This window comes from Streptomyces galbus (assembly GCF_005280195.1).
Lineage (GTDB): Bacteria > Actinomycetota > Actinomycetes > Streptomycetales > Streptomycetaceae > Streptomyces > Streptomyces galbus.
Window position 1 is genome coordinate 321,201 of the sequence record NZ_SZPR01000011.1, and the last position, 57,671, is coordinate 378,871.

A 57,671-nucleotide genomic window follows, 5' to 3' on the forward strand; every position below is an offset into this window, starting at 1 on the left:
CGGGCATGTCCGGCCGCTACGAGCGCGGCGGTGCCCCCCGCCCCCGGCGCGTGGCCCCGGTCGACCCCGACCGCCCCGAGGACATGTGGAAGGCGTTGGACCGCGGCGAGGACCCCACGGGCGCCGACCCCGCCTGAGCGCAGGCCCGGGTGTGGCGCATCAGACGCCGTCGGGATGCCACCCCCGCTCATTCCGCGCCCGGTCGTGCGGGACAATGGGCGGGGGTGTCCGGCACGGGTCCGGACGAACCCCGTAGGACACAGCGCGCACGACACGTTCGGCACGTTCGACACGTCACAGCAACGAGGAGCAAGTCATGGCGGGCAGCAGCCACGGTCACACCCCGGCCGCGTGGACCGGTGTCATCATCGCCTTCATCGGTTTCTGCGTCGCGGGCACGTTCATGGTGGCTGCCCAGCCGGCCGGTTTCTGGGCCGGCATGGCGATCGTGCTGCTCGGTGGTGTGGTCGGCGCGATCATGCGCGCCATGGGCCTCGGCCAGCCGAAGGAGCAGCACCCGGTGCACCAGGTGTCGGCGACCCGCGAGCCGGCCGGCGCCGAGGGCTGAGTTCCCCGCACGCCTGTCCGGGCGGCGGCCGGTGACCCCACCGGCCGCCGCCCGCGCGCGTACCGGCCGGTGCGCGGCACAATGCGAGGCGTGGAAGCAGACCAGCACAGCGTGACCACGGACCCCCGCACGGCGCGGCTCGCCGTGCCCGCCGGGGTCCTCGCCGCCGTCGCCGGGGCCTTCGCCTACGTCGGCGCGGTCGACCCGAACGCCCCGGGCCACTACCCGCTGTGCCCGCTCTACGCCGCCACGGGCCTGTACTGCCCCGGCTGCGGCGGGCTGCGCAGCGCGCACGCGTTCGTGCACGGCGACCTGCTCGGCGCCCTCCAGGACAACGCCGCGGCCGTGCTGGCCTACCTGGGCTTCGCCGTCGTGTGGACCGTCTGGGTGGTCCGCGCCGCACGCGGCCGGCCGGCCGGGATCCGGCTCGGGACGGCGCACCTGTGGACCCTGGGCGCGTTCCTGCTGGTCTTCACCGTTGTCCGGAACCTGCCCTTCGGTGGCTGGCTGCGTCCTTGATCATGACCGGGTGTCCAGGTACTGGGACCCCGGCGACCGGATGCGGGGCCCCGCCCCCGCTCCGGATACCATCGCAGTGACCATGGGTATCCCCGCTGGTCGCTGCAATCGTCCACCGTCAGGAAGGGGGCCGCTCGCGTGAGTGTGCTCGACGAGATCATCGACGGAGTCCGGGCCGACCTCGCGGAGCGGCAGGCGCGCGTCAGCCTCGACGAGCTCAAGGAGCGCGCGGCGAAGGCCCCCGCGGCCAAGGACGGCGTGGCCGCGCTCAAGGGCGACGGCGTGAAGGTCATCTGCGAGGTCAAGCGCTCCAGCCCGTCCAAGGGCGCGCTGGCCGCGATCGCCGACCCGGCGGCCCTCGCCGCGGACTACGAGGCGGGCGGCGCCGCCGTCATCTCGGTGCTCACCGAGCAGCGTCGGTTCGGCGGCTCGCTCGCCGACCTGGAGGCGGTCCGCGCGCGCGTGGACATCCCGGTCCTGCGCAAGGACTTCATCGTCACCTCGTACCAGCTCTGGGAGGCCCGCGCGTACGGCGCCGACCTCGCCCTGCTGATCGTGGCCGCCCTCGACCAGCCCGCGCTGGAGTCCCTGATCGAGCGCGCCGTCTCCATCGGCCTCACCCCGCTCGTCGAGGTCCACGACGAGGACGAGGTCGAGCGCGCGGTCGACGCCGGTGCCAAGATCATCGGCGTCAACGCCCGCAACCTCAAGACCCTCGAGGTCGACCGCGCCACCTTCGAGCGCGTGGCCCCCGAGATCCCGGACACCCTGGTCAAGGTCGCCGAGTCCGGCGTCCGCGGCCCGCACGACCTGATCGCCTACGCCAACGCCGGCGCGGACGCCGTCCTGGTCGGCGAGTCCCTGGTCACCGGCAAGGACCCCAAGGCCGCGGTGGCGGACCTGGTCGCCGCCGGCGAACACCCGGCACTGCGGCACGGGCGCGGCTGATCCCGCTAGGCTTGCCCCGATGACTTGCACCGTGACGACCGTGGACCGGCACGCGCGCCTGGCGCGCGGCTGCCGCCCACGCGGCTGCCGCGCCCCGGCCCGCCGCGTGCACGGCCGCCGTGTCCGGTACGTCATCGGGTCCGAGCCCGGCCAGGTGAACGGGCGTCGATGGCAGCGCGCCCCCAGGGGCGCGGGACCGGATCGATCCGCGGCTGCCGCCGCGCGTGGCTGACGAGCCCTGACGGGCTCGCCGCCGGCCGGTCCCCCCTGCCCCCACGGCGAACAGTGATCCACCCACACTCACCGTGAGGTATCCGCATGCCCAGCGACTTCTTCATCCCCGACCCGGACGGCCAGGTCCCGAGCGCGGAAGGCTACTTCGGCGCCTTCGGCGGCAAGTTCATCCCGGAGGCCCTCGTCGCCGCCGTGGACGAGGTGGCCGTCGAGTACGACAAGGCCAAGCACGACCCCGAGTTCGCCCGTGAACTCGACGAGCTGCTGGTGAACTACACCGGCCGCCCCAGCGCCCTCACCGAGGTGCCCCGCTTCGCCGAACACGCCGGGGGCGCGCGCGTGTTCCTGAAGCGGGAGGACCTCAACCACACCGGCTCCCACAAGATCAACAACGTGCTCGGGCAGGCCCTGCTCACCCGGCGCATGGGCAAGACCCGGGTCATCGCCGAGACCGGCGCGGGCCAGCACGGCGTCGCCACGGCCACCGCCTGTGCCCTGTTCGGCCTCGAGTGCACGATCTACATGGGCGAGATCGACACCCAGCGCCAGGCGCTCAACGTGGCCCGCATGCGCATGCTCGGCGCCGAGGTCGTCGCGGTGAAGTCCGGCAGCCGCACCCTGAAGGACGCCATCAACGAGGCGTTCCGCGACTGGGTCGCCAACGTCGACCGCACCCACTACCTCTTCGGCACGGTCGCCGGACCGCACCCCTTCCCGGCGATGGTCCGCGACTTCCACCGCGTCATCGGCGTCGAGGCGCGGCGCCAGCTCCTGGAGCGGGCCGGCCGGCTCCCCGACGCCGCCGTCGCCTGCGTCGGCGGCGGCTCCAACGCCATCGGCCTGTTCCACGCCTTCCTCCCCGACGCCTCGGTCCGCCTGGTCGGCTGCGAGCCCGCCGGGCACGGCGTGGAGACCGGCGAGCACGCGGCGACCCTGACCGCGGGCGAGCCCGGCATCCTGCACGGCTCGCGCTCCTACGTCCTGCAGGACGACGAGGGCCAGATCACCGAGCCCTACTCGATCTCGGCCGGCCTGGACTACCCGGGCATCGGCCCGGAGCACTCCTACCTCAAGGACACCGGCCGCGCCGAGTACCGCGCGGTCACCGACGACGCCGCCATGCAGGCCCTGCGCCTGCTGTCGCGCACCGAGGGCATCATCCCGGCCATCGAGTCCGCGCACGCCCTCGCCGGCGCCCTGGAGGTCGGCCGCGAGCTCGGCCCCGAGGGCCTGATCGTGGTCAACCTGTCCGGCCGCGGCGACAAGGACATGGACACCGCGGCCCGCTACTTCGGGCTGTACGACACCGACGCCGAGGTCGCCGCCGACGAGGCGGACATCGCCGAGATCGAGGGGGACGCCAAGTGAGCGGGAACATCCGGCTGTTGACCGACACCCTCGCCGCCGCCAGGGCGGAGGGGCGGTCCGCGCTCATCGCCTACCTGCCCGCCGGGTTCCCGACGGTGGACGGCGGCATCGAGGCCGTCAAGGCCGCCTTCGACGGCGGCGCGGACGTCGTCGAGGTGGGCCTGCCGCACAGCGACCCGGTCCTCGACGGCCCGGTCATCCAGACCGCCGACGACATCGCCCTGCGCGGCGGCGTCCGCATCGCCGACGTGATGCGCACGGTCCGCGAGGCCCACGCCGCCACCGGCAAGCCGGTCCTGGTCATGACGTACTGGAACCCCATCGACCGCTACGGCGTCGAGCGGTTCACCGCCGAGCTGGCCGAGGCGGGCGGCGCCGGGGCGATCCTGCCGGACCTGCCCGTGCAGGAGTCCGCGCTGTGGCGGGAGCACGCCGAGAAGCACGGCCTCGCCACGGTCTTCGTCGTGGCGCCCAGCAGCAAGGACGAGCGGCTCGCGCAGATCACCGAGGCGGGCAGCGGGTTCGTCTACGCGGCGTCGCTGATGGGCGTCACCGGCACCCGCGAGTCCGTCGGCGCGCAGGCCCAGGACCTGGTCGAACGCACCCGGGCCACCGGCACCGACCTGCCGGTCTGCGTCGGTCTGGGCGTGTCCGACGCCGCGCAGGCCGCCGAGGTGGCCGGCTTCGCCGACGGCGTCATCGTCGGGTCCGCGTTCGTGAAGCGGATGCTGGACGCCCCGGACCACGCGGCCGGCGTCGAGGCGGTGCGCGCCCTCGCGGGCGACCTGGCCCAGGGCGTGCGCGGCCGGGCGTGACCCGCTGACCGGCGACGACGCCGGAAGATCCGGTCACTCGAACGGGTGGACCTGGAGCCGGGGAGGCGCGCTGCGCCTCCCCGGTTCGTTTCCGGGGTGTGAGCGAGAAGAATCGTGAGGGAAAGCGCACCGCCCGGCAGCGGCTGGCGGTCGAGCGCGAGAAGCAGAAGGCCTCGGAGCGGCGCCGGCGCACACTGATCGTCGCGGCGAGCGTGGTGTGCGTACTGGGCCTGGCCGCCGTGATCGGCGTCGTCGCGGCGAACGCCGGCAAGGACCACAAGAGCGAGAGCTCCGGCCCGGTGGTGGCGCCCTCGGGCGCCCAGGGCAAGGACGCCCTCGCGATCCCCGTCGGCAAGGACGGCGCGAAGTCCACGCTCACCGTGTGGGAGGACTTCCGCTGCCCCGCCTGCAAGGCCTTCGAGACGGCGTACCGCTCGACGATCCACGAGCTGACCGACGCCGGCCGGCTCAAGGTGGAGTACCACCTGGCCACCCTCATCGACGGCAACATGGGCGGCAGCGGCTCGCGCACCGCGGCCAACGCGGGGGCCTGCGCCCAGGACGCGGGCAAGTTCACCGCGTACCACGACGTGCTCTACGAGAACCAGCCCGTGGAGACCGACGACGCCTACAGCAGCAAGGCCGAGCTCATCGACCTGGCCGGCAAGGTCCCGGGCCTGGTCACCCCGTCGTTCCGCACGTGCGTGGAGGACGGCACCCACGACAGCTGGGTGGCCAAGTCCCAGGCGGCCTTCCGCAGCGGCGGCTTCACCGGCACGCCGACGGTCCTGCTGAACGGCAAGAACATCTACCAGGACCGCACCATGACGCCCGCCAAGCTGAAGCAACTGGTCGAGCAGGCGGACCGGAACCAGGGGTAAGGGGCGTTCTCACCCGCCTGTTATGGACCCGTAGCCGGGCTGCCCGCCCCCCGCCCGGCCCGGCACGGTAGCGTCGACCCTGCCATGGAACTTGCCTACATTCCCAGCCCGTCGCGCGGGGTCCTGCACCTCGGTCACGTTCCGCTGCGCGGCTACGCCTTCTGCATCATCATCGGCGTCTTCGTCGCCGTCTGGCTCGGCAACCGGCGCTGGATCGCGCGCGGCGGCCGCGCCGGCACGGTGGCCGACATCGCCGTCTGGGCGGTGCCGTTCGGCCTCGTCGGCGGGCGGCTCTACCACGTGATCACGGACTACGAGCTGTACTTCAGCGCGGGCCGCGACTGGGTGGACGCCTTCAAGGTGTGGCAGGGCGGCCTCGGCATCTGGGGCGCGATCGCGCTCGGCGCGCTGGGCGCGTGGATCGGCGCCCGGCGCCGGGGCATCCCGATGCCCGCCTACGCCGACGCCGTCGCCCCCGGCATCGCGCTGGCGCAGGCGATCGGCCGCTGGGGCAACTGGTTCAACCAGGAGCTCTACGGGCGCAAGACCGACGTGCCGTGGGCGCTGCACATCACGTCCTCGGCGGACGGGCGGGTGCCCGGGTACTACCACCCGACGTTCCTGTACGAGTCCCTGTGGTGCGTGGGCGTGGCCCTGCTGGTGATCTGGGCCGACCGGCGGTTCAGGCTGGGGCACGGGCGGGCGTTCGCACTGTACGTCGCCGCGTACTGCGTGGGCCGGTTCTGGATCGAGTACCTGCGCGTCGACGACGCCCACCACGTCCTGGGCCTGCGGCTGAACAACTGGACCGCGCTGGTCGTGTTCCTGCTCGCGGTGACGTACATCGTGGTGTCGGCGAAGAAGCGGCCGGGCCGCGAGGAGGTCGTCGAGCCGGGCGCCTCCGCCGACGGGACGGCCGCCGACGGAACCTCCGCCGCGGACGGGGCCGACGGGGCGTCCGAGAAGGCGGGCGAGGGCGAGGGCAAGTCCGGCGGGAGCGACGCCGGGCCCGGCACCGGACCCGCCGACCTGACCAAGACCGACGAGGGGGCGACCCCCGCCGAGGACGGGGCCGGGACCGAGGTCCGGGCCGAGACCGGGTCGGCCGGCGGCAAGAAGAGCTGACGGCCGGTCCCGCACGGTCCCGAGGGCGCCCGGAGTGTTCCGGGCGCCCTCGGTGTGTCCCGGGGTGTCTCACACGCGGTGGGCCAGGGACAGGGTGCGCCGGGCCGTCGCCACCACCGCCGCGTCGATGAACGTGCCGTTCGGCAGGGCCTGGGCGCCCTGGTGGGCGCGGGCGGCGCGGAGGATGTGGTGGGCCTCCTCGATCTCCCGCGGGGTGGGCAGGTAGGCCCGTTCGATCACCGGGAGCTGGCGGGGGTGGATGGCCGCGCGGCCCACGAAGCCGAGGGCCCGGCCGTGGGCGCAGGAGGCCGCGAGGCTCTCCAGGTCCCGGGTGTCGGGGTGGACCGACTGGGGCGGGGCGGGCAGGCCGGCCGCGCGGGCGGCGACCACGATCCGGGAGCGGCACCAGTCCAGGCCCCGGTCGTCGCGCAGGCCCAGGTCGGCCCGCAGGTCCGCCTCGCCCAGGGAGATGCCGCGCAGCGCGGGGTGGGCGCCGGCGACGGCGTGGGCGTGCTCGATGCCGAGGGCGGTCTCCAGCAGGGCGTACAGCGGCGGGGTGTCCGCGTCCGGCGGGGTCGCCGCGGCCGCGATGTTCCTGACCTGCTGCGGCGAGGTCACCTTGGGCAGGCGCAGGCCCGCCAGGCCGGGGAGGTGGGCCAGCGCCTTCAGGTCCAGCGGCGCGTGCGGGCCGTCCAGGGCGTTGACGCGGACGTGGACCGGGACGGGCTGCGGGTCGCGCAGCCGTTCCGCGGTGGCCTCGCGGGCGTACTCCTTGCGGTCGGGGGCGACCGCGTCCTCCAGGTCGATCACGACCACGTCCGCGCCGGAGGCCAGCGCCTTGGTGACCACCCGGGGGCGGTCGCCGGGGACGTACAGCCAGGTCAGCGGGCACGTCGTCACAGGGCGCCCGCTTCCCGCAGGGCCGCGATCTCGGCCGGGGCGAGGCCCAGTTCCGTGAGCACCGCGTCGGTGTCGGCGCCGTGCGGGCGGCCGGCCCAGCGGATCGCGCCGGGCGTCTCCGAGAGCCGGAACAGGACGTTCTGCATGCGCAGCGGGCCGAGTTCGGGGTCGTCGACCGTGGTGACCGTGTGCAGGGCCGTGTACTGGGGGTCGGCCAGCACGTCCCGGACGTCCTGCACGGGCGCGATCGCCGCCTCGGCCTTCTCGAAGGCGGCCAGGACGTCGGTGCGGGTGCGGGCGGCGATCCAGCCGCCGACCGCCGCGTCGAGGACGTCGGCGTGGGCGGCCCGCCCGGCGCCGGTCGCGAACCAGGGTTCGTCGATCAGCTCCGGGCGGCCGACCAGGCGCATCACGCGTTCCGCGACGGACTGGGCCGACGTCGAGACGGCGACCCAGCAGCCGTCGGCGGTGCGGTAGGTGTTGCGCGGGGCGTTGTTCGCGGAGCGGTTGCCGGTGCGCTCCTGGACGTAGCCGAGCTGGTCGTACCAGGTCGGGTGCGGGCCGAGGACCGCGAGGATCGGCTCGATGATCGCCATGTCGACCACCTGGCCCGCGCCGGTGTGCTCGCGGGCGGCCAGGGCCGTCATCACCGCGTAGGCGGTGGCCAGGCCCGCGATGGAGTCGGCCAGGCCGAACGGCGGCAGGGTCGGGGGCGCGTCCGGTTCGCCGGTGAGCGCGGCGAAGCCGCTCATCGCCTCCGCGAGGGTGCCGAACCCGGGGCGGTGCGAACTCGGCCCGAACTGGCCGAAGGCGGTGACCCGGGCGAGCACCAGGCGCGGGTTGGCGGCCGACAGCTCCGGCCAGCCCAGGTCCCACTTCTCCAGGGTGCCGGGGCGGAAGTTCTCCACGACCACGTCGGCCGAGGCGGCGAGGCGCAGCAGGGTGGCGCGGCCGCCGGGGGTGGACAGGTCCAGTGTCATGGTGCGCTTGTTGCGGCCGAGGACCTTCCACCACAGGCCCACGCCGTCCTTGGCGGGGCCGTGACCGCGGGACGGGTCGGGCCGGGTGGGGTGCTCGACCTTGACGACCTCGGCACCGAAGTCGCCGAGCAGGGTGGCCGCGAGGGGCCCGGCGAACAGGGTGGCGAGGTCCAGGACGCGCAGTCCGGCCAGCGGGAGGCGGCTCATGAGGCGTACCCCGCGTCGATCTCGGAGCGGTGCGGCATGGACGCCGAGGCGCCCGGGCGCTGCACCGACAGGGCGGCTGCCGTCGCCGCCCAGGCCAGGGCCTCGCGGACCGGGCGTTCCTCGCCGAGCGCCACGGCCAGGGCGCCGACGAACGTGTCGCCCGCGCCCGTGGAGTCCACGGCGGTGACCCGCGGCGCGGGCACGGCGACGGGCTCCTCGCCGCGGGCCGCGTACAGGACGCCGGACTCGCCGAGCGTGACGACCACCTCCGGGACGACCTCCAGCAGGGCGATCGCCGCCTGGAGCGGGTCGGTGCGGCCGGTGAGGGTGGTGGCCTCGTGCTCGTTGGGCACCAGCAGGTCGGTGGCGTCGAACAGGTCGGGCGGGAGCGGCTGGGCCGGGGCGGGGGTGAGGATCGTGCGGACGCCGTGCGCGCGGGCGGTCCGGGCGCCCGCGACGACCGCGGCCAGGGGGATCTCCAACTGGAGCAGCAGCGCGTCGGCGGAGGCGATCAGGCCCTCGTCGCCGGGGGCGAGCCGCTCCACGGTGCCGTTGGCGCCGGGGACGACGACGATGGAGTTGCCGCCCTCGTCGTCGACCACGATGTGCGCGGTGCCGGAGGGGCCCTCCACCGTGCGCAGGTGGTCGGTGCTGACGCCGGAGTGCTCCAGCGCGGAGCGCAGCCGGCCGCCGAAGGCGTCGTCGCCGACGGCGCCGATCAGCGAGACGGTGCCGCCCGCGTGGGCGGCGGCGACGGCCTGGTTGGCGCCCTTGCCGCCGGGGACGGTGCGGAACTCCCGCCCGGTGACGGTCTCTCCGCGCAGCGGTGCCTTCTCGACGTACGCCACGAGGTCCATGTTGGTGCTGCCGAGCACGACGATGTCGGTCATGGGCGGGAAGCCTCCCGGTGGGTGAGCTGAGCCAGGGTGTCGAGGCCGGTGCCGTCGAACCCGGGCACGGAGGTGGCCAGGCGGTTCTTGAGGGGGGCCGTCCAGCGGTCGGGCAGGGCGGCGGGGGAGCCGGCGAGCAGCCCGGCCACGCCGCCGGCCGTGGCGCCGTTGGAGTCGGTGTCCCAGCCGCCGGACACGGCCCGGCAGACGGAGCCGGTGAAGTCGCCGTCCGCGTGGGTGAGGGCGGCGGCGGTCAGGGCGGTGTTGGGCAGGGCGTGCACCCAGTGGTGGGCGGGGGAGTAGCGGGCGTGGAGCGCGTCGACGACCGCGTCGAAGTCCTCGTGCCGCTCGGCCAGGTGCACGGCGTCGGTGACGGCCCGCGCGAGGCGGGAGCGGGGCGGGACGACGGTCAGGCCGGTGCGCAGGCAGGCGTGGACGTCGTGGGTGCCGGTCGCGGCGGCGGCGACGACGGCGGCCATGAACATCGCGGCGTAGACGCCGTTGGCGGTGTGGGTCAGGACGGCGTCGCGGTGGGCCTGTTCGGCCGCGGCGGCCGGGGCGCCGGGGTTGGTCCAGCCGTGCACGTCGGCGCGGATCAGCGCGCCGATCCACTCGCGGAACGGGTTGCGGTGGCGGGCGGTGTGCGGGGGCTCGATGCCGCTGAGCAGGTTGCGGTAGGCGATCCGCTCGGCGGTGAAGGTGCGGCCGGCGGGGAGTTCGTCCAGCCACAGCCGGGCCACGTCGGCGGTGGTGAAGGACCGGCCGTGGCGCTGGAGCAGCAGCAGGTTCAGCAGCGGGTAGTCGAGGTCGTCGTCCTCGGGCATCCCGTCGATGTTCTCGGCGAGGGAGGTGGCGGCCGAACGGCGGTTCCAGGGGTGGGCGAGGAGCAGGTCGGCGGGGACCCCGCGGGCGGTGAAGTACCCGGACAGGGGCCAGTTGCCGGCCGCCCGGGCCAGGGCGCGGATCGCGTCCAGGGGCAGCTTCTCGACGGGCTTGCCGAGCAGGCAGCCCACGGCCCGGCCGAGCCAGGCCGCCTCGTAGCGGGCCGCATCGGGCACCCGGGCCTCGGCCGGCGCCGGCCAGTCGGGGCACAGGGACCTGATCCGGCCGAGGTCGGTCGGCTCGTCCTCGTCCAGGGCGCCGGGCAGTTCGGCCAGTTCGTCCAGCAGGTCCTCGGCGAGCAGGCGCAGGTAGCGCGAGGCCCCGCCGGGGGACGCGCCGGCGGTCCGGGGGGCGTCCGGGCCGCCCGCCGCCTTCCAGCGCGCGGCGATCCGCGACGGTTCGCGGCCGTCCAGGGCCGCCTGGCGCAGCTCGTGGCCGAGGAGGTCCTCGGGCTGGACCCAGGTCACGCGGAGCATCGGGCGCCTCCCAGCACGGTGAAGGCCGCCTCGTGGGCGCGGCGCCGCTCGACGTCCCGGGCGAAGACCTCGCGGGCCACCCCGGTGAGGACGCGGGCCGGCTCCGCCAGGTCCAGGTGGCTGGCCTCGGCCACCTGCTCGGCCCACTCTTCGGGGGCGGGCGAGCCGAGCGCGCCCGCCACCGCGCCGGCCATCGTGGCGATGGAGTCGCAGTCGCGGCCGTAGTTCACGGCGCCGAGGACCGCTTGCCGGTAGTCGCCGCCGGCGGCCACCACCATGCCCAGGGCGACGGGCAGTTCCTCGATCGCGTGCAGGCGGGACGGCCGCCGGGCGCCCAGCGAGGGGGCGCGGTAGTCGGGGCCGACCGTGTCGTAGGGGGTCACGGCCTCGCGCAGGGGGCGCAGGGCCGACTCGGTGTCGGTGTGCCGGGCGGCCGCCTCGCAGACCCGCTCGACCGCGGTGCGCGTGCCGTCCTTCGCCACCGCCAGGCAGGCCCCCACTACCGACTCCGGGGTGGCGCCCGGGGCGCAGGCCGCCGCGACCGCGGCGGCGAACACCCCGGCCGCCTCCCGGCCGTACGACGACTGGTGGGCGCCCGCGACGTCCAGCGCCTCGGCGTACGCGGCGCGCGGGTGGGCCGCGTTCACCAGGCCGACCGGTGCCATGTACATCGCCGCACCGCAGTTGACGATGTTGCCGACGCCGGCCTCGCGCGGGTCGACGTGGCCGTAGTGCAGCCGGGCCACCAGCCACTTCTCCGCGAGGAAGATCCGCTGCAGCGGCAGGGCCTCCGCCTCCAGCTCCGGGATCCAGCGGGGCGTGGTCATCAGGTCGGGGACCAGGTGGTCGGCGACCGCGTAGGCGTCGAGGTGGTCGCGGACGCGGGCGTAGACCCGGACCAGCGCGTGGGTCATCAAGGTGTCGTCGGTGACGTGTCCGTCGCCCTTGTGGTACGGCGCGAGGGGGCGGGCGGTGCGCCAGGCGTCGCCGTTCCAGGGGCCGACGACGCCGTGGACGCGGCCGCCGTGGCGTTCGAGGATCTGGTCGGGGGAGTAGCCCTCGACCGGTCCGCCGAGGGCGTCGCCGACGGCCGCTCCCACCAGTGCGGCGGTGATGCGGTCGTCCAGCGCTACCCCGGGGATTTCTGCCGGTTTGTTCACCATGGGCAGAATCATCCCCTCGGTCGGGGCCGTTGGAGGGCTTCCAGGAGTTCGGCGAGTTCCACCAGGTCCGTCCCGGTGAGCCGGGGCAGGGCGCAGCCGGACAGGGTGCGGCAGGCGGCGCGCCAGGACGCGGGGATCGCGGCGCCGCCGCCCAGCGCACCGGTGAGGGCGCCCGCGAGGGCCGGGGCGGAGTCGGCGACCCGGGACAGGCACGCGGCGGCGGGCACCGCCTCGGCGATCCGGCCGCCCGCGGCGAGGGCGAGGGCCAGGGCGACCGGCACGGTCTCGGCGGCCGCGATGCCGTAGCTGTAGACGTGGTCGACGATCTGGTGCTCCAGCAGCGGGACCAGGGCGAACGCGCCCTCGGCGGTACGGGCGAGGGTGAGCGCCTGGCGGGCGTTGCGGCCGATCTCGGTGGCGTCGGGGAGCTGGCCGAGGGCGGCCTCGGCGCAGGCGGCCGGGGGTGCGCCGGACAGGGCCAGGGACACCGCCGCCGCCATCGCCCGCGCGCCGTGCACGCCGTCGCCGTCCTGGGTGTAGCGGGCGTCGAACTCGGCGAGGTCGGCTGCCGCGCCGGGGTCCCCCGGGTGGGCGACGGCGAGGACGCAGGCGCGGACGCAGGCGGCGTCGTCGAAGTAGTGCGGGTTGTCGTGGCCGGTGGCGGGCGGGCGCAGACCGGCGGCCAGGTTGCCGAGGCCGGCCCGCACGGAGATCCGGGCCCGCAGGGGCAGGACGGCGGACTCGACCTCGGGGGCGCGGTCCGCGGCGGCGGCGACCTCGGCGGCCACGGCGTTCCACGTGAGGTCGATGGCGGCGCGGGTACGGCGCTCCCGGCTGAGGTCGCCGAGCGCGGCGTCGTCACCGGCGCGCAGGAGCGCCTCCGCGGCGAAGGCCGCCCACTCGGCGTCGTCGGACGGGCCGAGGCGCAGGGGTTCGGGGGGCTGGTTGAGGGCGATCGGGACGGGGAGGGTGGTGGTCGCGTTCTGCTCGGCGAAGGTGTCCAGCTCGCGGGTGAGGCGGCGGGTCCACTCCGGCATGCGGGCGGCGCGGTGGCGGGCGGCGGGCCACCCGGCGGCGTCGCCTGCCGCCAGGCCGAGCAGGAGACCTTGGATGCGGTGCCCGTGCCGGGGGGCGGTGACTACGGCCTCGGCTTCGCCGTCGGCCCTTTTGCTCCTACCCGCACCACCCGTACAACTCTCGTCGTCGGGTGCGAGTGGCCCCGGTGGGGGGTTCTCGCCGTCGGCGGCCGCGGGGGCGAAGGACAGGGTCATCCCGCTGCTCCCGCCTCAGTGTCGGCCACCAGCGCGAAGTCGGCGGGTCGCGGCGGCTCAGCCCTTCCCGGATCCGCCGACGCCGCCACCCCCGCTCCCCACTTCTCGCCCTCCCCGGGGACCAGGAGTTCCGCCACGTCCAGGACGTGGTGGCCCCTCATCGACGGGAGGCAGGTGCCGCGGGCCGGGCCGATGGCGGTGGACCAGGCCCGGGGGACCGCCGCGATGCCCTGTGTCGCGCCGGCCAGGGCGCCGGCGACCGCGGCCGTCGTGTCGGCGTCCCGGCCCATGTTCACCGCGGTGAGCACCGCGTCCCGGAAGTCCCCGTCGGCCGCCGCGTACGCGCCGAAGGCCAGGGCGACCGCCTCGGGCGCGAGGTCGGTCCAGGGGTAGCCGCCGATGACCACCGCCGAGCGCACGGCCCGTTCGCCGCGGTGGGCGACGGCCACCGCGCGGCGCAGGGAGCGGGCCGTCCAGGAGTCCTCCGGCACCACCGCCAGCGCGGAGGCGATCACCGAGTCCACCGGTGCCCCGGCCATCGCCGCCGCGACCCCCGCGGCCACCGCCTGGCCGCCGTAGATGCCCTCGCCCTCGTGGCTCACCGAGCCGTCGATCGCGACCAGCCGGGCCGCCTCCGCGGGGCGGCCCGCCGCGAAGACGCCGAACGGCGCCGCCCGCATCGCCAGCCCGTCGCTCCAGGCGTGGCGGTGCTGCGCCGAGATCGGCGCGGCCAGGCCCCGGCGCAGGTTCTCCAGCGTGCCCCGCTCGCTGAAACCGGCCCCGCGGAACGGGCCCTCGGCCCGGTCGGCGATCCACGCGTGCCAGGCCGCCTCCACGTGGGCCGGGGTCAGCGCGGAGCCGTGGCGGGCGAGCAGCAGGCCGGAGAAGATCGCGTACTCGGTGTCGTCCGTGCCGGCCGGGCGGTCGGTGACGTAGCCGGTGATGCGGCCCCAGCGGGCGCGGATCTCGGAGGGGCGCAGGTTCTCCGCGGGGGCGCCGAGGGCGTCGCCGACGGCGAGGCCGAGCAGGGCGCCGCGGGCGCGGTCGCGGAGGTCGGCGGCGTCCCCGGGCGCCGGGACCGTGGGGATGCGGGCGGTCGTTGCCATGCCTCGGCCTCTCCAGAGGTGGGACGAGGGTCCGCCGGGCCGCGGAGCCTTCTGCGGATCTGTCCCACCGTCGGCGGTTGACCTCAGCCTGACGGCTCCCGGAGTCACCCGGTCGACATCTGTGGAGGAAGTCGATCAGATGAGCAAAGAAGGTAAAAGCCGCAGGTTAGCCCAGCCTTTCCTTGCTGGCGGACAGGGAAGGGGAGAGCTACTGTCAGGGTTGTTCAAAAGTAGAACTCGTCCAAAGTTAGCTTTGGCTTAGCTTGCTGGGGGAACCTCATGGCCCTGATCGACACCGAGGCGGCACTCCACGAGGCGCACCGCGACAACCACACCCACCGCGACGTCAACGGAGGCTGGCTGCGCCCCGCCGTCTTCGGCGCGATGGACGGCCTGGTCTCCAACCTCGCCCTGATGACCGGCGTCGCCGGCGGCTCCGTCAGCCAGCACACCATGGTGCTGACCGGGCTCGCGGGCCTGGCCGCCGGTGCCTTCTCCATGGCCGCGGGCGAGTACACCTCCGTCGCCTCCCAGCGCGAGCTGGTCGAGGCCGAGCTGGACGTCGAGCGGCGGGAGCTGCGCAAGCACCCGCAGGACGAGGAGGCCGAGCTGGCCGCCCTGTACGAGGCCCGGGGCGTGGACGCCGACCTCGCCCGGCAGGTCGCCCGCCAGCTCTCCCGCGACCCCGAGCAGGCCCTGGAGATCCATGCCCGCGAGGAGCTCGGCATCGACCCCTCCGATCTGCCCTCCCCGCTGGTCGCGGCCGTGTCGTCGTTCGGCTCCTTCGCGCTCGGCGCCCTGTTCCCGGTGCTGCCCTACCTGCTGGGCGCGAGCGCGCTGTGGCCGGCGGTGCTGCTGGCACTCTTCGGGCTCTTCGCGTGCGGTGCGGTGGTGGCCCGGGTGACCGCGCGGACCTGGTGGTACAGCGGACTGCGCCAGCTCGCCCTCGGCGGGGCCGCGGCCGGTGTGACGTACGTCCTGGGCAGTTGGTTCGGAACGGCCGTAGGATGAGTCGGCTGGTACTTATGCGTGGGGCCGCATACGTAGCCGTTACTCGCTGGTTTCGACCGCATGACCATCGGGCATGAGCCGTAAGCGCTGTGGGCAATGACGCCCGAGGCGCACCCCTGGAACGGGCGAGGACGCCCCTTCCGCCCCCCGGACCGACGGACACCGATCTGTCCCCCTCGGTCCCCCACAGCCTTTGTGCCGCCCGGTGCGGCGCCTCGTCGCCACCCCCCGACGTCCGCATGGTGGAACGGATTATCCCGCTTCCCGAGAAACGCTCCATCATGTAACCTGCACGAAATTTTGCACTCACGCAGAGGGCCAACGTCGTCCCTCGGCACTGCACATGCCACTTGACGACGACGGGAGAGCCGATGCGTACGCCGCGCCAGCCGTCCCAGCACTCCGCGAACGGCCAGCACTGGTCCTTCATGGATGCTCGCCCTGCTGCGCAGGGTATGTACGACCCCCGCAACGAGCACGACGCGTGCGGCGTCGGTTTCGTGGCCACCCTCAGCGGTGAGGCGAGCCACACGCTGGTCGAGCAGGCGCTGACCGTACTGCGCAACCTCGAGCACCGCGGCGCCACCGGCTCCGAGCCCGACTCGGGCGACGGCGCGGGCCTGCTCTCCCAGGTGCCCGACGCCTTCTTCCGCGAGGTGGCCGGATTCGAGCTGCCCGAGGCCGGCTCCTACGCCGTGGGCATCGCCTTCCTGCCCCAGGGCGACGCCGCGGACGCCGTCTCGCGCATCGAGACGATCGCCGCCGAGGAGGGCCTCACGGTCCTCGGCTGGCGTGACGTCCCCGTCGCCCCCGAGCTGCTCGGCGCCACCGCCCGCTCGACGATGCCCGCCTTCCGGCAGCTCTTCGTCGCCGACGGCACCAGCCGCGACATCGCCCTGGACCGCAAGGCGTTCGTGCTGCGCAAGCGCGCCGAGCGCGAGGTCGGCGTCTACTTCCCGTCGCTGTCCGCGCGGACCCTCGTCTACAAGGGCATGCTGACCACCGGCCAGCTCGAGCCCTTCTTCCCGGACCTGTCCGACCGCCGCTTCGCCTCCGCGATCGCGCTCGTGCACTCCCGGTTCTCCACGAACACCTTCCCGTCGTGGCCGCTCGCACACCCGTACCGGTTCGTCGCGCACAACGGTGAGATCAACACCGTCAAGGGCAACCGCAACTGGATGCGCGCCCGCGAGTCGCAGCTCGTCTCCGAGCTGTTCGGGTCCGAGGAGAAGAGCCTGGAGCGGATCTTCCCGGTCTGCACCCCGGACGCCTCCGACTCCGCCTCCTTCGACGAGGTCCTGGAGCTGCTGCACCTCGGCGGGCGCTCGCTGCCCCACTCGGTGCTGATGATGATCCCCGAGGCCTGGGAGAACCACGCCTCCCTGGACCCGGCCCGGCGCGCCTTCTACCAGTACCACTCCACGATGATGGAGCCCTGGGACGGCCCCGCCTGCGTCTGCTTCACCGACGGCACCCAGGTCGGCGCCGTGCTCGACCGCAACGGCCTGCGCCCCGGCCGCTACTGGGTCACCGACGACGGCCTCGTCGTCCTCGGCTCCGAGGTCGGCGTCCTCGACATCGACCCCGCGAAGGTCGTCCGCAAGGGCCGCCTGCAGCCCGGCCGGATGTTCCTCGTGGACACCGCCGAGCACCGCATCATCGAGGACGACGAGATCAAGGCCCAGCTCGCGGCGGAGAAGCCGTACGCCGAGTGGCTGGAGGCCGGCGAGATCGAGCTGTCCGACCTGCCCGAGCGCGAGCACATCGTGCACACCCACGCCTCGGTCACCCGCCGCCAGCAGACCTTCGGGTACACCGAGGAGGAGCTGCGCGTCATCCTCGCCCCGATGGCCCGCACCGGCGCCGAGCCGATCGGCTCCATGGGCACGGACTCGCCGATCGCGGCCCTGTCCGAGCGCCCGCGGCTGCTCTTCGACTACTTCACCCAGCTGTTCGCCCAGGTCACCAACCCGCCGCTGGACGCGATCCGCGAGGAACTGGTCACCTCCCTGCGCTCGTCGCTGGGCCCCCAGGGCAACCTGCTGGACCCCACCGCCGCGTCCTGCCGGTCCGTCGTGCTGCCCTTCCCGGTCATCGACAACGACGAGCTGGCCAAGCTCATCCACATCAACGCCGACGGCGACATGCCCGGCTTCAAGGCCGCGACCCTGTCCGGCCTGTACCGGGTGCACGGCGGCGGCGACGCGCTGGCCGCGCGGATCGAGGAGATCTGCGCCGAGGCCGACGCCGCGATCGAGAACGGCGCCCGGCTGATCGTGCTGTCGGACCGCCACTCCGACGCCGAGCACGCGCCGATCCCCTCGCTGCTGCTCACCGCGGCCGTCCACCACCACCTCATCCGCACCAAGCAGCGCACCCACGTGGGCCTGCTGGTCGAGGCCGGCGACGTCCGCGAGGTCCACCACGTCGCCCTGCTCATCGGCTACGGCGCCGCCGCGGTCAACCCGTACCTGGCGATGGAGTCGGTGGAGGACCTGCTGCGCGCCGGCACCTTCCTGAACGGCCTGGAGACCGAGCAGGCCATCAAGAACCTGATCTACGCCCTCGGCAAGGGTGTGCTGAAGGTGATGTCCAAGATGGGCATCTCCACCGTCGCCTCCTACCGCGGCGCCCAGGTCTTCGAGGCCGTCGGCCTGGACCAGTCGTTCGTGGAGAAGTACTTCAGCGGCACCGCCACCAAGATCGGCGGCGTCGGCATCGACGTCGTCGCCCGCGAGGTCGCCGCCCGCCACGCCAAGGCCTACCCGGCTTCCGGCATCGCCCCCGCGCACCGCGCGCTGGACATCGGCGGCGAGTACCAGTGGCGCCGCGAGGGCGAGCCGCACCTGTTCGACCCGGAGACGGTCTTCCGCCTCCAGCACTCCACGCGCACCGCCCGCTACGACATCTTCAAGAAGTACACGGACCGGGTGAACGAGCAGTCCGAGCGCCTGATGACGCTGCGCGGCCTGTTCGGCTTCCGGTCCGACCGCCCCTCGATCCCCGTCGAGGAGGTCGAGCCGGTCTCCGAGATCGTCAAGCGCTTCTCCACCGGCGCCATGTCGTACGGCTCCATCTCCCAGGAGGCGCACGAGACCCTCGCCATCGCCATGAACCAGCTCGGCGGCAAGTCGAACACCGGTGAGGGCGGCGAGGACCCGGAGCGCCTGTACGACCCGGCGCGCCGGTCCGCCATCAAGCAGGTCGCCTCCGGCCGCTTCGGCGTGACCTCGGAGTACCTGGTCAACGCGGACGACATCCAGATCAAGATGGCCCAGGGCGCCAAGCCCGGCGAGGGCGGCCAGCTCCCCGGCCACAAGGTCTACCCGTGGGTCGCGAAGACGCGGCACTCGACGCCCGGCGTCGGCCTGATCTCGCCGCCGCCGCACCACGACATCTACTCCATCGAGGACCTCGCCCAGCTGATCCACGACCTGAAGAACGCGAACCCGCAGGCGCGGATCCACGTGAAGCTGGTCTCCGAGGTCGGCGTCGGCACGGTCGCGGCGGGCGTGTCCAAGGCGCACGCGGACGTGGTGCTCATCTCCGGCCACGACGGCGGCACCGGTGCCTCCCCGCTCACCTCGCTCAAGCACGCGGGCGGCCCCTGGGAGCTCGGCCTCGCCGAGACCCAGCAGACGCTGCTGCTCAACGGCCTGCGCGACCGGATCGTCGTGCAGACCGACGGCCAGCTCAAGACCGGCCGCGACGTGGTCATCGCCGCGCTGCTGGGCGCCGAGGAGTTCGGTTTCGCGACCGCGCCGCTCGTCGTCTCCGGCTGCGTCATGATGCGCGTCTGCCACCTGGACACCTGCCCGGTCGGCATCGCCACCCAGAACCCGGTGCTGCGCGACCGCTTCGCCGGCAAGGCCGAGTACGTGGTCAACTTCTTCCGGTTCATCGCCGAGGAGGTCCGCGAACTGCTGGCCGAGCTGGGCTTCCGCTCCATCGAGGAGGCCGTCGGCCACGCCGAGGTGCTGGACGTCGAGCGCGCCGTGGACCACTGGAAGGCCCAGGGCCTGGACCTGGCCCCGCTGTTCCACGTGCCCGCCCTGCCCGAGGGCGCGGTGCGCCACCAGGTCGCCGCCCAGGACCACGGCTTGGAGAAGGCGCTCGACAACGAGCTGATCCGGCTCGCCGCCGACGCGCTGGCCGCCGACTCGGCGCACGATGCCCAGCCGGTGCGTGCCCAGGTCGCCATCCGCAACATCAACCGCACGGTCGGCACGATGCTCGGCCACGAGGTGACGAAGAAGTTCGGCGGCGCGGGCCTGCCCGACGACACCATCGACATCACGTTCACGGGCTCGGCCGGCCAGTCCTTCGGCGCGTTCCTGCCGCGCGGTGTGACGCTGCGCCTGGAGGGCGACGCCAACGACTACGTCGGCAAGGGCCTGTCCGGCGGCCGGATCGTGGTGCGCCCGGACCGGGCCGCCGACCACCTCGCCGAGTACTCGACGATCGCGGGCAACACCATCGGCTACGGCGCGACCGGCGGGGAGCTGTTCCTGCGCGGCCGCACCGGTGAGCGGTTCTGCGTGCGCAACTCCGGTGCGCTGGTGGTCTCCGAGGGCGTGGGCGACCACGGCTGCGAGTACATGACCGGCGGTCACGCGGTGGTGCTCGGCCCGACGGGCCGCAACTTCGCGGCCGGCATGTCCGGTGGTGTCGCCTACGTCATCGACCTCGACCGCGACAACGTCAACGTCGGCAACCTGGAGTCGGTGCAGGCGCTCGACGAGGCCGACCAGCAGTGGCTGCACGAGGTGGTGCGCCGCCACCAGGAGGAGACCGGCTCGACCGTGGCCGGCAAGCTCCTGGCCGACTGGGACACCGCCGTCCAGCGCTTCAGCAAGATCATCCCCAGTACGTACAAGGCAGTGCTCGCCGCCAAGGACGCCGCCGAGCGAGCCGGTCTCTCCGAGTCCGAGATCACCGAGAAGATGATGGAGGCGGCGATCAATGGCTGACCCGAAGGGCTTCCTGAACCACGGCCGTGAGGTCGCCAAGACCCGTCCCGTCGCCGAGCGCGTCAAGGACTGGAACGAGGTCTACGTCCCCGGCTCCCTGCTGCCGATCATCAGCAAGCAGGCCGGCCGCTGCATGGACTGCGGCATCCCGTTCTGCCACAACGGCTGTCCGCTGGGGAACCTGATCCCCGAGTGGAACGACTACGCCTACCGCGAGGACTGGTCGGCGGCGTCGGAGCGGCTGCACGCGACCAACAACTTCCCGGAGTTCACCGGTCGGCTGTGCCCGGCCCCCTGCGAGTCGGCGTGCGTGCTCGGCATCAACCAGCCGCCGGTCACCATCAAGAACGTCGAGGTCTCGATCATCGACAAGGCGTGGGAGACCGGGGACGTCGCCCCGCAGATCCCCGAGCGCCTGTCCGGCAAGACCGTCGCCGTCATCGGCTCGGGCCCGGCGGGCCTGGCCGCCGCCCAGCAGCTCACCCGGGCCGGCCACACGGTCGCCGTGTACGAGCGCGCGGACCGCATCGGCGGCCTGCTGCGCTACGGCATCCCCGAGTTCAAGATGGAGAAGCGGCACATCAACCGGCGCATCGAGCAGATGCGCGCGGAAGGCACCCGCTTCCGCACCGGCGTCGAGGTCGGCCGCGACCTGAAGGCCACGGACCTGAAGAAGCGCTACGACGCGGTCGTCCTCGCCGTCGGCGCGACCACGGCCCGCGACCTGCCGGTGCCCGGGCGCGAGCTCAAGGGCATCCACCAGGCCATGGAGTACCTGCCGCTGGCCAACAAGGTGCAGGAGGGCGACTTCGTGACGCCCCCGATCTCGGCCGAGGGCAAGCACGTCGTGGTCATCGGCGGCGGCGACACCGGCGCGGACTGCGTGGGCACCGCCCACCGCCAGGGCGCGGCGTCCGTCACGCAGCTCGAGATCATGCCCCGCCCGAACGACGAGCGGCACCCGACGAACCAGCCCTGGCCGACCTTCCCGATGCTCTACAAGGTCACCAGCGCCCACGAGGAGGGCGGCGAGCGGATCTACTCCGTCTCCACCACCCACTTCGAGGGCGACGAGGACGGCAACGTCCAGTGGCTGCACCTGTCCGAGGTCGAGTTCGTCGAGGGCAGGCTGACCCCGAAGCCGGGCACCGAGCGCAAGATCCCCGCGCAGCTCGTCACCCTGGCCATGGGCTTCACCGGCACCGACCGGGAGAACGGCCTGGTCGAGCAGTTCGGCCTGGACCTCGACGAGCGCGGCAACATCGCCCGCGACGCCGACTTCCAGACCAACGTGCCGGGCGTGTTCGTCGCCGGTGACGCGGGCCGCGGCCAGTCGCTCATCGTGTGGGCGATCGCGGAGGGCCGCTCGGCCGCCCGCGGCGTCGACCGGTTCCTGACCGGCGCCAGCGACCTGCCGGCCCCCATCCGCCCGACGGACCGCTCCCTGATGGTCTGAGGCCCCTGAGACGTCCCGTACAACGGCGTACGGAACACCCGGCGCCTGCCCCCCTGTCCCCGACCGGACGACCGGGCAGGCGCCACGCCTTTTTCCGCCGTCCCCGGCCGGTTTCTGTGGCAGGTTGGGCACGGCAGGCGCCGGTGGGGACGGCGCGGTGGACGAACGGGGCGGCGCACGCCGGCCGGTCGCGGAGGGGTGGGGTCATGGCGGCGATCAGTCTCAGCAAGGTGGAGGAGACCGCGCCGGCGCTGGTCGACCTGTACAAGTCGGCCGCGGTCAGCCTCACCGAGCACCGGCTGACCGGGGAGCGGGCCGCGGTGTACCTCGTGGTCGACCACTCCGGTTCGATGCGGCCGTACTTCCGCGACGGCAGCGTGCAGGCGCTCGCCGACCGGGTGCTGGGGCTGTCCGCCCACCTCGACGACGACGGGCGGGTGCCCGTGGTGTTCTTCTCCACCGACATCGACGCGGTGAGCGAGATCGCGCTCGACGACCACGAGGGGCGCGTCGCGCGGATCGCCGACGGGCTGGGGCACATGGGGAAGACCAGCTACCACGCGGCGATGGACGCGGTCATCGACCACTACCTCGACAGCGGCGCCACCGCGCCCGCCCTGGTGGTGTTCCAGACCGACGGCGGCCCGATGAGCAAGCTTGCCGCCGAGCGCTACCTGTGCAAGGCGTCGACGCTGCCGCTCTTCTGGCAGTTCGTCGGCTTCGGCGACCGGGGCAGCCGGCAGTTCGACTTCCTGCGCAAGCTGGACGAACTGCCGGTGCCGGCCAAGCGGGTCGTCGACAACGCCGGTTTCTTCCACGCCGGTCCCGACCCGCGCGCGGTCTCCGACGCCGAGCTGTACGACCGCCTGCTGGACGGGTTCCCGCAGTGGCTGGCGGCCGCGCGGGCCCGGGGGATCGTCACCGGGTGAGGGTGGGCGGTCAGCCCGGCAGGGCGACCCCGTCGAGGAAGGCCCTGGCGGACGGCTGACGTCAGGTGTCGCACTCCAGTACCGTCCGGCACAGCCCGCACCGCGCCCGTATCCGCCCCCGCACCGGTACCCGGACGCGTGCGTGGCAGGTCGGGCAGGGGAACGTCACGCGCAGCGGGCCGGGGGAGTCCGGTGTGAACGTGTACGGGGCGTCCGGTGCCGGGCCCGGGCGGTGGTCCTGGGCGTGGCGGCGGTCGCGGGCGTAGCGTCGCCGGCCCGCCCAGCCCGCCGCGGTCAGCGGCGGCCGGCGCTCGTCGGCGCGGGCCCGCTCCAGCCCCCGTGCGTACGCCTCGTACGCCTGCGGACTGGTGAACCAGGCCGACGGGTCCTCCCCGAACACCAGCGACCGCTTCGCCAGCACGTACCCGAACTCCTCCGGCGTGAGGTAGCCCAGCTTCTGCGAGGACACCCCGTCCTCCCGGAACGCGTCCAGCAGCAGCCAGCCCGCGCCCAGGTACGTCGTGGCCGTGTCGGTGAGGATCTCGTTGTCCCGGGTGCCGGGGAAGGAGAGGTCCACCCGGTGCAGGTACACGTGCGCGATCTCGTGCGCCAGGGCCGCGCCGATGTCCCGGCGATGGGTGCGGAACCGGTCGTTCAGCTCGACGAAGTACTCGGGGCCCGCGGTGAGTTCGATGTTCGCCGCGTGCTCCATCCGCCGGAAGCCGACGACCAGCCGGGCGTCCGGCAGCCGGTAGTGCCGCACCAGCTCGCGCGCCACCCGCTGCGCCCCCAGGTACAGGTCGTCGGTGTCGCAGAACGCCACGTCGGCCGGCGCGACACTGGTGTCGAACGCGTGGATGGTGTCGTACGACAGCCGCTTGTACAGCGCGGTGATCGCCGCCCGCACCGTCTCCAGGTGGGGGTAGCCGCGCTCGACCGGTCCGCCGTCCGCCACGCCCGCACCCCCAAGCCAGCCGTGCACCCGCTTTCCACTCTACGGCGACGCACTAGGGTGAACGCCCATGACCACCAGCACCACCGGAACCGGTGACGTCGAACCGGCCGTGCGCGAGGAGCTCGCGCGGCTGCGGGAGAGCATCGACAACATCGACGCGGCCGTCGTCCACATGCTCGCCGAGCGCTTCAAGTGCACGCAGCAGGTCGGCCACCTCAAGGCCCGCCACCAGCTCCCGCCCGCCGACCCGGCGCGCGAGGCCCGCCAGATCGCCCGGCTGCGCGCGCTCGCCGAGAGCGCGAAGCTCGACCCCGCCTTCGCTGAGAAGTTCCTCAATTTCATCATCGCCGAGGTGATCCGCCACCACGAGCGGATCGCCGACGACGCGGTCGGCGGGCCGCCCGCCACCGGCGGCTGACCTGCGCTGATCCGCCGGACGGGCGCGAGGGACGAGCGGGCGGACCACCGTCGGAAACCGGCCTCGGCGGGCACCGATCGTGAGCCCGCGGGCACCCACCGTCAGGGGGCCGACGTAAGCTGGTGGCCCCGCCGCGGGAGGGACGTGGGTCATGCCGGATGCCAGGATCCTCATCGTCGACGACCACAGGGACACGCGGTACGCGCTGGAGAGCGCGCTCGCCCCGCTGGGCCACCGCCTGTGCTGTGTCGCCGGCGGCGACGAGGCCCTCAAGGAGGTGCTGCGCGGCCGGGTCGGGCTGGTCCTGCTCGATGTGTGCATGCCCGACGTGAGCGGCCTGGACGTGGTGCGCTACCTGCGCCGCCTGGAGCAGACCCAGCACATCCCGGTCGTGCTGCTCACCGGCTTCGGCCTCGACCCCGCGCTGACCTCGGAGGCCTTCGCGCTCGGCGTCGCCGACCTGCTGCCCAAGCCGGTCGACCCCGGGTCCCTGCGCACCAAGGTCCGCTACCTGTACGACGCCCACCAGCGGCGCCTGGCCCTGGAGCGGGAGGTGCGCGGACTGCGCGCCCTGGTCGAGGCCGGCGCCGCGCCCGGCCCCGGCCCGGACGGCACGCGCGCCGCCCTGCCGGCCCCGCCCCGCCCGGACGCCCGCGTCCCCGCCGTGCCCGCCGTCCCCGCCCAGCGCGACCCGGCCCGACGGGACGCGGAGCGGCACGGCACGGAGCGGCACGGCACGGAGCAGTGCGACACGGCCTGACGGCGCGCCGGCCCGCCGCGCCCGCTCCCGCACGGGAAGGGACATAGCGCGCGTACCGGTCCGGCCCTGTGCCCGGACCACACCATCAGGCAGCATGTCGTCCATGTCCGTACTGACGCGCGACGAAGCGCAGACCCGTGCCCAGCTCCTCGACGTCCACCGCTACACCATCGAGCTCGACCTGACCGGCGGTGACGAGACCTTCGCGTCGTCGACCGTCGTCCGGTTCACCGCGCGCACGGGCGCGGACACCTTCGTCGAGCTCAAGCCCGCCGAGCTGCACTCCGTCACCCTGGACGGGCAGCCGCTCGACCCCGAGGCGCTGGACGGCAACCGCCTGCCGCTGAACGGCCTCACGGCCGGCGAGCACGAGCTGCGCGTCGAGGCGACCATGCGCTACTCGCGCACCGGCGAGGGCATGCACCGCTTCACCGACCCCACCGACGGCGAGACCTACCTCTACACCCAGCTCTTCATGGAGGACGTCCAGCGCGTCTTCGCCGCCTTCGACCAGCCCGACCTCAAGGCCGTGTTCGAGCTCACCGTGAAGGCCCCCGAGGGCTGGAGCGTCCTCGCCAACAGCGTCACCGAGCACCTGGGCGACGGTACCTGGCGGGCCGCGCCCACCCCGCTGATCTCCACCTACCTCGTCGCCGTCGCCGCCGGCCCCTGGCACTCCGTGCGCACCGAGCACCGCGGGCTGCCCTTCGGCCTGCACTGCCGCCGCTCGCTCGCGCCCCACCTCGACGCGGACGCCGACGAGCTGTTCGAGATCACCCGGCAGTGCTTCGACCGCTACCACGAGAAGTTCGAGGAGCCCTACCCGTTCGACTCCTACGACCAGGCGTTCGTCCCCGAGTTCAACGCCGGCGCCATGGAGAACCCGGGCCTGGTCACCTTCCGCGACGAGTTCGTCTACCGCTCCGCCGTCACCGACACCGAGCGGCAGACCCGCGCCATGGTCGTCGCCCACGAGATGGCCCACATGTGGTTCGGCGACCTCGTCACCCTGCGCTGGTGGGACGACATCTGGCTGAACGAGTCGTTCGCCGAGTACATGGGCTACCAGACCCTCACCGAGGCCACCCGCTTCACCGACCCGTGGACCGAGTTCGGCGTCGTCCGCAAGCCCTGGGGCTACGACGCCGACCAGCGCCCCTCCACCCACCCGGTGGCCCCCGACGCCGTCCCCGACACCGCCTCCGCGATGCTCAACTTCGACGGCATCTCCTACGCCAAGGGTGCCTCCGCGCTGCGCCAACTGGTCGCCTGGCTCGGCGAGAAGGACTTCCTCGCCGGCATCAACGTGCACTTCGCGCGGCACCGGTTCGGCAACGCGGCCCTCGCCGACTTCATCGACTCCCTCGCCTCCGCCACCGACCGCGACGTCCACGCCTGGGCCGACGCGTGGCTGCGCACCACCGGCGTCGACACGCTCGTGCCCACCGTCAGCGGCACCAACGGCGACCGCCTGCTCACCGTCGAGCGCACCGGCAGCCGCCCGCACCGCATCTGCGTCGGCCTGTACGACCAGGACCTCTCCGACGAGGGCCGGCTGGTGCTGCGCGAGCGCGTCGACGTCGACGTGCCCCAGAGCGCCCCGCAGCCCATCGGCAAGAAGCCCGCGCTGCTGCTCCTCAACGACGGCGACGTCACCTACGCCAAGATCCGCTTCGACGCGGACTCCTTCGAGGCGGTCCGCACCGGGCTGTGCGGGCTGCCCGACCCGCTGACCCGCGCCGTCGTCTGGAGCGCCCTGCGCGACGCCGTCCGCGACGGCGACCTGGCGCCCGCCGCCTACCTGGAGGTCGCCCGCACCCACCTCCCGCACGAGCGCGACCTCGCCCTCGTCCAGGGCGTGCTGTCCTTCGCCGCCGGGCAGATCGCCGACCGCTACGTGGCCGCCGAGGACCGTCCGGCCGCGCTCGCCGGCCTCGCCGCGCTGTGCCGGGACCTGATCCGGCGCACCGAGGACGGCGACCACCCCGGCCTGCGGCTGGTCGCCGTGCGGCACTTCATCGACGTGGCCGCCCACCCCGACACGATCGCCGCCTGGTTCGCCGACGGCATCGTGCCCGGCGGCCCGGAGCTCGACCCGGACCTGCGCTGGCGCGTCCTCGGCCGGCTCGCCGTGCTCGGCGCGACCGACGAGGCCGCCATCGCCGCCGAGCTGGAGCGCGACCCGTCCGCCACCGGCCAGGAGGGCGCCGCCCGGTGCCGCGCGGCACTGCCGGACGCGCAGGCCAAGGAGCGCGCCTGGGAGGCGATGTTCGTCCGGGACGACCTGTCCAACTACCTGTTCACGGCCACCGCGCAGGGCTTCTGGCAGCCCGAACAGGCCGACCTGCTCCGGCCGTACGTGGCGCGCTTCTACGACGACGCCGTCGGCCTCGCCGCCCGCCGGGGCACCGCGATGGCCGAGGCGGCCGGCCGCTGGGCGTTCCCGGCCCACGCGGTGGACGAGGAGACCCTGCGGCTGGGCGAGGCGTGCCTGGCCCGGGACGAGGCCACCCCGGCCCTGCGCCGCAAGCTGGTCGACCAGCTCGACGACCTGTCCCGGGCGCTGCGGGTCCGCACGACGTCGGTCTGATCCCTCCCGCCGCTCGTCACAGGGCACGGCCCCCGGCCGTGCCCTGTCCCATATCCCGGCCGGGCCCCCCAGGGGTGCCCCGGGCGGGGCAGTACCCCCTTTCGGGTTCTGATCGCCGGGGTTCGCGGGCGCGGCGGCATGTGATGCGTACACGCTGGAAGCGTCCCGTACGCGTCGCTCCCGGGAGGACGACCATGAGCACGCCGCCCCTCGCCTCGGGCCCCGAAGGCACCCGCGCCTTACGGGCGTTGCTCGGCGTCGTGCTGGACGCGCTCGCCGAGGGGGACCGTGCGCGGGGCGGCCCGCTGCCCGCGGGCGGGCCCGGTCCCGTCGACGCGCGGGTCCGGGACGCGCTGCCCGAGGACGGCGACCCCGGTGCGCTCGCCGCGCTGGTGCGGGTGCTCGCCGAGGGCTCCGCCGACCCGGCCGACCCCCTGTGCGCGGCGCACCTGCACTGCCCGCCGCTCGCCGTCGCGGTCGCCGCCGACCTCGCCGCGGGCGCCCTGAACCCCTCCCTCGACTCCTGGGACCAGGCCCCGGCCGCCTCCGCGCTGGAGGCACGGGTCACCCGGGCCCTCGCCCGGCACGCGGGCCTCGCCGACGCCCTCGTCACCACCGGCGGCACCGAGTCCAACCAGCTCGCCCTGCTGCTCGCCCGCGAACGCCAGGGGCCCGCCCTGCGCCTGGTGTGCGGGGCCAACGCCCACCACTCCCTGCCGCGTGCCGCCTGGCTGCTGGGCCTGCCCGAGCCGGTGGTGGTGCCCGCCCCGGCCGGCACGCTCGACCCGGCCGCCCTGGACGCGGCCCTCACCGCCCTGCCGGGCCCCCTGCTGGTCGCCGCGACCGCCGGGAGCACCGACGCCGGCCTGATCGACCCGCTCCCCGACATCGCCGCCCGGTGCGCCGCCCACGGCGCCCGCCTGCACGTCGACGCCGCCTACGGGGGCGGCCTGCTGTTCAGCGAGCGGCACCGCGCGAAGCTGGCCGGGCTCGACGCCGCCGACACCGTCACCCTCGACCTGCACAAGCTGGGCTGGCAGCCGGTCGCCGCCGGACTGCTCGCCGTCCGCGACCCGGACGACCTCGCCGCGCTCCACCAGCGCGCCGACTACCTCAACGCCGACGACGACACCGAGGCCGGCCTGCCCGACCTCCTCGGGCGCTCCCTGCGCACCAGCCGCCGCCCCGACGTGCTGAAGGTCGCCGTCACCCTGCGCACCCTGGGCCGACGCGGACTCGGTGCGCTCGTGGACCGGGTGTGCGCCCTCGCCGAGGAGTTCGCCGGCCAGGTCGCCGCCCGGCCCGGCCTCGCCCTGTACGACCGGCCCGTGATCAGCACCGTGCTGTTCCGGCCCACCCGCGCCACCGACGACGCCGTCGCCGCCGTACGCCGCCTGCTGCTGACCGACGGCCGCGCCGTCCTCGGCCGGGCCCGCCTCGACGGCCGGCTCTGGCTCAAGACCACCCTCCTCAACCCCCACACCCGGCCCGACGACCTGGCCGCACTCCTCGACCTGGTGGAAGGAAGCACCCCCAGATGACCCCCGCCCCGGACCCGTCCGCCGCCCCCGCGGCCCCCCGCCGCGCCCCCGACAGCCCCCGTGACCTCGTCGGCGTCGGCATCGGGCCCTGCAACCTCTCCCTCGCCGCCCTCGCCCAGCCGCTCCCCGAACTCGACGCCGTCTTCTACGAGCAGCGCCCCGGCTTCGCGTGGCACCCCGGACTGCTCCTCGACGACGCCCGGGTGCAGGTGCCCTTCCTCGCCGACCTGGTCACGCTGGTCGACCCCGCCAGCACCTGGACCTTCCTCAACTACCTGAAGTCCCGCGACCGGCTCTTCCCGTTCTACTTCGCCGAGCGCTTCCACCTGCACCGCGCCGAGTACGACGCCTACTGCCGCTGGGTCGCCGAGAACCTCCCCGGACTGCACTTCCGCCACCAGGTGGACGCCGTGCGCTGGAACCCCGAGCGCGAGGCGTTCGAGGTGGACTTCACCCGGCTCGACGCCGACGGCGAGGCCGAGTCCCTCGGCCGCACCTACACGCGCAACGTGGTCCTCGGCGTCGGCACCGAGCCGTACGTCCCCGAGCCGCTGCGCCCCCTCGTCGACGCGCCCGGGGCGCCCGTCGTGCACGCCGCCGACTACCTCGCCCACCGCGACGCGATCCTCGCGGCCGGCCACGTCACCGTCGTCGGCTCGGGCCAGACGGGCGCCGAGGTCTTCCTCGACCTGCTGCGCCGCCGCCCGGCCGGCCGTGAGTCGCTGCACTGGATCGGCCGCACCGAGGCGTTCGCGCCCATGGAGTACTCCAAGCTCGGACTGGAGCACTTCACGCCCGACTACACCCGCTACTTCCACGCCCTGCCCGAAGCCGTGCGGGACCGGCTGGTGGCCGCCCAGTGGCAGCTCCACAAGGGCATCGACGCGGGCACCCTGGCCGCCGTCCACGACGAGCTGTACCGGCGCACCCTGCACGGCGGCTGGCCCGACGTCGTCCTCACCCCCGGCGTCCGCGTGCGCACCGCGGGACGCCTGGCCACCACCAAGGTCGAACTCCACCTGGAACACGTCCAGCAGGACGCCCGGTCCCGGCTCACCACCGACGCCGTGGTCCTCGCCACCGGCTACCGCGAACGCCCCCTGGAGGGCGTCCTGGCCGGCCTCGACCCGTACCTGCGCCGCGACAGCGCCGGACGCCCGCGCGTGGACGAGCAGTTCCGGCTGGTGCTCGACCCGTCCGTCACCGGCGCGGTGTTCGTGCAGAACGCCGAGCGGCACACCCACGGTGTCGGCGCCCCCGACCTGGGACTGGCCGCCTGGCGCAGCGCGACCGTCCTCAACACCCTGACCGGCAAGGAGACCTACCCCCTGCCCGGCCGTACGGCCTTCACCACCTTCGGCCTGGACCCGCACCCGCGGGTCCCGCCGCAGGGCGCGAAGGCCCCGGCCCTCACCCCGCTGACCGACGGCGTATAGCCCCCGGCCCCGGGACCTCCCGCACGGCGGCTAGAAGACCGGCGTGCCGTTGCGCGTGAGCTTCCAGTCCACCGACGCGAAGTCCTTCGGGTCCAGCACGCCCTTGGCGGTGACCCACTCGGCGATCCGGGTGCGGATCTCCGTCGACTCCGACCACAGCTCCTGGGCCGTGGCGACGTGGGGGAACGCGCCGCCGCCGTTGGCACGGTAGTTGTTCACCGCCAGCACGAACTGCTGCGCGTCGTCCAGCGGGGCGCCGCCGTAGGTCAGGTTCTTGATGCGGGAGCCGGCCGGCTGGGCGATGTCGATGTCGTACGACAGCCCCGACACGTAGTCGTAGTTGTAGTCCGGGCGGCCGCCGAAGTTGGTGAGCTTCTCCACGTCGACCACCGCGTCCGCGGGGGTCTGCACGAAGTACTGCGCGGAGTACTCCAGGTACGCCCGCACCTGCGCGCCGGTCATCAGCTTGGCGACCAGCGTGTTGTCGTAGACGTACAGGCTCGACAGGTCCCGGATGGTCACGTCGCCGGCCGGGATCTCCGAGGTGCGGGAGAACGGCGACGCCTGCGCGATCACCGGCAGCGAGGCGTACGCGGTGCCGGCCAGGGCCGCCTTGACCACGTCCTCCTGGACCTTGGTGATCAGGTCGATGATCGGGGCGTCCTTGTAGCGGGCCTCGACCGTCGTCAGGGTGGCGGTCGCGGTGCCCACCACCTGGTTGACGTACGCGACGACCTTGGCGTGCTCGTCGCTCAGCAGCCGGGTGATGCGCGGGTCGTCCGGCACCGAGTTGGAGTTGAGGACCTTCGCCGAGACCGACTCCACGCTCCAGCGGCCCTTGTCGAAGACCAGCTCGACGTCGAACAGCGACAGCCGCTCGGCGAACGCCAGCGGCTCCGACAGCACGACCGTCCGGCCCGTCTTCTCGTTGACGACCTTCAGCTCCGGGATCTCCAGGTGGGCGTGCCCGACCAGGATCGCGTCGATGTCCGGGACCAGCCGGGCCACGTTGGCGGCCGCGTTCTCCACGTACGGCACCTGGTCGCCGTACGACGACGTCCCCGACGTGCCCGAGTGCGCCGAGACCACGACCACGTCCGCGCCCAGCGACTTCAGCTTCGGCACCCACTTCGCGGCCTGCTCCTCCAGGCCCTCGAACTTCAGCTTGCCCTGCACGTACGCCTTGTCCCAGATCGCGATGCCCGGGTTGGTCAGGCCCAGCACGGCGACCTTGACGGGCCTGGCCCCCGGCACGTGGAACGTCTTGATGAAGTAGGGCGGGAAGGCGGGCCTCAGCGTCCTGGCGTCGACCGCGTTGGCGCCGAGCAGCGGGAAGTCGAGCTGGTCCTCGAAGGTGCGCAGGGTCTCGATGCCGTAGTTGAACTCGTGGTTGCCGAGCGCCGCCGCGTCGTAGCCGATGGCGTTCATCGCCTGGGCCATCGGGTGCACCGGGCCGCCCTCGGCGGTGATCGGGTCGACCTTGGCGTAGTAGTACGTCAGCGGGGTGCCCTGGATCGTGTCGCCGGCGTCCAGCAGCAGCGTGTTGCGGCGGCCCTTCTCGGCGCGCACCTGGTTCACCAGGGTGGAGATCCGGGCCAGTCCCTGCGCGTTGCCCGCGGCGTCCTTGTACTCGGCGTCCTTGTAGTAGTCCCAGTTGAAGACGTGGCCGTGCAGGTCGGTCGTGCCCATCACGGTCAGCGCGTAGCCCTTGGGCTGCTTCGGCTTCTTGCCGGCCGGCCCGTCCGCGGCCTGCGCCGCGGGAGCCGCAGCCGCGCCCGCGACCGCGACCCCGGCCCCGGTGGCGGCGGTCTTCTTCAGGAACTTCCGGCGGTTCAACGGCATGTCTCGGGCTCCTCGGACGTACGGTACGACGCGCGTAGATCAGCGCGCGTAGATTCTGACCCGTGCATGACCGGCCGCAACAGGTCCACGAGGTTGCGATCTGGTGACCTGTCTCACCCGGACGGCCGAGAAGAACCGCGGAAAAAACGAAAAAGCGCCGCCGAAATGCTCATCGGAGCGCCCGGTCGCACAATTCAACAATTGTCAAAGACCTTTCATCGAGCGGTGGTTGAGTCGTCATGTGCAGCCAATTCCCTACCCGGCGGTAAGCCCTAGGCTCGACTCATGCGCCGAGCAAAGATCGTCTGTACCCTGGGCCCCGCCACCGATTCGTACGACCAGATCAAAGCCCTGGTCGACGCCGGAATGGACGTAGCCCGCTTCAACCTCAGCCACGGCCTCCACGCCGAACACGAGGAGCGCTACCGGCGCGTCCGCAAGGCCGCCGACGAAACCGGCCGCAGCGTCGGTCTCCTCGCCGACCTTCAGGGCCCGAAGATCCGCCTCGGCCGCTTCGCCGAAGGACCCGTACTCCTTGAACGCGGCGACGCCTTCACCATCTCCGTCGAACCCGGCGTCGAGGGCGACCGGCGGCGCTGCGGCACCACGTACGCCGGCCTGGCGGGCGACGTCACCGCCGGTGAGCGCATCCTCGTCGACGACGGCAGGGTCTGCCTCGAGGTGACCTCCGTCGACGGCCCGCACGTGCACACCCAGGTCGTCGAGGGCGGCGTGGTCTCCGACCACAAGGGCCTCAACCTGCCCGGCGTCGCCGTCTCGGTGCCCGCCCTGTCCGACAAGGACGAGGCGGACCTGCGCTGGGCGCTGCGCACCGGCTTCGACGTCATCGCGCTGTCCTTCGTGCGCAGCGGCCGGGACATCGAGGACGTCCACCGCATCATGGACGAGGAGGGGCGCCGGCTCCCGGTCATCGCCAAGGTCGAGAAGCCGCAGGCGGTCGAGGCCGTCGAGGACATCGTCGCCGCGTTCGACGGCATCATGGTCGCCCGCGGCGACCTCGGCGTCGAAATGCCCCTGGAGCAGGTGCCGGTCGTGCAGAAGCGCGCGATCAAGCTGGCCAAGCGCAACGCCAAGCCGGTGATCGTGGCCACCCAGATGCTCGACTCCATGATCGAGAACAGCCGCCCCACCCGCGCCGAGGCCAGCGACGTCGCCAACGCGGTCCTCGACGGCACGGACGCGGTGATGCTCTCGGGCGAGACCAGCGTGGGCAAGTACGCGATCGAGACGGTGCGCACCATGGCGAAGATCGTCGAGGCCGCCGAGGAGGACATGCTGGCCAAGGGCCTGCCGCCGCTGACCGACCGCAACAAGCCCCGCACCCAGGGCGGCGCGGTGGCGCGGGCGGCCGCCGAGATGGGCGACTTCCTGGGCGCGAAGTTCCTGGTCGCGTTCACCCAGTCCGGCGACACCGCGCGCCGACTGTCCCGCTACCGCTCGCCGATCCCGCTGCTGGCCTTCACCCCGGACCCGGCCACCCGCTCCCAGCTCAGCCTGTCCTGGGGCGTCGAGACCTTCCTCGGCCCGCACGTCGACTCCACGGACGCGATGGTCGACCAGGTGGACGAACTCCTGCTGAAGTACGGCCGCTGCGCCCAGGGGGACGTCGTGGTCATCACAGCCGGATCGCCGCCCGGTGTCTCCGGTTCCACGAACCTCGTCCGGGTGCACCACATCGGCGAGGACGACGCGCCGAAGTAGGGGGACGAGGCCGGATATGAAAAGGGGCCCCTCCTCGGGAGGGGCCCTCTTGTGCCATTCCGGCGGCCGGGTCCGGCGCACAGAAAAGGGTGACCTTGGATTCCTAAGAAAAGTACCCCGGGTCGGATTCGAACCGACGCTGGATGGTGTTTGAGACCATTGCCTCTACCGCTGGGCTACCGGGGCCCCCTTCAAAATGAAGGACGACGGCTACCCGCCGTGTCCCCACCTTACCGTAGCTGGGTAGGCTCTTGTCAGCAGTACCCCTGCCCTGAACGAGGAGCCCCCGTGACCGCCGAGTCGCCCCAGCCCGTAGACGCGCCCGACGACGACAAGTCGCACGTGCCTCCGCTGACGACCCGAGTCGTCATCGCCGAGGACGAGGCCCTGATCCGCCTCGACCTCAAGGAGATGCTGGAGGAGGAGGGCTACTCGGTCGTCGGCGAGGCCGGCGACGGTGAGCAGGCCGTGGAACTCGCCCGCGAGCACCGGCCCGACCTCGTCATCCTCGATGTGAAGATGCCCAAGCTCGACGGCATCTCGGCGGCCGAGAAGATCGCCGAGGAGCGCATCGCCCCGGTGCTGATGCTCACCGCGTTCTCCCAGCGCGACCTGGTCGAGCGGGCCCGCGACGCCGGCGCCATGGCCTACCTGGTCAAGCCCTTCAGCAAGAGCGACGTCGTGCCCGCCATCGAGATGGCCGTCTCCCGCTTCACCGAGCTGAAGGAGCTGGAGAAGGAGGTCGCCGACCTCTCCCAGCGCCTGGAGACCCGCAAGCTGGTGGACCGCGCCAAGTCGATCCTGCAGACCGAGTACGGGCTGACCGAGCCGGCCGCCTTCCGCTGGATCCAGAAGACCTCGATGGACCGGCGCATGTCGATGCAGCAGGTCGCCGAGGCCGTCATCCAGGACGCCGAGGAGAAGAAGGCGTCCAAGGGCTGAGCGCCCGCCCCCGCGCCCGGCTGGGGGATGTCTCGGCCCGCGCCCCCTCTCGCGGGGGGACGCGGGCCTCGTCGTGCGCCGGGTCAGTCCTCGCCCAGGTACGCCTTGCGGACCGACTCGTCGTGCAGCAGGTCCTGGCCCGTACCGGACAGGACGATGCTGCCGACCTCCATCACGTGGCCGTGGTCGGCCAGCGACAGGGCCGCCTGGGCGTTCTGCTCGACCAGCAGGATCGTCGTGCCGCCGGACTTCAGCTCGGCGATCGTCGCCATGATCTTCTGCATCATGATCGGCGACAGGCCCATGGACGGCTCGTCCAGCATCAGCAGCTTGGGCTGGGACATCAGGGCCCGCCCCATGGCCAGCATCTGCTGCTCACCGCCCGAGAGGGTGCCCGCGGCCTGCCGGCGCCGTTCGCCGAGGATGGGGAACAGGTCGTAGGCGCGCTGGATGTCCTTCTCGATGCCCGCCTTGTCGTTGCGCAGGAACGCACCGAGGCGCAGGTTGTCCTCGATGGTCATGCGCGGGAAGATGTGCCGCCCCTCGGGGGAGTGGGCGAGGCCCAGCGACACGATCTGGTGCGGGGGCACCTTCTTCAGCGAGCGGCCCTCGAAGCGGATCTGCCCGCCGACCGGCTTGAGCAGGCCGGAGAGGGTGCGCAGGGTCGTGGTCTTGCCCGCGCCGTTGGTGCCGATGAGGGTGACCACCTCACCGGCGTCGACCTTGAACGAGATGCCCTTGACGGCTTCGATCTTGCCGTAGGCGACCCGCAGGTCCTCGACTTCCAGCAGTGCGGTCATCGGTCGTTCTCCTTGCCGGGCACGGCGTCCGTCACGGTGTCGGCCTGCGCCTCGGCGGCCTCGACCTCGGCGACCTCGGCCGCGCCGGGGTCGTTCTCGAAGGGCTCGCCGAGGTACGCGGCGACGACCCGCTCGTCGCCCTGGACGGTGGCGCTGTCGCCCTCGACGAGCTTCTCGCCCTGGACGAGCACGGCGACGCGGTCGCACAGGTTGAAGATGAACCGCATGTCGTGCTCGATGACCAGGACGGCGATGCCCATGTCGCGGATCGCGAAGACCAGTTCCTCGGTGGCCCGGGTCTCCTGCGGGTTCATGCCCGCGGTGGGCTCGTCCAGCAGGAGCAGGCCCGGCTCGCTGGCCAGCGCGCGGGCGATCTCCAGCTTGCGCTGCTCGCCGTAGGGCAGGTTGCGGGCCAGGTGCTCCGCCTTGCCCGCGAGGCCCACGAACTCCAGGAGCTCCATGGCGCGGGCGCGGGAGGCGGCCTCGGCCCGGTGGAAGCCGGGGCCCCGCAGCAGGGCCGACCAGAGCCCTTCCTTGGTGCGGGTGTGCCGGCCGACCAGGACGTTCTCCAGGACGGTCATGTTCGCGAACAGACGGATGTTCTGGAAGGTCCGGGCGATGCCGGCCGCGGTCACCTTGAACGACTTCGGCGGCAGGACGGCGCCCTTGTAGCGGACCTCGCCCTCGGTGGGGATGTACAGGCCCGTCAGACAGTTGAAGAAGGTCGTCTTGCCGGCGCCGTTGGGGCCGATGAGCCCGACGATCTCACCGGCGTTGACGGTGAGGTCGACGTTGCGCACGGCGGTGAGGCCGCCGAAGCGCATGGTCACGCCGCGGGCGTCGAGGACGGCCTCGCCCGGCACGGCGGCGCCGGGGGCGGTGTCCCTGGTGGTGGTGTCGGTGGTCATGGTGGTCAGGCCCCTGCCTTGGTGAGGACGGCGGGTGCTTCCGTCTCTTCGTGGAATTCCAGCTGGCGGCGGCGGTTGGGGATGAGGCCCTCCGGACGGAACCGCATCAGCAGGACGAGCGCGAGACCGAAGGCGAGGAGCTGGTAGTTGCCGAGGAACTGGAGCTTGGCCGGGATCAGGTAGAGCAGCGCGGCACCGACCAGCGGGCCGGAGATGGTGCCCATGCCGCCGAGCACGACCGCCGCCAGCAGGAAGGCCGAGTTGGGCGGCACGACGTGGGCGAACTGGTACTGCTCCGGGGTCACCGTGTAGGTGACGTGCGCCTGGACCGAACCGGCGAGGCCGGCCAGGCAGGCGCCGAGGGCGAACGCGATCAGCTTCACGCGGAAGCCGTTGATGCCCATGGCGAGGGCCGCGGTCTCGTCCTCGCGGATGGCGATCCAGGCCCGGCCGATGCGCGAGTCGCTGCTGCGCCGGAAGACCACGACCACGATCAGCGTGATCAGCAGCATCAGCAGGAAGTAGTTGGCGAAGCGGGCCAGGGTGAAGCCGAGGATCGTGTGTTCCTGGCCGAAGTCGAAGCCGAGGATGTCCAGGTTCGGGATGGACGAGATGCCGTTGGAGCCGTTGGTGACGTCCGGGCCGGACGTGCCGTCCATGTTCAGCACGGTGATGCGGAAGATCTCACCGAAGCCGAGGGTGACGATGGCCAGGTAGTCGCCGCGCAGCCGGAGCGTGGGGGCGCCGATCAGGACACCGAAGATCATGGCGACGACGGCACCGAGCAGCGCGGAGGCCCAGAACGGCCACTGCACGTGGAGCGGGGACGAGGGCGACCCGGAGACCAGGGCGGAGGTGTAGGCACCGACGCCGAGGAAGGCCACGTAGCCCAGGTCGAGCAGGCCGGCGAGGCCGACGACGATGTTCAGGCCGAGGGCGACGGTGGCGAAGATCAGGATGTAGACGCCGATCGTCGCGTACTGGTCGTCGGACTGGGTGAAGGGGAACAGGGCCGCGGCCACGAAGGCGCTGATCATGGTGAGGGTGCGGTGCCGGGCCGTGATCGCCGAGACCCGGGCCACGAGCCCGGCCTTGGCGAGGGCTCCGAAGCCGAAGCCGACGATGATCAGGAAGCCGATGAACTGCTGGTCGTACTCGGTGCCGATGCCGTACGTGAAGACGATCAGGCCGACCGCCATGACGGCGATGATGACCAGGATGTCGACGAAGGGCGGCCGCTGGGGGGCCGGGCCGGGGCTCTTGGCGGCGACGGAGGCCTTGACCACGGCCCAGTTCTGGAGCCACCGGTGCTTGAACTGCTCCCAGGAGGTGTCCTCGGGGTCGATGGGCTCGGGCTCGGGCCAGGTGAAGGGGAGCGCGAGGACACCGACCAGGGCGACCAGGGTGGCGAGGGCGACGAGGTAGGCACCCGGTTCCAGGTTGACGACACCGCCGAGTTCGGCGCTGATGTCGACGACCGTGTACCAGGCGGTCGCGAAGGTGCCGAGCACGGCGAGCTTCAGGGCGCTCTCGGCGGAGCCGGGGAAGAGCCGGCCGAGGCCCCACAGGCCGTACGAGGCCAGTCCGAGCAGGACGCTGAGCAGGCCGCCGACGAGGACGAGGACCTGCAGGCCGCCCGGGTAGCCGTAGACGGTGAGGTCGCCGGGGTACTCGGAGGTCCACGTCCACGCGAGGAACGTGGCGACCACGGCCAGGGCGCTGCCACCCGTGGCGAGGGCGCGGCCGAGCGGGGCGGGGAGGCCGATGAAGCCCTTGGGGGCGCCCTCGACGGGCGCACTGGGGCTGAGCGGAGCGGTGGTCTGCGTCGTCATCGGTATCACGCCCTGTCCGCCACGCGCTCGCCGAGCAGGCCCTGGGGCCTGAACAGCAGCACGAGGATGAGGAGTACGAAGGCCCAGACGTTGGCCCAGGACTGCCCGCCGAGCTGGTCGAAGCCGGGGATGTCGGCGATGTAGGCGGTGGCCATGGTCTCGGCGAGGCCGAGGACCAGTCCGCCGATCATCGCGCCGTAGATGTTGCCGATGCCGCCGAGGACCGCGGCGGTGAAGGCCTTCAGACCGAGGATGAAGCCCATGCGGAACTGCACCTGGCCGTACTTCAGGCCGTAGGCGACGGCGCCGACCGCGGCGAACGCGGCACCGAGGGCGAAGGCGACCACGATGATGCGGTCGGTGTTGATGCCCATCAGCTTGGCGGTGTCGGGGTCCTGCGCGGTGGCCTGCATGCCGCGGCCGGTGCGGGTCTTCATGACGAAGTACGCGAGGATCGCCATGCTGATGGGGGCGGCGACGATCAGGAAGACGTCACCGGTCTGGATGGTGACGCTGCCGATCTCGAAGGGACCGCCGGCGATCTCCGGGAAGTTGATGGACTCCTTGGCGCCGGGGTACCAGGCCCAGACCGCCTGCTGGAGCGCCAGGGAGAGGCCGATCGCGGTGATCAGCGGGGCCAGGCGCGGAGCGGTGCGCAGCGGCCGGTAGGCGAATCGTTCCGCTCCGACGGCGACCAGGACGGCGGCGACGACGGCTCCGACGAGCATCAGCGGCAGGGCCACCCACATCGACGTTCCGTCGGGCAACACGTACAGGTAGACCGTGAGGGCGCCGAACCCTCCGATCATGAAGATCTCGCCATGGGCGAAGTTGATGAGCTGGACGATGCCATAGACCATCGTGTAGCCGATGGCGACCAGCCCGTACATGGATCCCAGTAGCAGGCCGTTGACCAGCTGCTGCGGCAGTTCGTTCACCGCATGTCCTCCGAGACGGTTCGGATAGTTTCGACGGATGGAACCGGATGCGAGTCCGCGCGGGGCGCCAGTGGAACAGCGCCCCGCGCGGCTCTGTGGTTCTGAGTGGTGCGGGGTGGGTCAGCCGGTGAAGGTGCCGGACTTGACCGCCTTCCAGGCACCGTTCTCGACCGCGTAGACGGTGAGCTGCTTGTTGGTGGCGTCACCGAACTCGTCGAAGGAGACCTTGCCGGTCACCCCGTCGAAGGAGACGTTCTGCACGGCGGCCGTGACCTTGGCGCGGGCGTCGTCGGGGAGCTTGCCGCCGTTGTCGTCGACGACCTTCTTCACGCCCTCGATGATCGCCCAGGCGGCGTCGTAGGAGTAACCGCCGTAGGCCGCGTACTCCTCCTTGTAGCCGCCCGCCTTGTAGTCGGCGACGAACTGCTTGGCCGAGGCGAGGGTCTCGACCGGGGCGCCGACGGAAGTGGCGAGGTCACCGGCGGAGTTGGGGCCGGCGAGCTTGATGAAGGTCGGGTCGTAGATGCCGTCGCCGCCGACCACCGGGATCTTGGCGCCGCTGGCCTTGATCTGCTTGCTGAGCGGACCGGCCTGCGGGTACTCGCCGCCGTAGTAGACGACGTCGGCGCCGGAGTTCTTGACCTTGGTGGCCACCGCGGAGAAGTCCTTGGTGTCCGGGTCGATGTGGTCGGTGCCGACGACCTGGCCGCCGATCTTCTTGAACTCGGCGGTGAACGTCGAGGCCAGGCCTGCGCCGTAGGTCTTCTTGTCGTCGATGACGAAGACCTTCTTCTTCTTGGCGTCGTTGACGACGTACTGCGCCGCGAACGGGCCCTGGATGGCGTCCGTGGTCGCCGTGCGGAAGTACGACTTGTACTGGCGTTCCTTCTTGGTCTGCCAGTTGGCGCCCTGGGTCAGGGCCGGGCCGGTGTTGGCCGGGGATATCTGGACGAGCTTGGCGTCGTCGAAGACCTTCTGCATGGACTCGGCCACGGAGGAGTTCAGCGGGCCGACCACACCCAGGACGTCCTTGTCGGCGACGAGCGTGGAGGCGTTCTGCTGGCCCGAGGAGGGCTGCGCCTGGTCGTCGAGGGCCTTGATCTCGAACTTGACGCCGTCGACGTACTTCTTCTTGTTCGCCGTCTTGGCGGCCAGGTCGACCGAGTTCTTGATGCCGAGGCCCAGCGCGGACAGGTCACCGGTCAGCGGGGCGTCGACACCGATGACCACCGTGGTGCCCCCGGAGTCGGAACCCTTGTCGCCACTGTCGCGCGAGCCGCAGGCGGTGAGGGTGAGTGCTCCCGCCGCCAGCGCGGCGGTGATGGCGATGAGCGAACGTTGACGCACGATCCAGTCCTTTCCCTGGCACGGCCCCCTCCCCCTGGAAGAGGCCGAGTCGAGCGCTGGGTCGAAGTGACAATCCGACCTCGCGGTGACTGGCCGTGACTCTAGGCGCGTGAAGGGAAGGTGGAGGAGACCCTGACCAAGGCTGTGACGCTCTTGTTATGACACGAGGTAATGCAGAGCGGTACTGAGGGGGTGGAACAGCGGAATTCAGGCCGATTCGCCCTGTCCGCATGCTGAGAACCCGCAGGACGCGCCGTTTCCCGATCAGGCGTCTCGGGCGTTTTGGTGATTACCCGGATTCGTTGCTGCAGGCGACCTGTAGGGCCTGGGAGAGGGCTCGGGCATACCGCGGTCCCAGGATGAAACTCTGCTCTTGTATTGCGCGCGTATTACGTAGAGTTACGTCGAGGAAAGGAAGCCCGGCGTTTTCCGGCACTGTTCCGCATTCCGTGACATGCATGGTGATGACGATCGTGCGGGCGGTCCCCGCCGCCGTCCGGAAGGGCGTGCGCGGGGCAGTGGTCAGGGACAGCCCGGCGTACGGCTGCGACACCCTGGTCACGGTCACCTCCGGACCCGCGTCCACGCTCAACAGCACCTCGAACGCGAAGGTTTGCGGCGAGGCGCCGGGCGGCGCGGCGTGCGGTCCGACGAAGGTCACGTCCACCACCTGGGCCGGGAAGGGGAGTTGGGACGGCACGGGCGGGGCCGGCGGGGGGACGTGCGGCCGGGTCGCGTAGAGGTAGCCGCCGGCGGCGAGGAGCAGGACGGCGGCCAGAACCGCAACGAGGGCCCGCCGAGGGGCCGTTGGGTGCCCGGTGGAGCCACCGGCGGCAGGCCGCGGCTCGGGCCGGGGGGCCGTCGTGCCCTCGCCGGGTTCGACCGGGCCGATGGCGTTCACTGCCAGGGGCCCTCGCCCGGACCACCCGAGCGGTACCACGCGACACACCCCTCGCGGACCCGGCGGCCGATCAGCGCGTCGGCCGCCGCGGCCCCGGCGCGCCGCTTCTCGGCGCGTGCCTCGTCCACCACCGCGCGCAGGATCTCGTACTGCCCGTTGGACAGGCCCATCGACTGGTAGTCACCGTACGTGGTGCCGTCCAGGACCTCACGGGACCAGTGGGCGACCACGCGGGTGCACAGGTCCTCGGGGGGAGCGGGGGAGGCGGCGGCCGGTGCGGTGGTGTGCGCGCCGTCCGCTCCGGTGGCCGCCGGGGCGCCGCAGCCGGTCGCCAGTACGCCGGCCAGGGCGCCCGCCAGCAGTGCTGCGCCGAGGCGTCCGGTCCCCGGTCGGGGCCTTCGCGTTGCCATGGCCCGACGCTAGGGGGAGGGGCGGGGCGGGGGCAACGGGCAGGTGGCGCCGGGAGCTCGGCTCCGACCGAGGGTGTCAGCCGGTGGTGTCCTGGCCCGCGCGCACGTCCCGCAGCAGACAGGTCAGCCGCGCGGTGCACACCCGCCGCCCCTCCTCGTCGCTGATCACGACCTCGTACGTGGCCGTGGACCGCCCCCGGTGCACGGGCGTGGCCACGCCGGTCACCAGGCCGGAGCGGACCCCGCGGTGGTGTGTGCAGTTCAGGTCCACGCCCACGGCGATCTTCGAGCTGCCGCCGTGCAGCATCGACCCGACGGAGCCGAGGGTCTCGGCCAGCACCGCCGAGGCCCCGCCGTGCAGCAGCCCGTACGGCTGGGTGTTGCCCTCGACCGGCATCGTGCCGACCACGCGCTCGGCGGACGCCTCCAGGATCTGCACGCCCATGCGGGTGCCCAGGTGCCCGGCGGAGAACATCGCGTGCAGGTCCACGCCGAGTGCGGCGTACTCGTCGATGACCTCTTGCGGGAACTTCACGTGCTGCTGCTCACCCATGGTGCCCGGGCTCCGTTCGTCGTCGTACAGGACGGGCAGCGCCGGCGGCGCCGCCTGAGCAAACGCTCAGTCGGTGGCCGATTGTTCCAGACGCACCACGACGGACTTGCTGGCCGGGGTGTTGCTGGTGTCCGCGGTGGCGTCCAGCGGCACCAGGACGTTCGTCTCCGGGTAGTAGGCCGCCGCGCAGCCCCGCGCCGTCGGGTAGACCACCACCCGGAAGCCCGGCGCCCGCCGCTCCACCCCGTCCCTCCACTCGCTCACCAGGTCCACGTACGACCCGTCCGCGACGCCCAGTTCCCGCGCGTCCTGCGCGTTGACCAGGACCACCCGGCGGCCGCCGCGGATGCCCCGGTAGCGGTCGTCCAGGCCGTAGACCGTGGTGTTGTACTGGTCGTGCGAGCGCAGCGTCTGCAGCAGCAGCCGGCCCTCGGGCAGCTCCGGGTACTCGACCGGCGCGGCCGTGAAGTTGGCCTTGCCGGTCGCCGTCGGGAAGCGGCGCTCGTCGCGCGGGGCGTGCGGCAGCACGAAGCCGCCGGGCTGCGCCACGCGCGCGTTGAAGTCCGCGAAGCCGGGGACCACGCGCGCGATGCGGTCCCGGACCGTCGCGTAGTCCGCCTCGAACTCCTCCCACGGCACCACGCTGCGCTCGCCGAGCACCCGCCGCGCGAGCCGGCACACGATGGCCGGCTCCGACAGCAGGTGCGTGCTCGCCGGCTCCAGCCGGCCCCGGGAGGCGTGCACCATGCCCATGGAGTCCTCGACGGTGACGAACTGCTCGCCGCCGCCCTGCACGTCGCGCTCGGTGCGGCCGAGGGTGGGCAGGATCAGCGCCCGCGCGCCCGTGACGACGTGCGAGCGGTTCAGCTTGGTCGACACGTGCACCGTCAGCCGGGCCCGGCGCATGGCCGCCTCGGTGACCTGGGTGTCCGGGGAGGCGGAGACGAAGTTGCCGCCCATCGCGAAGAACACCTTCGCCTCGCCGTCGCGCAGGGCGCGGATGGCGCGCACCACGTCGTAGCCGTGCGCGCGCGGCGGGGCGAACCCGAACTCCTGCTCCAGGGCGTCCAGGAACGCCGGGGCGGGCCGCTCGAAGATGCCCATGGTGCGGTCGCCCTGCACGTTGGAGTGGCCGCGCACCGGGCACACGCCCGCGCCGGGGCGGCCGATGTCGCCGCGCAGCAGCAGGAAGTTGACCACCTCCCGGATCGTCGGCACCGCGTGCTTGTGCTGGGTCAGGCCCATGGCCCAGCAGACGATGGTGCGCTTCGACGCGAGGACCATGGCCAGGGCCTGCTCGATCTCCGCGCGCGTGAGGCCGGTCGCCCTGAGGGTGTCGTCCCAGTCTGCGGCGCGGGCCGCCGCGGCGAACTCCTCGAAGCCGTGGGTGTGCTCGCGGACGAACTCCTCGTCGACCGCGCCCTCCGTCTGGAGGACCAGCTTGTTGAGGAGCCGGAACAGGGCCTGGTCGCCGCCGATGCGGATCTGCAGGAACAGGTCGGTGAGCGCGGCGCCCGAGGTGAGCCCCTTGGCCGTCTGCGGGTTCTTGAACCGCTCGAGCCCCGCCTCCGGCAGCGGGTTGACGCTGATGATCCGCGCGCCGTTGGCCTTGGCCTCCTCCAGCGCGGTCAGCATGCGGGGGTGGTTGGTGCCCGGGTTCTGGCCGGCCACGATGATCAGGTCGGCCCGGTGCAGGTCCTCCAGCAGGACGCTGCCCTTGCCGATGCCGATGGTCTCGTTCAGCGCCGAACCGGACGACTCGTGGCACATATTGGAGCAGTCCGGCAGGTTGTTCGTGCCCAGCTCGCGCGCGAAGAGCTGGTACAGGAACGCGGCCTCGTTGCTGGTGCGGCCCGAGGTGTAGAAGACGGCCTCGTCGGGGGAGGCGAGGGCGGCGATCTCCTCGGCGACGATGTCGAACGCGCGCTCCCAGGTGACCGGTTCGTAGTGCTCGGCGCCCTCGGGCAGGTACATGGGGTGGGTGAGGCGGCCCTGCTGCCCGAGCCAGTAGCCGCTGCGGCCGGCCAGGTCGGCGACCGGGTGCGCGGCGAAGAACTCCGGCGTGACCCGGCGCAGGGTCGCCTCCTCGGCGACCGCCTTCGCGCCGTTCTCGCAGAACTCCGCCTTGTGCCGGTGGTCCGGCTCGGGCCAGGCACAGCCCGGGCAGTCGAAGCCGTCCTTCTGGTTGACGTCCATCAGCGTCAGCATCGTGCGGCGGACGCCCATCTGCCGCTGGGCGACGCGCAGGGTGTGCCCGATGGCGGTCAGGCCGGCCGCGGCGTGCTGCGGTGCGGTGACCTGCGGCGCGTCCTGCACCGGATCGGTCTGGGGCGGCTTCGTTGCCATCGCGCTCTCTCCTTCGCGCACACCGACGAGCTCGCCCCGATCCTCGCACGCACCGCCGACAGGGGAACGGGCCGGGCACGACAGCGGGCACGGGCCTCGACACCCACCGTCACCGCACGGCGGCGCGTCCGGCCGCCGCTCTCGGTCCGTCCCGGACCGACGTTCCCGTACGCCCTCGCCTGACGCCCCCGGCCGGCCCCCGTCATCCCCGACGTCGCACCCCCGTCATCGCCCCGTCCTCGCCCCCTGTCCTCGTCCCCGGTCGAGCCGACGGGCGCTCGTGTCAGTGGGGCGTGGCAGGATCGGGGGCGTGGCAGAGACAGCATCGAAGAAGACCGAGACGACCCCCGGCGGCAGCCGGCCCCGCCTGATGCTCATGGACGGGCACTCGCTGGCCTACCGCGCGTTCTTCGCGCTGCCCGCGGAGAACTTCACCACCGCGACGGGCCAGCCGACCAACGCGATCTACGGCTTCGCGTCGATGCTGGCGAACACGCTCCGTGACGAGGCGCCCACGCACTTCGCCGTCGCCTTCGACGTCTCGCGCAAGACGTGGCGCTCCGAGGAGTTCACCGAGTACAAGGCCAACCGCTCCAAGACGCCGGACGAGTTCCGGGGCCAGGTCGAGCTGATCGGCGAACTGCTCGACGCGATGCACGCCCAGCGCTTCGCCGTCGAGGGGTTCGAGGCGGACGACATCATCGCCACCCTCGCCACCCGCGCGGAGGCCGAGGGCTTCGACGTGCTGATCGTCACCGGCGACCGCGACTCCTTCCAGCTCGTGTCCGAGCACACCACGGTGCTGTACCCGACCAAGGGCGTGTCGGAGCTGACCCGCTTCACCCCGGAGAAGGTTTTCGAGAAGTACGGGTTGACGCCCGCCCAGTACCCCGACTTCGCGGCCCTGCGCGGCGACCCGTCCGACAACCTCCCCGGCATCCCCGGCGTCGGCGAGAAGACCGCCGCCAAGTGGATCAACCAGTTCGGCTCCTTCGCCGAGCTGGTCGAGCGCGTCGACGAGGTCAAGGGCAAGGCCGGCCAGAACCTCCGCGACCACCTGGAGTCGGTGAAGCTCAACCGCCGCCTCACCGAGCTGGAGCGCCAGGTCGAGCTGGACCGCACCGTCGCCGACCTCGAGCGCGCGCCGTACGACCGCAAGGCGCTCGCGATGGTCCTGGACACCCTGGAGATCCGCAACCCGTCGCTGCGCGAGCGCCTGCTCGCCGTCGACCCGGGCGCCGAGCAGGCCGAGGAGGCCCCGGTCGTACTGGCCGGCGTGGAGCTCGACGGCACGGTGCTCGGCACCGGCGAGCTGGCCGGCTGGCTCACCGAGCACGCCGGGCAGCCCCTCGGCGTGGCCACCGTGGACACCTGGGCGCTGGGCACCGGCTCGGTCGCCGAGGTCGCGCTCGCCGCGGGCGGGGGAGCGGCCGCCTGGTTCGACCCCGCCGAGCTCGACGAGGCCGACGAGCGGGCGTGGGCGGCCTGGCTGGCGGACCCGGAGCGGCCCAAGGTCTTCCACGACGTCAAGAGCGCCATGCGGGTCTTCGCCGAGCACGGCTGGAGCATCGCCGGCGTCTCCATGGACACCGCGCTGGCGGCGTACCTGGTCAAGCCGGGCCGCCGGTCCTTCGACCTCGACGCGCTGTCCCTGGAGTACCTCAACCGCGAGCTGGCCCCCGCCGCCACGGCCGACGGCCAGCTCGCCTTCGGCGCGGACGACGGCGCCGAGGCCGAGGCGCTCATGGTGCAGGCCCGCGCGGTCCACGACCTCGGCGACGCCTTCCGCGGCCGGCTGGAGGAGGTCGGCGCGGCCGACCTGCTGCGCGACGTCGAACTGCCCACGTCCGCGCTCCTCGCCCGCATGGAGCGGCACGGCATCGCCGCCGACCGCGCCCACCTGGAGGCCATGGAGCAGATGTTCGCGGGCGCCGTCCAGCAGGCCGTCAAGGAGGCCCACGCGGCCGCCGGACACGAGTTCAACCTGGGCTCCCCGAAGCAGCTCCAGGAGGTCCTCTTCGGCGAGCTGGGCCTGCCGAAGACGAAGAAGACCAAGACCGGCTACACCACGGACGCCGACGCCCTCGCCTGGCTCGCCGGCCAGACGGACAACGAACTGCCCGTGATCATGCTCCGCCACCGCGAGCAGGCGAAGCTGCGCGTCACCGTCGAGGGCCTGATCAAGACGATCGCGACCGACGGCCGCATCCACACCACGTTCAACCAGACCGTCGCCGCCACCGGCCGCCTGTCCTCGACGGACCCGAACCTGCAGAACATCCCGGTCCGCACCGACGAGGGCCGCGCGATCCGCCGCGGGTTCGTCGTGGGCGAGGGCTTCGAGTCCCTGATGACGGCCGACTACAGCCAGATCGAGCTGCGCGTGATGGCCCACCTCTCCGAGGACGCGGGCCTGATCGAGGCGTTCACCTCCGGGGAGGACCTGCACACCACGGCCGCCTCCCAGGTGTTCGGGGTGGAGCGGTCCGCGGTCGACGCGGAGATGCGCCGCAAGATTAAGGCCATGTCGTACGGCCTGGCGTACGGATTGTCGGCGTTCGGCCTGTCTCAGCAGCTCAACATCGAGGCGGCGGAGGCGCGCGCCCTCATGGACGCCTACTTCGAGCGCTTCGGCGGCGTGCGCGACTACCTGCGCCGCGCCGTCGACGAGGCCCGGGCGACGGGCTACACGGCGACCCTCTTCGGCCGCCGCCGGTACCTGCCCGACCTCAACAGCGACAACCGCCAGCGCCGGGAGGCCGCCGAACGCATGGCCCTCAACGCGCCGATCCAGGGCACCGCGGCGGACATCGTCAAGATCGCCATGCTCAAGGTCGACCAGGCCCTGCGCGAGGCCGGCCTCGCCTCCCGGATGCTCCTCCAGGTGCACGACGAGATCGTCCTGGAGATCGCCCCCGGCGAGCGCGAGCGGGCCGAGGAACTGGTCCGCCGCGAGATGTCCACGGCGGTCGTCCTGAGGGCCCCGCTGGACGTCTCGGTGGGCGCGGGCCCGGACTGGGAGTCGGCGGCCCACTAGGAAGCCGTACTGCCGGGGTGGGGGCGGCCCGCGCGCCGGCGCCCCTGCCCTCGGCCGGGGTGGGAGCGGCCCGTGCTCCGACGCCGCGCCCTCGAGCTGTGGATGTGGGGGGCGGCCCGCCCCCCGGCGCCCCGCCCTCGAGCTGGTGTGGGGGCGGCCCGCGCCCCGGCGTCCGCCCTCACCCCCTCACCCGCGTGGCCCCCGACAGAGCGCCCCGCCACCCCCACGGCGCCAAGATGCCGCCATGGGTATACGCATGCTCCACCGCCGGACGGCACACGCACGCGTTGATGCCACGTCCGCCGCAACGACGCAGGTCAAGCCCCCCGTACCGCCCTCCGCGACGGTCCCCGCCCGCGCCCCCGGCGCCGCGACCCCCCGGATGCCCCGCACCGCCCGCACGGCCCTGCGCGACGCCGTGGCGCCCGCCCGCCGGGGCCTGACCCGGCTCCGGGACAGCACCGCCTGGCAGGTGACCCGCGGCTACCTGGACCTGGCGCTCGGCACCCTCGAACGACTCCCGAGGCCCCGCCGCTCCTTCCGGATCGTCCTCACCCCCGCCCCCGCGTCCCTCACCGAACGCCCGGACGGCTCCGCTCCCCGCTGACACCGGACGCCCCGGACCCCCGGGACGCCGGCGCCCCGTCCGCCCGCCCGAGCGCACCCGCCCCCGCGCCACCGCCGCTCCGGGCGGCCGGACGCCGCCCCCGCACGCGCACCAGCACGGCGTAGAGGGCCACTCCCAGCACCAGCCCGGCGCCCGCCCCGAAGCACACCGTCGGGATCAGCTCCCACGGCTCGGCCCGCGGCCCCCAGTGGTCCCACCACCGCACGGCCCGCCGCACCCCGGCCCCCAGCGCGCAGCCGCCGATCAGCACGAGCGCCCCCCACCGCTCGCGCCCAGACAGCGCCGGCACCCCCACGGGCTCGCCGGCCGGGGAGCGCCGCAGGGCGTGGGCGACGAACGCGGCGATCACCACGGCGGCCAGGGCCGAGCCGCCGTACTGCAGGTACCGGTACAGCGGGGAGCCGGCCACCTGATCGTCGAGTACGGGGAACAGCCGCACGCCCCACCGGTCGTGGTGCGTGAACGCGTCCCAGAACACGTGGGTCAGCGCGCCGAGTACGGCGCAGCCGTACCAGCGCAGCAGCAGCGCCGGACACACCCGCGCGCGGGGCACGCCGCAGCGGGTGAGCGCGGCCGGCCGGCCCTGCCGGGCGCGGGGCAGCAGGGCCACCAGCGGCTCGCGCACCAGCAGCCACAGGCCCACCAGCAGCCAGGCGATCAGCACGTCGATCGTGACGACGCCCGGGAGGGAGTGCGTGACGGCGCCGAACTCCATCCCGCCGGGGACGGCACTCGCCGCGTAATAGGTCATGTCCGGCGCGAACGAGCCCGCGACGAGGACCGCCGGCACCAGGCCCGCCCGCCCCGTCCCGTCCGCGCGGACCCCGGGCAGCACGGCCGCGGCGTGACTGAGGGTGAACGGCAACGGGACTCCCGGACCGAGACGTTGGCGGTGGCGCCGACGCGAAGATCGACTCCGTCCAGTATGCGGGAGCCCGCCCACGCGCCGTCGGGACGTGGCCAAGAGGTGAAAAGCGGGCGCGAACGGGTGCCGGTGCAAAAGAAGTTGTCGTAGGGTCGCCTGGGCGCCGTGCCGTTCGGCGCGGTCGGACAACCGAACAGACCACCGCAGACCACCGCATGGCGTACCCGGGGGCAACCGGTCGGGCCGCTCGGTCGTCACACCTGACGAACGAGGACCCTCCGGCACACCAGCGGGCACCACCGGCCGGTACGGAACTCGACCACGACGGCAGACGGAGACGGGCGCTCGGGCGTCCACGGGAGGGGTTCACCACATGGCGGCGCAATTCGGCAGGCGACTGCGCAAGGGGGCGGTCACCACCGCCGTGGCCGCAGCGGCGGTCGCGGCACTGTCCGCGTCCCAGGCTCCCGACGTCACCGCGGACACCCAGGAGAGACAGTCCGCCGCCGACGCGCAGTCCGCCCCCGACCCGACCGCCGCGGACCCCGGGGCGACCGGCAACTCGCCGTACTACACGGACCTGCCGCCGCTGAACAGCCCGGCCCCGGTGCCCAGCGCCACCGTCGGCCCCACGACCGGCACGGGCACCTCCCAGGCCGGCATCCCCGCGACCGTCCTGGACGCCTACCAGAAGGCCGCCGCCGAACTCGCCGCCTCCAAGCCCGGCTGCAACCTGCCCTGGCACCTGCTCGCCGCCATCGGCCAGGTGGAGTCCGGCCAGGCCCGCGGCGGCCGGGTCACCGCCGACGGCACCACCGTGTCGCCGATCCTCGGCCCGGTCCTCAACGGCGCCGGCTTCGCGCACATCAAGGACACCGACCACGGCGCCTACGACGGCGACACCACGTACGACCGCGCCATCGGCCCCATGCAGTTCATCCCGTCCACCTGGGCGTGGGCGGGCCGCGACGGCAACGGCGACGGCAAGGCCGACCCCAACAACGTCTACGACGCCGCGCTGGCCGCCGGCCACTACCTGTGCCGCAACGGCTGGGACCTGTCCGTCGAGGCCGACCTCAAGAAGGCCATCCTCAGCTACAACTACTCGCAGGACTACCTGCACACGGTCCGCTCGTGGATGGAGTTCTACCGCAGGGGCACCCACGAGATCCCGGACGGCTCGGGCTCCCTGCCCGGCAACCGCAGCGACGACCACGACACCCCGATGTCGCCGTCGGTACCCGTCACCCCGTCGCCCACGCCGAAGCCGAAGCCGAAGCCGTCGACGCCCGGCACCGGCAAGCCGTCGACCCCGGGCACCCCGTCGAAGCCCGGCACCCCGACCACTCCGTCCAAGCCCACCCCGACGCCGACGCCCACGCCGACCGACACGGTCGCCCACCTCGAGGACGCGGGCACGGCCACGCTGAGCGCCCGGGCCGGTGACACCTTCGCCGACCGGATCAGCACCCGCGCCGAGACCTCGGCCGGCAAGCCGGTCGCCAAGGTGCGGATCCGCTTCACCATCGTCGGCGACACCGACGCCACCTTCGCCGGCGGCGAGTCGCACGCCACGGTCGTCACCGACGCCAAGGGCGTCGCGCTCGCCCCCGCGCTGCGGGCGGGCGAGAAGACCGGCGACTTCACCGTCCGCGCCCTCCTGGTCGGCCGGGCGGTCACCGCCGTCGACTACCGGGCCACGGTCACGGCGCGCACCGCCGACGCCCTCGCCCGCACCGGTGACACCGCGCTGACCTGCACCGCGGGCGGCGAGTTCGCCGACCGGGTCGAGCTGAAGGCGACGTACAAGGGCGCCGCCGCGGGCAAGGTCGCGGCCACCGCCACGCTGCTGGCCTCGGCCGACGCCACCACCGCCGCCGACAAGGGCCCCTACTTCAAGGACGCCTCCGGCAAGCCGGTGCGCACCCTCACCGGCCTGGAGACGGACGCGGACGGCGTGCTGAAGCTGCCGGAGCTGTACGCGGACGACACCACCGGCACCTTCGTGCTGCGCGTCACCACCACCGGCGGCGCGACCCTCACGGTCGAACTGACCGTCACGGCGCCCGCGTCGTCTACCCCCACCCCGTCGGGCAGCCCGAGCGGCTCGCAGAGCCCCGCCGCGTCGCAGAGCCCGAGCGCGTAGTCCACGCCGGTACGGACGAACCAGTGGCGGCGGCGCCCCCGGACCACGGGGGCGCCGCCGTCGTCGTGGTGCCGCGCCGCAGCGGTCACCGGCCCCCTGCCGGGGGCCCCGGTCAGCGCTTCAGCCGGGCCGTCGTGTGCCGGGTCGGCTCCGCGGTGGCCGGGTCCTCCGGCCACGGGTGCTTGGGGTAGCGGCCGCGCAGCTCCGCGCGTACGCCCCGGTAGCCGTCCTTCCAGAAGGACGCGAGGTCGGCGGTGACGGCCGCGGGCCGCCCGGCGGGCGACAGCAGGTGCACCAGCAGCGGCACCCCGGCCACCCGCGGCGTCTCGGTCAGCCCGAACATCTCCTGCAGCTTCACGGCGAGCACCGGCCGCTCCGGGTCGGCGTAGTCGACGCGGATCCGGGACCCGCTCGGCACGGCGATCCGCTCGGGCGCCAGCTCGTCGAGGCGTGCGGCCTCCCCGGAGGCCCAGGGCAGCAGCCGCCCGAGCGCCTGTCCCGCGTCGATCCGCGCCAGGTCGGCGCGGCGGCGGGCCCGGCCGAGCTCCGGCTCCAGCCACTCGTCCACGCGTGCGTGGAGCGCCTCGTCCGACACGTCGGGCCACGGCCCGCCGAGATGCAGCCGCAGGAACGCGAGCCGCTGCCGCATCACCAGGGCGTCGGGCGTCCACCGCAGCAGGCCGAACCCCTCCTGCCGCAGCCCGTCCAGCAGCGCCCCGCGCACCAGCGCCCGGTCGGCGTCCTTCAGCGGCCGCACCGCCAGCTCGACCGCCCCGAGCCGTTCGACCCGCCGGGCGACGACGTCCCCGTCGGCCCAGCGGACCTCCTCCGCCGCCCCGGCCAGCGCCCCGGCGGCCAGCCGCGCGACGTCCTCGTCGATCGCGGCCCCGAGCTGCACGCGTGCGTGCCCGCGTCCGACGGGCCGGTCGGCGACGGCGACGGCGATCCACGGGGCCCCGCGCAGCGCGGACCCCTCGGCGAGCTCGGCCCGCGTCCCGGAGACCATGAGGTACGACCCGCCGTCGAGCCGGGCCACCCGCTCCGGGAAGGCGAGCGCGGCGACCCGCCCGGCGATCCGGTCGTCACCGTCCCCGGTGGCCGCCGGGGAAGCGGAGGCACGGGCGGGCGCGTGCGGGACCCCTTCCGCGGCCCCCTCCGCAGCCAGGGACCGCAGCCGCCGGACCTCCGTCCGCCACCGCTGGGCATAAGCGTCACCCCCGCGCCGCGCGGCACGCACCGCCGACGCCAGGTCGTTGCCGTAGTCCCGGGGCGCCTCCTCGCTCAGCAGCGCGACGACCTCGGCGCCCTCGCCGGAGGTGTCGAGCAGCGCCCGGCCCAGCCGGGGGTGCAGTCCCAGGCGGGCCAGCCGCACGCCCCGCTCCGTGGCCCGGCCGTCCGCGTCGACCGCCCCGATCGCCGACAGCACGGCCCGTGCCGCCGCCATCGCCCCGCCCGGCGGCGGGTCGAGCAGCGCGAGTCCGGACGCCCCCGGATCGCCCCAGCAGGCCGCCTGGAGGGCGAACGACGTCAGGTCCGCCACCTTGATCTCCGGCGACGGGAACAGCGGCAGCCGCGCGTCCTCGGCCTCCGCCCAGCAGCGGTACACCGCGCCCGGCGCCTCGCGGCCGGCCCGCCCCGCCCGCTGCCGGCCGGCGGCCCGGGAGGCCCGTACGGTCGTCAGCGCGCTCAGGCCGCGCGCGTGGTCCACCCGCGGCTCGCGCGCCAGCCCCGAGTCGACCACCACCCGCACCCCGGGCACCGTCAACGACGACTCGGCGACCGAGGTGGCCAGCACCACCCGGCGCCGCGCACCGGGGACCAGCACCGCGTCCTGCACGGCGGCGGGCGCCCGCCCGTGCACCTGGAGCACCTCGACGTCCCCCAGGTCCCCCTGCGCGATCGCGGCGCCGAGCTGCCCGGCGACCCGCGCGATCTCCCCGACGCCCGGCAGGAAGCACAGCACGTCCCCGGACCGCTCGGCCAGCGCCCGCCGCACCACCGACGCCACGTGGGCGAGCAGCGCCGGGTCCACGCGCAGGCCGTGCGGCGGCCGCACCGGACGCGCCGGCGGCGCCCAGACCACCTCGACGGGATGGGCGGTGCCCTCCGCCTCGATCACCGCAGCGCCGCCCAGCAGCCGCGCCCACCCCTCGGCGTCGGTCGTCGCGGAGGCGGCCACCAGCCGCAGCTCCGGGCGCAGCGTCTCGCGCACGTCCCACAGGAAGGCCGCCGCCGTGTCCGCGTCCAGGTGCCGCTCGTGGCACTCGTCCAGCACCACCACGTCCACGCCCGCCAGCTCCGGGTCGCGCTGCAGGCGCTGCAGCAGCACACCGGTCGTGACGACCTCCACGCGCGTGTGCCGCCCTACGACCCGTTCGCCGCGCACGGTGTACCCGACGCTCCCGCCGGTCCGCTCGCCCAGCAGCCACGCCATCCGGCGCGCCGCCGCCCGCGCGGCGATCCGGCGCGGCTCCGCCACGACCACCCGCCGGGCCGGGCCCTCGCCGAGCAGCCCGGCCAGCGCCAGCGGCACCAGTGTCGTCTTGCCCGTGCCGGGCGGCGCCACGAGCACCGCGGTGCCGGGCCCGTCCAGCGCGGCGGTCAGCGCGGGCAGGGCCCCGCGCACCGGAAGGGCGTCCAGCGCGTCGTAGCGGACCGCACCCCCGGTCACACCCCCGGCCACGGCCTCAGTCCCGCGCGCACACGAAGATCGCCGTCCCCGGGATCAGCGCACCGCGCAGCGGCGACCAGCCGCCCCACTCCGAGGTGTTCCAGGACGGCCACTCCGGCTCCACCAGGTCCACCAGGCGGAAGCCCGAGGACACCACGTCCCGCACGCGGTCGCCGAGCGTGCGGTGGTGCTCGACGTACACCGCCCGGCCCTCCTCGTCCTGCTCGACGTACGGCGTGCGGTCGAAGTAGGACGCCGACACGCTCAGCCCCTCCGGGCCGGGCTCGTCGGGGAACGCCCAGCGGATCGGGTGCGTCACGGAGAACACCAGACGGCCGCCCGGGCGCAGCACCCGGTGCACCTCGCGCAGCACCAGCCGCGGGTCCGCCACGAACGGCAGCGCGCCGTACGCCGAGCACGCCAGGTCGAAGGAGGCGTCCGCGAACGGCAGCGCGCCGGCGTCGGCGCACACCAGCGGGACGGTCCCGCCGATGCGCAGCGCGTGCTGGAGCTGGCGGTGGGAGATGTCCAGGGCGACCGGGCGGGCGCCCTGCGCGGCCAGCCAGCGCGAGCACTGGGCCGCGCCGGCGCCGATCTCCAGGACGTCCCGGCCCTTGAGGTCCTCCGGCGGGCCGAGCAGCTCGGCCTCGACCTCGTCCAGGCCCTCCGGGCCCCACACGAAGCGGTCGTCGCCGAGGAACGTGCCGTGCTCGGTCTGGTACTCGTCCGCGTTGCGGTCCCACCAGCCGCGGTTGGCCCGGGAGCTCTCCGCCACGTCGGCGTCACGCCGGGTGGCCTCCGGCTCGGGCCCGGTGGAATCGGACGATACGGGCTCTTGGATGATCGGCTCCCTCGTCGTACTCTTCCGTCCAACCCCGTCCCGGCGGTGTCCGCGCACGTCCGCGCGCGGCTCCCCGCAGGGCCTTCATGGCCTCGCGGGACAGGATGTGTGCCGGGTTTGCGGCGTTCGCCCCCCGTGGGCGGCTTCGCGCATTGACCCTGCCCGGCTGCCCCCGTATGCTACAAGTTGCGCTGCGGGCCTGCGCACCTCAGACGTAGCAGGTCGCGCTCGCATCTGTTGTATGTCCCCTCGGTTGTCGAGGCGCCATCACCAGTTCCTGGTGGGGCGCTTCCTTGGCTGTCCGGCTTCTGCAGAGCGAAACGGGCTCCCGGCGTAAGCAGTACCTACGACTTCAATGTCCGTACCGGAGCCCTTTCCCACATGACGAGCAGCACCGAGACCACCGCCACCACCCCGCAGGTAGCGGTCAACGACATCGGTAACGAGGAAGCCTTCCTCGCCGCGATCGACGAGACGATCAAGTACTTCAACGACGGCGACATCGTCGACGGCGTCATCGTGAAGGTCGACCGGGACGAGGTCCTGCTCGACATCGGTTACAAGACCGAAGGTGTCATCCCGAGCCGCGAGCTCTCGATCAAGCACGACGTCGACCCCAACGAGGTCGTCGCCGTCGGTGACGAGATCGAGGCCCTGGTCCTCCAGAAGGAGGACAAGGAAGGCCGCCTGATCCTCTCGAAGAAGCGCGCCCAGTACGAGCGTGCCTGGGGCACCATCGAGAAGATCAAGGAAGAGGACGGCATCGTCACCGGTACCGTCATCGAGGTCGTCAAGGGTGGTCTCATCCTCGACATCGGCCTCCGCGGCTTCCTCCCGGCCTCCCTGGTCGAGATGCGCCGTGTCCGCGACCTCCAGCCCTACGTGGGCAAGGAGCTCGAAGCCAAGATCATCGAGCTGGACAAGAACCGCAACAACGTGGTCCTGTCCCGCCGTGCCTGGCTCGAGCAGACCCAGTCCGAGGTCCGCCAGACCTTCCTCACGACCCTGCAGAAGGGTCAGGTCCGCTCCGGCGTGGTCTCCTCGATCGTCAACTTCGGTGCCTTCGTGGACCTGGGTGGCGTCGACGGTCTGGTCCACGTCTCCGAGCTCTCCTGGAAGCACATCGACCACCCCTCCGAGGTCGTCGAGGTCGGCCAGGAGGTCACGGTCGAGGTCCTCGACGTCGACATGGACCGCGAGCGCGTCTCCCTGTCGCTGAAGGCGACCCAGGAAGACCCGTGGCAGCAGTTCGCCCGCACCCACCAGATCGGCCAGGTCGTGCCCGGCAAGGTCACGAAGCTGGTTCCGTTCGGTGCGTTCGTCCGCGTGGACGAGGGCATCGAGGGTCTGGTCCACATCTCCGAGCTGGCCGAGCGCCACGTGGAGATCCCGGAGCAGGTCGTCCAGGTCAACGACGAGATCTTCGTCAAGGTCATCGACATCGACCTCGAGCGCCGTCGCATCAGCCTCTCGCTGAAGCAGGCCAACGAGTCCTTCGGTTCCGACCCGGCCTCGGTCGAGTTCGACCCGACGCTGTACGGCATGGCCGCGTCGTACGACGACCAGGGCAACTACATCTACCCCGAGGGCTTCGACCCCGAGACCAACGACTGGCTCGAGGGCTACGAGAAGCAGCGCGAGGAGTGGGAGCGCCAGTACGCCGAGGCGCAGACCCGCTTCGAGCAGCACCAGCAGCAGGTCATCAAGAGCCGCGAGGCCGACGCTGCCGCTGCCGCCGAGGGCGGCGACGCCGCCGGTGCGGCTCCGGCCGCGGGTGGCGGTTCGTACTCCTCCGAGGGCGCGGACACCTCCGGTGCCCTGGCCTCGGACGAGGCGCTGGCCGCGCTCCGCGAGAAGCTCGCCGGCGGCCAGAGCTGAGCCCACGCTCACTCTGAGCAGTAGCTCCTGACTGAGGGGCCGTACCTTCCGGGGTGCGGCCCCTCAGCCGTGCCGACTCCGCCCGCGGCCTCCCGGACGCGCCGGCTCGATCACGCTCCCTCCTCGGGGAATGCCCCCGCCCGCAAGGGCGTTGTGACGTACGAACACGAGGAGGAGCGGTCACTGTGCTTGATCCACAGGGTTTGTACGCGTGGGAACCGAAGGGCCTGGCCGTCGTCGACATGGCGCTCGCCCAGGAGTCCGCCGGCCTTGTCATGCTCTACCACTTCGACGGCTACATCGACGCGGGGGAGACCGGCGACCAGATCGTCGAGCGCCTCCTCGACGCGCTGCCCCACCAACTCGTCGCACGCTTCGACCACGATCGCCTGGTCGACTACCGCGCCCGCCGCCCCCTGCTCACCTTCCGGCGCGACCGCTGGACCGAGTACGAGGACCCGGCCATCGAGGTCCACCTCGTCCAGGACACCACCGGGGCGCCCTTCCTACTGCTGTCCGGCCCCGAGCCCGACGTGGAGTGGGAGCGTTTCGCCGCCGCCGTACGGCAGATCGTGGAGCGGCTCGGCGTCCGCCTCTCGGTGAACTTCCACGGCATCCCCATGGGCGTCCCGCACACCCGCCCGGTGGGCCTCACGCCGCACGGC

General features: G+C 73.1%; 46 protein-coding genes and 1 tRNA gene (2 of these 47 cut by a window edge). 25 read left to right on the forward strand and 22 right to left on the reverse strand.

What is annotated here, in order from left to right; all coding sequences use genetic code 11:
* From E4U92_RS12515 to lgt, 9 genes are all read left to right on the forward strand, one after another.
* A protein-coding gene (locus tag E4U92_RS12515; protein ID WP_137300522.1) for a TIGR02234 family membrane protein crosses the window boundary here: on the forward strand, positions 1–137 show its 3' end. The gene continues 511 nt to the left of window position 1, outside the view; the window shows 137 of its 648 coding nt (coding positions 512–648); its start codon lies beyond the left edge, outside the window; the stop codon is at positions 135–137.
* Between the two features lie 179 nt (positions 138–316).
* Positions 317–568 carry an HGxxPAAW family protein gene (locus E4U92_RS12520; protein ID WP_137300405.1) on the forward strand — a complete coding sequence of 84 codons (252 nt, stop codon included), beginning with the start codon at positions 317–319 and terminating at the stop codon, positions 566–568.
* An 81-nt stretch (positions 569–649) separates the two neighbouring features.
* Positions 650–1,087, forward strand: a complete 438-nt coding sequence (locus tag E4U92_RS12525; protein ID WP_137300406.1) for a DUF2752 domain-containing protein — start codon at positions 650–652, stop codon at positions 1,085–1,087.
* Positions 1,088–1,225: 138 nt separating this feature from the next.
* A complete protein-coding gene (gene trpC / locus E4U92_RS12530; RefSeq protein WP_137300407.1) occupies positions 1,226–2,035 on the forward strand; it encodes an indole-3-glycerol phosphate synthase TrpC in 810 nt (269 codons plus the stop codon).
* A gap of 19 nt (positions 2,036–2,054) precedes the next feature.
* Positions 2,055–2,267, forward strand: a complete 213-nt coding sequence (gene trpM / locus E4U92_RS37235) for a tryptophan biosynthesis modulator TrpM (RefSeq protein ID WP_137300408.1) — start codon at positions 2,055–2,057, stop codon at positions 2,265–2,267.
* Positions 2,268–2,353: 86 nt separating this feature from the next.
* Positions 2,354–3,637: a tryptophan synthase subunit beta gene (gene trpB / locus E4U92_RS12540; protein ID WP_137300409.1), complete on the forward strand. Its 1,284-nt coding sequence runs from the start codon at positions 2,354–2,356 to the stop codon at positions 3,635–3,637.
* Complete coding sequence (gene trpA / locus E4U92_RS12545; protein WP_137300410.1) at positions 3,634–4,452, forward strand: tryptophan synthase subunit alpha; 819 nt, start codon at positions 3,634–3,636, stop codon at positions 4,450–4,452. Before trpB ends, trpA begins: the two co-directional genes overlap by 4 nt.
* Positions 4,453–4,550: 98 nt before the next feature.
* On the forward strand, positions 4,551–5,333 hold the full coding sequence (locus E4U92_RS12550; RefSeq protein WP_137300411.1) for a DsbA family protein: 783 nt from the start codon (positions 4,551–4,553) through the stop codon (positions 5,331–5,333).
* Positions 5,334–5,417: 84 nt separating this feature from the next.
* Complete coding sequence (gene lgt, locus E4U92_RS12555; RefSeq protein ID WP_137300412.1) at positions 5,418–6,458, forward strand: prolipoprotein diacylglyceryl transferase; 1,041 nt, start codon at positions 5,418–5,420, stop codon at positions 6,456–6,458.
* A 69-nt stretch (positions 6,459–6,527) separates the two neighbouring features.
* On the opposite strand, the gene E4U92_RS12560 is transcribed toward lgt, so the two are convergent.
* From E4U92_RS12560 to E4U92_RS12590, 7 genes are read right to left on the reverse strand one after another with little or no spacing between them, the layout of a single operon-like run.
* Positions 6,528–7,358, reverse strand: a complete 831-nt coding sequence (locus tag E4U92_RS12560; RefSeq protein ID WP_137300413.1) for an HpcH/HpaI aldolase/citrate lyase family protein — start codon at positions 7,356–7,358, stop codon at positions 6,528–6,530.
* Positions 7,355–8,545, reverse strand: coding sequence for a CaiB/BaiF CoA transferase family protein (locus E4U92_RS12565; protein WP_137300414.1), 1,191 nt, complete (start codon positions 8,543–8,545; stop codon positions 7,355–7,357). The genes E4U92_RS12560 and E4U92_RS12565 overlap by 4 nt, the downstream gene beginning before the upstream one ends.
* On the reverse strand, positions 8,542–9,435 hold the full coding sequence (rbsK, locus tag E4U92_RS12570; protein ID WP_137300415.1) for a ribokinase: 894 nt from the start codon (positions 9,433–9,435) through the stop codon (positions 8,542–8,544). Before rbsK ends, E4U92_RS12565 begins: the two co-directional genes overlap by 4 nt.
* Complete coding sequence (locus E4U92_RS12575) at positions 9,432–10,793, reverse strand: ADP-ribosylglycohydrolase family protein (RefSeq protein WP_137300416.1); 1,362 nt, start codon at positions 10,791–10,793, stop codon at positions 9,432–9,434. Before E4U92_RS12575 ends, rbsK begins: the two co-directional genes overlap by 4 nt.
* Entirely contained in the window at positions 10,781–11,956 is a 1,176-nt protein-coding gene (locus tag E4U92_RS12580) for an ADP-ribosylglycohydrolase family protein (RefSeq protein WP_137300417.1), read from the reverse strand. The genes E4U92_RS12575 and E4U92_RS12580 overlap by 13 nt, the downstream gene beginning before the upstream one ends.
* Before the next feature lie 8 nt (positions 11,957–11,964).
* A complete protein-coding gene (locus tag E4U92_RS12585; RefSeq protein ID WP_137300418.1) occupies positions 11,965–13,227 on the reverse strand; it encodes an ADP-ribosylglycohydrolase family protein in 1,263 nt (420 codons plus the stop codon).
* On the reverse strand, positions 13,224–14,333 hold the full coding sequence (locus E4U92_RS12590; protein WP_137300419.1) for an ADP-ribosylglycohydrolase family protein: 1,110 nt from the start codon (positions 14,331–14,333) through the stop codon (positions 13,224–13,226). The genes E4U92_RS12585 and E4U92_RS12590 overlap by 4 nt, the downstream gene beginning before the upstream one ends.
* 279 nt (positions 14,334–14,612) lie before the next feature.
* Between E4U92_RS12590 and E4U92_RS12595 the strand changes: the two genes are divergently transcribed.
* The 4 genes from E4U92_RS12595 (at position 14,613) to E4U92_RS12610 (ending at position 22,699) form a co-directional block, all read left to right on the forward strand.
* Positions 14,613–15,344: a VIT1/CCC1 transporter family protein gene (locus E4U92_RS12595; protein ID WP_137300420.1), complete on the forward strand. Its 732-nt coding sequence runs from the start codon at positions 14,613–14,615 to the stop codon at positions 15,342–15,344.
* A gap of 371 nt (positions 15,345–15,715) precedes the next feature.
* Positions 15,716–20,314, forward strand: a complete 4,599-nt coding sequence (gene gltB / locus E4U92_RS12600) for a glutamate synthase large subunit (RefSeq protein WP_174863820.1) — start codon at positions 15,716–15,718, stop codon at positions 20,312–20,314.
* Entirely contained in the window at positions 20,307–21,770 is a 1,464-nt protein-coding gene (locus E4U92_RS12605) for a glutamate synthase subunit beta (protein ID WP_137300421.1), read from the forward strand. Before gltB ends, E4U92_RS12605 begins: the two co-directional genes overlap by 8 nt.
* Positions 21,771–21,976: 206 nt before the next feature.
* On the forward strand, positions 21,977–22,699 hold the full coding sequence (locus tag E4U92_RS12610) for a vWA domain-containing protein (protein WP_137300422.1): 723 nt from the start codon (positions 21,977–21,979) through the stop codon (positions 22,697–22,699).
* Positions 22,700–22,760: 61 nt separating this feature from the next.
* On the opposite strand, the gene E4U92_RS12615 is transcribed toward E4U92_RS12610, so the two are convergent.
* Entirely contained in the window at positions 22,761–23,654 is an 894-nt protein-coding gene (locus E4U92_RS12615; protein ID WP_137300423.1) for a hypothetical protein, read from the reverse strand.
* Positions 23,655–23,721: 67 nt separating this feature from the next.
* Between E4U92_RS12615 and E4U92_RS12620 the strand changes: the two genes are divergently transcribed.
* The 5 genes from E4U92_RS12620 to E4U92_RS12640 all read left to right on the forward strand — a co-directional run bounded on the left by E4U92_RS12620 (position 23,722) and on the right by E4U92_RS12640 (position 30,399).
* A complete protein-coding gene (locus E4U92_RS12620; RefSeq protein ID WP_137300424.1) occupies positions 23,722–24,072 on the forward strand; it encodes a chorismate mutase in 351 nt (116 codons plus the stop codon).
* A 151-nt stretch (positions 24,073–24,223) separates the two neighbouring features.
* Positions 24,224–24,832: a response regulator gene (locus E4U92_RS12625; RefSeq protein ID WP_137300425.1), complete on the forward strand. Its 609-nt coding sequence runs from the start codon at positions 24,224–24,226 to the stop codon at positions 24,830–24,832.
* A 103-nt stretch (positions 24,833–24,935) separates the two neighbouring features.
* Positions 24,936–27,422, forward strand: coding sequence for an aminopeptidase N (pepN, locus tag E4U92_RS12630; protein ID WP_168725100.1), 2,487 nt, complete (start codon positions 24,936–24,938; stop codon positions 27,420–27,422).
* A gap of 194 nt (positions 27,423–27,616) precedes the next feature.
* Positions 27,617–28,963 (forward strand): pyridoxal phosphate-dependent decarboxylase family protein, encoded by a 1,347-nt coding sequence (locus E4U92_RS12635; protein WP_137300427.1) that lies wholly within the window; start codon positions 27,617–27,619, stop codon positions 28,961–28,963.
* Positions 28,960–30,399, forward strand: coding sequence for a lysine N(6)-hydroxylase/L-ornithine N(5)-oxygenase family protein (locus E4U92_RS12640; RefSeq protein WP_137300428.1), 1,440 nt, complete (start codon positions 28,960–28,962; stop codon positions 30,397–30,399). Before E4U92_RS12635 ends, E4U92_RS12640 begins: the two co-directional genes overlap by 4 nt.
* A gap of 30 nt (positions 30,400–30,429) precedes the next feature.
* Here E4U92_RS12640 and E4U92_RS12645 read toward each other — a convergent pair whose 3' ends face one another.
* Positions 30,430–32,241: a bifunctional metallophosphatase/5'-nucleotidase gene (locus E4U92_RS12645; RefSeq protein ID WP_137300429.1), complete on the reverse strand. Its 1,812-nt coding sequence runs from the start codon at positions 32,239–32,241 to the stop codon at positions 30,430–30,432.
* Positions 32,242–32,526: 285 nt separating this feature from the next.
* Here E4U92_RS12645 and pyk point away from each other — a divergent pair, with 285 nt between their 5' ends.
* Positions 32,527–33,963 carry a pyruvate kinase gene (pyk, locus tag E4U92_RS12650; protein WP_137300430.1) on the forward strand — a complete coding sequence of 479 codons (1,437 nt, stop codon included), beginning with the start codon at positions 32,527–32,529 and terminating at the stop codon, positions 33,961–33,963.
* Positions 33,964–34,076: 113 nt separating this feature from the next.
* On the opposite strand, the gene E4U92_RS12655 is transcribed toward pyk, so the two are convergent.
* Positions 34,077–34,149: transfer RNA gene (locus tag E4U92_RS12655), tRNA-Leu, on the reverse strand.
* A 102-nt stretch (positions 34,150–34,251) separates the two neighbouring features.
* On the opposite strand from E4U92_RS12655, the gene E4U92_RS12660 reads away from it, so the two are divergent.
* Positions 34,252–34,905, forward strand: coding sequence for an ANTAR domain-containing response regulator (locus tag E4U92_RS12660; protein ID WP_137300431.1), 654 nt, complete (start codon positions 34,252–34,254; stop codon positions 34,903–34,905).
* Between the two features lie 83 nt (positions 34,906–34,988).
* Here E4U92_RS12660 and E4U92_RS12665 read toward each other — a convergent pair whose 3' ends face one another.
* The 9 genes from E4U92_RS12665 to E4U92_RS12705 all read right to left on the reverse strand — a co-directional run bounded on the left by E4U92_RS12665 (position 34,989) and on the right by E4U92_RS12705 (position 44,940).
* Positions 34,989–35,705, reverse strand: a complete 717-nt coding sequence (locus E4U92_RS12665; RefSeq protein ID WP_137300432.1) for an ABC transporter ATP-binding protein — start codon at positions 35,703–35,705, stop codon at positions 34,989–34,991.
* Entirely contained in the window at positions 35,702–36,613 is a 912-nt protein-coding gene (locus E4U92_RS37015) for an ABC transporter ATP-binding protein (protein ID WP_137300433.1), read from the reverse strand. Before E4U92_RS37015 ends, E4U92_RS12665 begins: the two co-directional genes overlap by 4 nt.
* Before the next feature lie 5 nt (positions 36,614–36,618).
* Positions 36,619–38,445: a branched-chain amino acid ABC transporter permease gene (locus E4U92_RS12675; RefSeq protein WP_137300434.1), complete on the reverse strand. Its 1,827-nt coding sequence runs from the start codon at positions 38,443–38,445 to the stop codon at positions 36,619–36,621.
* 5 nt (positions 38,446–38,450) lie between these two features.
* Positions 38,451–39,383, reverse strand: a complete 933-nt coding sequence (locus E4U92_RS12680) for a branched-chain amino acid ABC transporter permease (protein WP_137300435.1) — start codon at positions 39,381–39,383, stop codon at positions 38,451–38,453.
* Between the two features lie 120 nt (positions 39,384–39,503).
* Entirely contained in the window at positions 39,504–40,730 is a 1,227-nt protein-coding gene (locus E4U92_RS12685; RefSeq protein WP_137300436.1) for a branched-chain amino acid ABC transporter substrate-binding protein, read from the reverse strand.
* Between the two features lie 289 nt (positions 40,731–41,019).
* Complete coding sequence (locus E4U92_RS12690; RefSeq protein WP_137300437.1) at positions 41,020–41,631, reverse strand: Tat pathway signal sequence domain protein; 612 nt, start codon at positions 41,629–41,631, stop codon at positions 41,020–41,022.
* On the reverse strand, positions 41,628–42,041 hold the full coding sequence (locus E4U92_RS12695) for a hypothetical protein (RefSeq protein ID WP_229862187.1): 414 nt from the start codon (positions 42,039–42,041) through the stop codon (positions 41,628–41,630). Before E4U92_RS12695 ends, E4U92_RS12690 begins: the two co-directional genes overlap by 4 nt.
* Before the next feature lie 76 nt (positions 42,042–42,117).
* Entirely contained in the window at positions 42,118–42,594 is a 477-nt protein-coding gene (locus E4U92_RS12700; RefSeq protein ID WP_137300438.1) for a PaaI family thioesterase, read from the reverse strand.
* Between the two features lie 66 nt (positions 42,595–42,660).
* A complete protein-coding gene (locus E4U92_RS12705) occupies positions 42,661–44,940 on the reverse strand; it encodes an FdhF/YdeP family oxidoreductase (RefSeq protein WP_137300439.1) in 2,280 nt (759 codons plus the stop codon).
* Between the two features lie 310 nt (positions 44,941–45,250).
* On the opposite strand from E4U92_RS12705, the gene polA reads away from it, so the two are divergent.
* A complete protein-coding gene (gene polA / locus E4U92_RS12710; protein WP_137300440.1) occupies positions 45,251–47,977 on the forward strand; it encodes a DNA polymerase I in 2,727 nt (908 codons plus the stop codon).
* A 244-nt stretch (positions 47,978–48,221) separates the two neighbouring features.
* Positions 48,222–48,584, forward strand: coding sequence for a hypothetical protein (locus tag E4U92_RS12715; protein ID WP_137300441.1), 363 nt, complete (start codon positions 48,222–48,224; stop codon positions 48,582–48,584).
* Here E4U92_RS12715 and E4U92_RS12720 read toward each other — a convergent pair.
* On the reverse strand, positions 48,550–49,470 hold the full coding sequence (locus E4U92_RS12720; protein ID WP_137300442.1) for a DUF4184 family protein: 921 nt from the start codon (positions 49,468–49,470) through the stop codon (positions 48,550–48,552). The two genes, E4U92_RS12715 and E4U92_RS12720, sit on opposite strands and share 35 nt — an antisense overlap.
* Before the next feature lie 373 nt (positions 49,471–49,843).
* On the opposite strand from E4U92_RS12720, the gene E4U92_RS12725 reads away from it, so the two are divergent.
* Positions 49,844–51,616: a lytic transglycosylase domain-containing protein gene (locus tag E4U92_RS12725; protein ID WP_137300443.1), complete on the forward strand. Its 1,773-nt coding sequence runs from the start codon at positions 49,844–49,846 to the stop codon at positions 51,614–51,616.
* Positions 51,617–51,728: 112 nt separating this feature from the next.
* On the opposite strand, the gene hrpB is transcribed toward E4U92_RS12725, so the two are convergent.
* A complete protein-coding gene (gene hrpB / locus E4U92_RS12730; RefSeq protein WP_229862184.1) occupies positions 51,729–54,299 on the reverse strand; it encodes an ATP-dependent helicase HrpB in 2,571 nt (856 codons plus the stop codon).
* Between the two features lie 4 nt (positions 54,300–54,303).
* The gene (locus E4U92_RS12735; RefSeq protein WP_229862181.1) at positions 54,304–55,185 is read right to left on the reverse strand and encodes a class I SAM-dependent methyltransferase; all 882 of its coding nucleotides are present in this window, start codon (positions 55,183–55,185) and stop codon (positions 54,304–54,306) included.
* 324 nt (positions 55,186–55,509) lie between these two features.
* Between E4U92_RS12735 and rpsA the strand changes: the two genes are divergently transcribed.
* Both rpsA and E4U92_RS12745 read left to right on the forward strand, forming a co-directional pair.
* Positions 55,510–57,006, forward strand: a complete 1,497-nt coding sequence (gene rpsA / locus E4U92_RS12740; protein WP_137300444.1) for a 30S ribosomal protein S1 — start codon at positions 55,510–55,512, stop codon at positions 57,004–57,006.
* A 185-nt stretch (positions 57,007–57,191) separates the two neighbouring features.
* Positions 57,192–57,671: the 5' portion of a PAC2 family protein gene (locus tag E4U92_RS12745; protein WP_137300445.1), read on the forward strand. The gene runs 459 nt beyond the window's last position; only the first 480 of its 939 coding nucleotides appear in the window; its start codon is at positions 57,192–57,194; its stop codon lies beyond the right edge, outside the window.

Coding starts and splice junctions, on each gene's coding strand:
- E4U92_RS12520 (WP_137300405.1), top strand. CDS start 317: ATGGCGGGCAGCAGCCACGGTCACACCCCGGCCGCGTGGACCGGTGTC.
- E4U92_RS12525 (WP_137300406.1), top strand. CDS start 650: ATGCGAGGCGTGGAAGCAGACCAGCACAGCGTGACCACGGACCCCCGC.
- trpM (WP_137300408.1), top strand. CDS start 2,055: ATGACTTGCACCGTGACGACCGTGGACCGGCACGCGCGCCTGGCGCGC.
- trpB (WP_137300409.1), top strand. CDS start 2,354: ATGCCCAGCGACTTCTTCATCCCCGACCCGGACGGCCAGGTCCCGAGC.
- lgt (WP_137300412.1), top strand. CDS start 5,418: ATGGAACTTGCCTACATTCCCAGCCCGTCGCGCGGGGTCCTGCACCTC.
- E4U92_RS12565 (WP_137300414.1), bottom strand. CDS start 8,545: ATGAGCCGCCTCCCGCTGGCCGGACTGCGCGTCCTGGACCTCGCCACC.
- rbsK (WP_137300415.1), bottom strand. CDS start 9,435: ATGACCGACATCGTCGTGCTCGGCAGCACCAACATGGACCTCGTGGCG.
- E4U92_RS12575 (WP_137300416.1), bottom strand. CDS start 10,793: ATGCTCCGCGTGACCTGGGTCCAGCCCGAGGACCTCCTCGGCCACGAG.
- E4U92_RS12580 (WP_137300417.1), bottom strand. CDS start 11,956: ATGGTGAACAAACCGGCAGAAATCCCCGGGGTAGCGCTGGACGACCGC.
- E4U92_RS12585 (WP_137300418.1), bottom strand. CDS start 13,227: ATGACCCTGTCCTTCGCCCCCGCGGCCGCCGACGGCGAGAACCCCCCA.
- E4U92_RS12590 (WP_137300419.1), bottom strand. CDS start 14,333: ATGGCAACGACCGCCCGCATCCCCACGGTCCCGGCGCCCGGGGACGCC.
- E4U92_RS12595 (WP_137300420.1), top strand. CDS start 14,613: ATGGCCCTGATCGACACCGAGGCGGCACTCCACGAGGCGCACCGCGAC.
- gltB (WP_174863820.1), top strand. CDS start 15,716: ATGCGTACGCCGCGCCAGCCGTCCCAGCACTCCGCGAACGGCCAGCAC.
- E4U92_RS12605 (WP_137300421.1), top strand. CDS start 20,307: ATGGCTGACCCGAAGGGCTTCCTGAACCACGGCCGTGAGGTCGCCAAG.
- E4U92_RS12610 (WP_137300422.1), top strand. CDS start 21,977: ATGGCGGCGATCAGTCTCAGCAAGGTGGAGGAGACCGCGCCGGCGCTG.
- E4U92_RS12620 (WP_137300424.1), top strand. CDS start 23,722: ATGACCACCAGCACCACCGGAACCGGTGACGTCGAACCGGCCGTGCGC.
- E4U92_RS12625 (WP_137300425.1), top strand. CDS start 24,224: ATGCCGGATGCCAGGATCCTCATCGTCGACGACCACAGGGACACGCGG.
- pepN (WP_168725100.1), top strand. CDS start 24,936: ATGTCCGTACTGACGCGCGACGAAGCGCAGACCCGTGCCCAGCTCCTC.
- E4U92_RS12635 (WP_137300427.1), top strand. CDS start 27,617: ATGAGCACGCCGCCCCTCGCCTCGGGCCCCGAAGGCACCCGCGCCTTA.
- E4U92_RS12640 (WP_137300428.1), top strand. CDS start 28,960: ATGACCCCCGCCCCGGACCCGTCCGCCGCCCCCGCGGCCCCCCGCCGC.
- E4U92_RS12645 (WP_137300429.1), bottom strand. CDS start 32,241: ATGCCGTTGAACCGCCGGAAGTTCCTGAAGAAGACCGCCGCCACCGGG.
- pyk (WP_137300430.1), top strand. CDS start 32,527: ATGCGCCGAGCAAAGATCGTCTGTACCCTGGGCCCCGCCACCGATTCG.
- E4U92_RS12665 (WP_137300432.1), bottom strand. CDS start 35,705: ATGACCGCACTGCTGGAAGTCGAGGACCTGCGGGTCGCCTACGGCAAG.
- E4U92_RS37015 (WP_137300433.1), bottom strand. CDS start 36,613: ATGACCACCGACACCACCACCAGGGACACCGCCCCCGGCGCCGCCGTG.
- E4U92_RS12675 (WP_137300434.1), bottom strand. CDS start 38,445: ATGACGACGCAGACCACCGCTCCGCTCAGCCCCAGTGCGCCCGTCGAG.
- E4U92_RS12695 (WP_229862187.1), bottom strand. CDS start 42,041: ATGGCAACGCGAAGGCCCCGACCGGGGACCGGACGCCTCGGCGCAGCA.
- E4U92_RS12700 (WP_137300438.1), bottom strand. CDS start 42,594: ATGGGTGAGCAGCAGCACGTGAAGTTCCCGCAAGAGGTCATCGACGAG.
- E4U92_RS12705 (WP_137300439.1), bottom strand. CDS start 44,940: ATGGCAACGAAGCCGCCCCAGACCGATCCGGTGCAGGACGCGCCGCAG.
- E4U92_RS12715 (WP_137300441.1), top strand. CDS start 48,222: ATGGGTATACGCATGCTCCACCGCCGGACGGCACACGCACGCGTTGAT.
- E4U92_RS12725 (WP_137300443.1), top strand. CDS start 49,844: ATGGCGGCGCAATTCGGCAGGCGACTGCGCAAGGGGGCGGTCACCACC.
- rpsA (WP_137300444.1), top strand. CDS start 55,510: ATGACGAGCAGCACCGAGACCACCGCCACCACCCCGCAGGTAGCGGTC.